The organism is Kitasatospora sp. NRRL B-11411 (assembly GCF_000721345.1).
GTDB classification, from domain to species: Bacteria; Actinomycetota; Actinomycetes; order Streptomycetales; family Streptomycetaceae; genus Kitasatospora; species Kitasatospora cineracea.
In genome coordinates, this window is the sequence record NZ_JOGH01000013.1 from 56,465 (window position 1) to 113,007 (window position 56,543).

The following is a 56,543-nucleotide window of genomic DNA, read 5'->3' on the forward strand; positions in this document are numbered from 1 at the left end:
GGCGGCCCGGGACGCCTACACGGCCACCTTGGAGGCCCGGTCCGAGGTCGGCCGTGTGTGGACGATGGATCCGCAGCAGATCGCCCATACCCCGCAGGCGATGTGGTGGGACATCCTCGCCGACGCCAAGGACCTGCCGGGCGCGCGACGCCTCGCCGGCCACTTCGTCGCCGCGGCCGTCGACGAGTCCAGCCAGGGCGACTTCTGGTCCACCGCCGCCCAGAACACCCTGTGCGGGTTGTTCCTCGCCGCGGGCCGCGACGGCCGGCCGATCACGGACGTCCTCAAGTGGTTGGCCGTCCCCAGCGACCGCACCCCGGTCGACATTCTCCGCGCACACCAGCTGATCGCCATCGCGGACCAGCTCCAGGGAACCGTCTCCGGCGCGGTCGAAACCCGCGACGGCATTTACGAAACCGCCCGCCAATACGCGGCCTGCCTTCTCGATCCGCAGATCTCCAAGTGGGTCACACCGAATCCCGACCTGCCGGAGTTCAAGCCGGAGGAGTTCGTCACCCGCAAGGACTCCCTGTTCCTGTTGTCCAAGGACGGCGGCGGCTCGGCATCGGCCCTGATCGCGGCTGCGGCGGACTCCGTGATGCGCACCGCGGTGATCGAGGCCGAGCGCGCCGGAGGCCGTCTCGACCCGCCACTCCTCGCCATTCTGGACGAGGCAGCAAATGTGTGCAAAATCGGCGACCTGCCTGACCTGTATTCCCATCTCGGGTCTCGCGGTGTCATCCCGATCACCATTCTCCAGTCCTACCGCCAGGGCCAGAAAGTCTGGGGCGAGGCGGGAATGGACGCGATGTGGAGCGCGGCCACCATCAAACTGGTCGGCTCCGGCATCGACGATGCCGATTTCGCCGACAAGCTCTCGCGGCTGGTCGGCGACCACGACGTGGAGACGGTTTCGCATTCCACGTCGGAATCGGGCAGGTCCACCTCCGTCAGCATGCGCCAGGAGCGCATTCTCCCGCCCGACCAGATCCGTGCCCTGAAGAAGGGGACGGCGCTTCTCTTCGCCACCGGCCTGCGTCCCGCACTGCTGACTCTGCGCCCCTGGTACAAGGAGCCCGGTGCCGCCGAGGTCGGCGCGGCGTCCTCCCGGCAGACCGCTCTGATCACCGAACGGGCGATGGCCAAGGCCGGTGGTGCCGCATGATCTATACCACCGAACCGGCCACGCGAATCCTTTCACTAGGCGCCGGTGTACAGTCGACCTGCCTGCTTCTCCTGTCGGCCCTGGGCGAGCTTCCAAAACTGGACTACGCCATTTTCTCGGACACCGGCTGGGAACCGGCGAAGGTCTACCGGCACCTGGACGAGGTGGAACGGAAGATCGCCCGGCCGGCCAACATACCGATCCTGCGCGTGTCGTCTGGAAACATCCGCCGGGATGCCCTCGACCCCGCCCATCGCTTTGCCTCGATGCCGCTCTACATTCTCAACCAGGACGGCAGTCCTGGAATGACTCGGCGGCAATGTACGGGCGAATATAAAATCAAGCCGATAAAGCGGCAGGTGCGCCAACTCCTAGGGTACCCGCACCCCACCCGGGTACCGAATGGCGTGTACGCCGAGCAGTGGATCGGCATCAGCACCGATGAATTCCATCGCGCCAAGGACTCGGACGTCAAGTACACCCGGCACACCTTCCCGCTGATCGACCTCGGCATGTCCCGCACGGACTGCCTCAAGCTGCTCGCCGAGCACGGTTGGGGATCCACGCCGAAGTCGAGCTGCCTGGGTTGTCCATTTCACGGAAATGCCCAGTGGCGGGAAATCCGCGACACCTCACCCGAGGAATGGGCCGACGTCGTGGAATTCGACGCCGCGATCCGCGCCGGCAATGCCCGCGCCAACGCCGACGGACGCCCGCTGCTCGGGCAGGCGTACCTGCACCGCTCTCGCCTGCCCCTCGACCAGGCGCCGATCGACAAGCTCAGCCGGATCGAACTCCGAGCCATGCAAGCGCAGTTGGACCTGGACGAGGACGAGCTGGAGAACGGGCCCGACGGCGGCTGCTCCCCGTTCAGCTGCCGCGGTGAGGCGGTCGCGTGACCCGACCCCACCATGCCGGCGCCCGTCAGCACTGAACCGTCCACCACCACCAGGAGGTTGCTCTGTCTCCCTGGAGCAAGTCTGTCGACCGCGCGAAGGCGCTGCGGCTGATCTGTCCGCTGCCGGACGGCACCGTCACCGGCCTTCGGCAGGTGGCTCGGCGCGGCGACATGGTCGTCACCGCCGAACTGTCCCAGACCATCCGGGCGGACACCTGGAACGGTGTGCGGATCCGGATCGTCTCCCCGAGCGCCGGACCTGTCGACGCCAACTGGTTCGGCTTCGCCGAGCACCGCGTCTTCAACGAGAGGAACCGAGCGCCGTCCGCCCGGGACGGCGGCGCGGAACTAACCTCCTACAACGCGGAGTTCATGCTGACCTACGACGGCATCGACGCTGACCGCCTGCGGGACGCCGTCGCCGACTACACCTCCGCCTTCGTGCCGGCGCCCGCGCCGGAGTTCACCGTCGCCGCCAAGCTCGGTGCCCTCCACGCGACGGCACGGCAGCTGGATCACCTCGGCTCCATCAATCCGCAGCACCTGGCCGGGCGCGCATTCGCCCACGCCGAGGTCCTGCGGGAGGTGGTCGGCGAGATCCACCTCGGCCTGCTCCCCCTGACGGGCGAGTGGCAGGGCGCGGACAGCTCGGCCGTCGAACTGTCCGACGGGCTGGCTGCCCTGGGCACGGTCCGCACCGCGCTGACCGAACTCGCCCGCGGCGCCGAGGAGGCCGGCCACGCCGACCAGGCGCAGTTGTTCCGCGAGCACGCGCGGTCGCTGGACGCGATCGACGCCGAGATTTCGGCCGACCTGGCCGCCGACCGTGCCGCCGCCCCGCCGCCGAGCCGGAAGACCAGCCGAGCCGGAGCCGCCCGAACCGCGAACGCCGCGGTGGCGATGTCGGCACCCGCGGCCCATTCGGCGGCCCATTCGGCGGCCCAGGCCGCACCCCGGCAGCACGCCCGACCCTCCCGCTGACCACCCCCATCCTGCCTTCTGCGTAACGGAGTTGACATCAACCACGAACTTCCCTTCCTGCCGATCAACCGCGCGGACGGCACCTGGTACCTGGCGGCTGGTTCCGGCCGTCTCTGGATCCGCGATGAGGCCCTCGTCGAGGACCTGGACCGGCTGCGCGACCTGATGCTCCCCGCCGCCCTGCGCGAGGAGGTGGCGCCGCGGTGACGCCGGTCAGCCGGGACATGAGCCCGCAGCTGGAGGCCGAGCAGGCGGTGCTCGGCGCGTGCCTGCTCGATCCGTCCCGGGTCGGGCTGCTGGCCGGGTGGCTGGAGCCCCGGCACTTCTACCGTCCGGCCCACGAGCGTGTCTTCGCGATCCTGCTGGCCCAGTACGCCGCCGGCCACCCGGCCCTCGCCCCGGATGCCGGGGACGAGCAGCTGAGGGACTGGGCGCTGACGGCCATCGCCACCGCCGCCCGCGAGATCCCCGGCGTCACCGCCAGCTACGGCCACACCCTGATCTCAACCTGCCCACGGTCCGAGCACGCCACCAGCTACGGCCGGATGGTGTTGGAGACGGCCGTGAGGAGGGCGCTCGACGAACACGCCCACCGGCTGCTCGCCGCGGTCCAGACCGCGTCAGTCGAGGCGACCGTCGAGCTGACCGGCGCGCTGCACTCCGTCATCCAGCGCCTCGCCGACGCCTGGGGCACGATCGACCAGCGCTCGCGCCGCCCGCTGCCCACCCCGCCGCCACCGGAGAACGCCTCCGCCGCGGTCGAGGCCGCCCGAGAGCACGAGCAGGCACTGCTCTCCAGCCTGCTCAGCGCGCCCGGGCGGATCTCCGAGGTCGCCGCCCAGCTGGTCGGCGAGGACTTCGTCGACCCCGGCCACCGCGCCGTCTACCTGGCCATGGCCGCGCTCGCGCACCGGCGCGAGCCCCTCGACGAGCTGACGGTGCTGTGGGAGGTCCAGCGGCGCGGGGCGCTCGCCGCCGGCGTGATCTCCGTGGCCCAGGTCCGGGAGATCTGCTCGGCCGGGATGCCGGGCGATCCCGCCTACTGGGCGGAGCACGTCCTGCGCGCCTCGCTGCTGCGCACCGCCGCCACCTCGGCCGGCATCGTCCGGGTGATGGCGCTGGACGCCTCCATCGCCGCCGGTCCGCTGCTCGGCTCGGCCGTCCAGGCGCTGGTCCCCGCGGACCGGGTGCAGGACCGGCTGCGCGCCGTGACCGCCGCCCCTGCGGAGCGAACCGGTCCGGTCGTCCTCGGCGCCGCCCGCCGCAAGGGCGCCCTGAGCCGAAGCCCCGCCCCACCGGCCGCCACCACCACCGACCGGGCGGGCGAGCCCGTCGCCCGCCCCCGCCGCTGACCTCCGGAGTACTCCACTGCCTCCCACCACCTCCCACCCCCGTGCCCAGTCCGTGCACCGGCTGCACGCGGCGGCCGACGCCATCGACTACCTCACGAACCAACTCCCGCGTGCGTACCGCGAGGAGGGCCTGCCGGGCCTGGAGGAACTGGCCGGGCACACCCGGGCGATCCGCGACTGCCAGGACGACGTGCTGCACGTCACCGCGGCCCTGCACCACCCCCACACCCAGAGCGCCGACCGCGCCGTCGTCCGTTCCCTGACCGCGGCGACCGCGCAGCTGGGCGAGGCACTGGGCGCACTGGGCCGGGCCGCCGCGATGGCCGGCCGCCTGTACGAGGTCGACGGCATAGGCGGCCCGCGCGCCGACGAGGTCCGCGAGCGCGGCTCCCAGCAGCTCAACCTCGCACTCTCCCGCACCCGCCTCGCCCTGGCCGGCGCCAGCGAGAACCTGCGCCGCGATGCCCGCTCGCTCACCGGCCCCGTCGCCGTTCTCGCACACCGGCCGACCCCTCGGGCTTCAGCCGCCACCGCCCGCTCCACCGCCGGGGCGGGAGCAGCCACTGTCGCCTCGCTGCCAGCCCGCACCGGAGCGAGCACCGTCGTCGGCGGGCGGCGCCGTTGAGGGCCCCTGCCGCCGCCGCGACCTTCGGCGGGGCCGTGTCGGCAAGCTCGCGCCCCGACTACCGAAACGACCTGGCGGTGGTCGCCGGGATGCTGCGCGCCCTTGGGCGCAACGCCGCCGCCACCCCCAGCGGGCCGGTCCCCGGCATCCCCAGCCGAGACGCCCTGCTGGAGCATTGCCGCCAAGCGGCTGCGTTCATCCGGCACTGCGGCGACAACGCCGAGCACTACCGCCACCAGCTGGTCGCGGACAACCCCTCCGCGGCGGCACTGGCCGGCGCCTACGACGTCGCGATGAGCCGCGCGGCCACCGTCCACCGGCACCTGGGCGCCGCCCTCGACCTGTCGATCAAGTTCGCCACCACCGCCCCAGCCGAGCCCGGCAGCCCTGCCGAGAAGCTGCGACTGCGCCGAGCCGAGCACACGGTCGCCGCGCTGGACAGCGCGGACCAGTGTGCGACCGAGGGAGCCGAGGAAGTGCTCGCGTTCACCGCCCGCCTCGCCCCGGTCGCGCCGGCGGCGCCCGCCGAGGCCGCGCTCGTACTCGGCTCACCCGCCACCACCCCTGCCAGGAAGCGCCGTTGACCGCCGAACCCCCTCTCCCGCCCGCCGCGGTCGGCCTCAGCCAGCGCGACATCGACACGCTGGGCTCACTCGCCGAGCAACTGGCGGCCTTCAGCAAAGCCATCCCCGTGCCAGCCCCGCACGAGCCGCTGCCCGAGGTCCGGGAGCTGGTCTGGCCGATGATCCGCTTGCACGAGCTGATCACGATCCCGCTGGACGAGACCTTCTTCCTCGCGACCAACACCGCCAGCCCCCCGGGGCTCGGCGTCTTCACCGCGACGACGACGGCCCTCACCCTCACCCAGGCCGCGCTGGCCCGGGCGGCGAGCCTGCTCACCGAGGCAGAGCCGACACCCGAGGCGCAGAGCAGCGCCCGCCGCTCCCTCGCCACCGCCCGCGAAACCATCCGCTCGATGGCCGAGGAGCTGGGCAAGAGCGTGACCGCCAGCCCCGGGCCCAGCAGCGTCACCGCCCTCGCCTCCCGCCGCGGGCCGGCCGCGCTCCCCGAGAGCCACCCCCCGGCCGCAGGCGACTCCGAGCGCCGCGTGGACGCAGCCCTTCGCCGCTCACCCGCGCTCGTGCTCATCTCCCCACCCGCCGAGCCCCCGGCACCGCCGGCCGCCCCCGCACCGCCGGCGACGGTCGTTCCGCTCCGGCGCACCTGACGGCCGACGAAGCTCCGAGCCTGCCCTCCGCCGGCAGATCCCGATCCGATGGAGTCCCACCACGCCCTCCACCCGCCCCACCTCCGAGGTCAAGGACCACCAGCGGCACCTGCGTGACGTCGCCCACCAGGCCGAGGCCCTCGCCGCGAAGCTGCCCACCGTCCGCACGGCCTCCGCCGCCGGAGTACCCGATGCCCGCGACGTCGCCGGGCACCTGCGCGCGATGCAGGAGCTGCAGACCAGCACGCTCGCCGCGGCCGAGTTCTCCGAGTGGTTCCCGACACACCCGACCACCATGACGGCCGCCCGGCTCACCGCTCTGTCGCTGGCCCGCGCCCACGCCGGCGTCACCGAAGCCACCCGGCACCTGTCCTACCTGCTCCAGCACGCCGTGAGCGCCGACGTCTGGGCCCTGCCCGACGCCCAGCCGGTCAACCCCGCCGCCGTCTACGGCGCCGCCTCCACCGAACTGCGGCGAACCGCAGGGCAGCTGCGGATCGACGCCGACCACCTCGCCTCGGCCGGCGTCTCCGCCGTCCCGGCCAAGCCCCGCCGGTCCGCCGCCCTCAGCGTCACCCAGCGCCTGCGCCGCGCACTGCCCGGCCGCCGGACCGAACCCCTCCCGATCGCCGCATTGCCCCGCAGCAGCGCCCCCGCCCCCCGCCGCTGACCCAAGGACCCACACTGACCACCATCTCCCCCGACACCCAGGCCCAGTGGCTGCTCCGCACCGCGGCCAACCTTCACTACTTCAGCGAAGAGCTGTTCAGCATCTACTGCCACCGCGATCCGCTGCCCGAGCGCCTCGGCGCCGTCCTGGACTCCATGTCCGAGGTGCAGAAGACCGTCCTGTCCAACGTCGTGGACGAGTACGACACCACCTCCCCCGAGTCCACCAGGCCCGAGGACATCGCCTGGCGGCGCGGCTCCCTCGCCTACGCCTACGCCGGCCTGCTGACCGCGAAGGCGATCCTGCGCGCCCAGCCCGCCGTCGTCGCGGTCGCGCTCAAGCGGATCAGCCCCGCATCCGCCCCGTGGCCGCACCGCACCGCCTACTTCAAGTCCCTCTCCTCCTCCCGGGAAGTCCTCGAAGAGGCGGTCTGGAAGCTCAAGGAGGTCGCGGCGGACCTGACCGGCCCGGCACCGGACTTCCTTGCCCTCACCGGAGAGCAGGCGATCGTCCTCACCCGCTCCGCGGCCCTGTCCCAGCGGCCGGCCAAACCGCTCACGTCGCAGACGGCCGCCGGCCCCGGCGCCGCGGTGCAGGTGTCGCCGCCCGCCGCGCGCGCCGCGACGGCCCGCGGCGGAGCGCGCCGATGACCGTGCCGGGCGGCGGGTGGCCGCGCATCGGCAGCATGTGCTCGGGCTACGGCGGCCTGGACCTCGGCGTCCAGGCCGTCCTCGGTGGCAGCGTGGCCTGGCACGCCGAGATGAACCCCAACGCCGCCGCGATCCTCGCCCACCACTGGCCTAGAGACGCCAAATCTCGGCGATATCAACGCAGTTGAATGGAGCGACGTCGAGCCGATCGACGTCCTCACGGCGGGATTCCCCTGCCAGGACCTGAGCGTCGCCGGCCGACGGGCCGGTCTGATGGAGGGCACCCGCTCCGGACTGTGGCTGACCATCGCCCGCGCGATCGACGTCCTCAAGCCGAAGTTGGTGATCATTGAAAACGTCCGCGGCATCCTCTCCGCAGCCGCTGCCTCGCCAGCCGATGGCGACCTGGAGTGCGGCTGGTGCGATCTGGGAGACGGCGGAGGTGAGCCTGCTCTGCGGGCACTCGGCGCGGTTCTCGGAGACCTGGCCGACCTCGGGATGGATGCGCGGTGGACGGTGCTACCCGCTGCCGCCGTCGGCGCCCCCCACCGCCGGGAGCGGCTGTTCCTCGTCGCCTGGCCTTCCGACACCGAAAGCTCGCGATGCGAAGGGGCCGGACGCGAAGCGGGAGGATCTGGGGCATGCGGTCACCTTGCTGAAGACCCCGACGAGCAACTTGGGCTCGATCGGCGGCTCGCAGCACCCGGACAAGCGACGCCAGGGAGGCCACGGGCCGAACTTGAGCGACGAGGTGGAGCACCTGCTGTTCCCGACCCCAAAAGCCTCCGACGGGACGCACGGCGGGCCCAACAGCCGTGGCAGCAAAGGGGATCTGACCCTGCCGTCGGCGGCGGCCCAGCTGCTGCCGACGCCGAGGGCCTCGGACACCGGGACGCCCGGGCGCCGGGCCGGGGCGGGGTTCCGGCCCCCGCTGTCGGCGGTGGTGCTGCCGATCTGGGAGCAGGACGACTCGGACTGAATCGGTGGGGTCCGTACGGGCCGGCCATCGCCCGCTGGGAGCGGGTCACCCGGCCCGCTCCGGAGCCGACCGACGAGCGAGGCCGGCTCGCCCCCCGCTTCGTCGAATGGATCATGGGCGTCGGCGAGGGACACGTCACGGCCGTCCCGGGCCTGTCCCGCTCCGCCCAGCTGACCGCCCTGGGCAACGGCGTTGTCCCCCAACAGGCAAGCCGTGCACTGGAGTTGCTGGGAGCAGCCGATCTGCTTGCCGCCGTCCGCTGCTGCGGGCGGCGGTGAGCGGGGGTGCTTATACACCAATTCCGGCCCGATACGTCGGGCCGCCGAGCGCACATCCTCGTGTCATCACCCGCCGACGAGAGGCACCCGCCCCTTTGACCACCCCCGAGCCCGACCCGACGTCCGCGCCGGACGGCTACACCAACGCCCAGATCGACGTGCTGACCGCGAAATTGAGCGCTCTCGCGGCGGGATTCGACCTGCAGGCCGAGCAGCTGGCCAGCATGACCACCGCCCTCCCTCCGGAGGACAGCGACGATCCGGACGCCCACGGCGGCGCAGAGCCGCTGTTCATCCTCGCCTTCGACGACCCGCAGTACGAGCAGGAACTGGAGCTGATGACCCCATGGGTAGACGAGATCTGGACCAAGATCTACGGCCCCGAGACCACCGCCGGAAAGCCCTGGTGCCCGCGCTGGAAGGAGCACCCGGAGGCCGTCGCGCGACTGCACGCCCTCTGGCTGGCCTGGCAGGCCGCGCTCGACCCCGAGTCGGGTGCCGCCGGGCCCAGCTCGTGGCAGCGAGACCACCTCGAGCCCGCGCTGATGAAGCTCCGCTCCGCCGACGGGCCGTTCGCCGCCTGCACCAGCAGCGGTGGCCACATCAGCCACCGGGTGCTGCCGCACCCCGCGCTGACCGACACCGCTCCTGTCGACCACCCCCTCACCTGAGAAAGAGCCGACCCTTGCCCGACTTCAACCTGCCCGGACGGCGTCCAGCGGACGCCGCCTCCGCCGAGGCCCAGGTGCAGTTCCTCGCCGCGGAGGATGCGTACGAGCTGCTGACCGAGGTGCACCTCGACCACGACGGCGGCGCGGAGGACTTCCTCCTCTTCGCGGACGTCTCCGGCTACTCCGCGGTCGCCGCGCACCTGCACCACGGCGAGGACGGCAAGACGTTCACCCTCGCCACCGAGACCCTGCCCACCTTCGCCCTGGCCGCGGCCTGGCTCGTCCAGCGCGGCGCCGAGACCGACTCCTTCCTCGACCGCTCCGGCCACCCCGGCGCCCCGGCCGACGCCCGCAGCGCCTCCGCCGCCGCCCGCCTTCTGGAGTCCGGCTCCCGCTACCGGCTGGTTGACCACGGCGCCGAGCGGCCCTTCCTGCTGCACCTGGAGACCGTCGACCCGGACCGCGGGTACAAGCTGCGCGAGGGTAGCTTCAGTTCGCCGCAGGAAGCCCAGCAGTGGCTGGAGAACCGGCGCACCCCGCTGCCCCCGGTCGCCGACGGGGACGTGTCCGTGGTGGTCAGCCCGCAGGCCAACGCCGCGCGAACCCGCACAGCGACCGGCCAGCGCCGCACGGCCGCTGCGGAACCCGCTCCCGCCCTCGCCGCAGCGGCGGCGACCTCGGCTCGCAGGTCCGTCCGGTGACCACCACGCCCACCCGGCCCCTGGCGGGGTTCAGCGCCCACCCCGAGGCCCTGGACGACCTGCTGTCCGTGCCGCAGCACGTGCGGATGCTCGCCCTGAGCTACCTCGGCCGTCTGGTACGCGCCGAGGTCCGGGGCCCTCTCCTCGAAGAGCAGGGCGAGCGCGACCTGCGCGGTGCCAGGAAGCTCTACCTGGACGACGCGCTGGACTACCGGCTCGTCTACGTGGAGCGCCGCGCACCCCACAACCCGCGCCATCTGCAGGGCATCCACCTGGTCGCCGTCGGTGAACGCAGGGGGGTCGCGGTCTACGAGACCGCGGCCCGCCGCCTGCGGCAGGCCGCCGGCCAGGAGGTGCGGCGCGGAATGCCGGCCCGCTTCCAGGCCGCCCTCGCCTCCTCCACCCGCACCTCCCCGGCCCAGTCCGCCGCCTCTGCCCACGCGCCGGCAGGAGTGTCTCCGGCCGTCGCTCTCTCCCCGGCCGCCCGCCAGCGCTGACGCCGCCCAACTGCCCAACCGCACGCCTGAATCGGAGATCACCCCGTGTCGACCGCCACCGCCGTCCTGCCCGCCACGTCGAAGCCCTCCACCAGCACCGTCCAGCGGGCCGCCGAGGTCCTCTCCATCCGGTGGGCCACCCGCATCGTCCACGCGCTGCGCCAGGGCACGACGACCAGCGGCGACCTCCTGGCGGCCGACCCGGTCATTCCGGCGAGCAGCGCGTACTCGGCTCTCCGCGCGCTCGCCGGAGCCGACGTCATCACCCGTACCCCGAGCAGCAGTGCCGCGGCGTGGTTCGACCTTTCGCTGTCTCCCAAGGGCCAGGCGCTGGCGCCCGTGTACGCCTCGGCCCTTGCCTGGGCCGAGCGCTACCCCCGACAGGGTGTCGAAGCCGAAGAGGCGCCGGAGATGATCGAGGAGGCGTTGGGCCTGCTGGCCAGCTCCCACACCGTGCCCCTGCTGAGCGAACTGGCGGGCAGCGCGCCGATGCCCTACCCGAACCTGGTCCCTTCCCTGAGCGCCCGCGACAAGGCGGCGGCCTACCAGCGGCTGCTCGCGCTGGAGGAGCGCGGCCTCGTGGCCCGCAGCGGCACCCGCCGCACCTACCGGTGGAGCGCCACCGAGGCGGGGCTGGCGATCGGCCGGGTGTACGGCGCCCTGGCGGCCTGGACCTCCGGCTCCCACACCCCGTCCGCACCGGCCAAGCCCGGCACCGCGCTGGCCGCCGCCGGCCGCGCCGCCGTCGTCGTGCAGAGCCCGGCACAGGGCGACCTATTCTCCGAACTGCAGAACGCCGAACGGCCGGTGAGCACCCGAGCAGCGGCGGCGGACCTGCGCAGCATCACCCTTCACATCTCCTTCTCCCACGCCCCGGCTCCGCAGCCGCCCGCTCCGCTGCTCGTCGCCGCCTCGGCGCACCGCCGCTGACGAACCCCGACCGCCCGGCCCGCGACCCCCACCCCGAGGTTCATGATCCCGCCTTCCCCGTCCTCTGTCCCTACGAGCAGCACCCCCACGCCGGCCACCGCCTCAGCGGCGGATCCCGAACGCCTCCGGCCAGCGCTTCCGGCAGGCTCCGGCCGGGCAGGTGGGCGATCCATCCTTCGGACCCCGCACGTCACGCCGCTGCTGGCGGGAACCCTGGTGGGTCGTCTGCCCGCGGCGATGGCCCCGATCGCCGTCCTCCTCGCGGCCCGGGCCGACCATGCCTCCACCGCGGTCGGAGCCGTCCTGGCCGCGCTGTACGCATTGGCCGGGGCGATCGGGCAGCCGCTGCTCGGCCGAGTGGTCGACCGCTCCACCCTGGCCGCCGTCGCGGTGCCCGCAGCAGCCGTCTCTGGCGCGGCGTTCGTCGCACTGGCCTTCGTGGACTGCGCGGCCCAGCCGCTGGCCGCCGCCATGCTGTCGGTCGTCGCGGGTGCGGCCACCCCGCCGCTGGAGGCGGGCTTGAGGGCGATGTGGACCCGGCTGGTCGAACCGCGCCACCACCACAAGGTCTTCGCCCTCGACTCCGCCTCCCAGGAGGTGGTGTTCGTCGCCGGACCGCTGCTGGTCACCGCCGTGTGCCTGCTCGCCTCGCCCGACTTGGCGCTGGTCGCCTGCGCAGCGGCCGGCAGCGCGGGCACCCTGGCCGTCGCCGCCCGCCCTCCCGCCAGCGTCCGGACCGCGGCACGCACGGTCCACTGGCTCGGGCCGCTGCGCTCGCCCGGTCTGCTGGTCCTGCTCACGGCCTCGGTGTTCTTCGGGGTGACGCTCGGCTCCTTCACCGTCCTGGCCCTGTCCTACGCCGACCGGCACCACGAAGGGTGGCTCGCCGGAGTGCTTCCGGCCGCACTGTCGCTCGGCAGCCTCGTCGGCGGCGCTGCCTGGGCCAAGCTCAAGCACCCGTGGCCGCCGGGCCGCGCCCTGCCCGCGGTCGGCACGGCGTACGCCTGCGCCTTCGCCGTCCTGCTGCTGCCCGCCCCTCCGTGGCTGATGATCACGGCAAGCGTCCTGCCGGGCCTGTTCCTCGCCCCGTGGCTGGCCTCAGCCTTCGTCGCCTGCGACGCCCTGGCGCCGAGCGGCACCGCCACCGAGGCCGCCGCCTGGCTGATCGCGGTGATCGGTCTCGGCCAGGCAGCGGGCACCGCCCTCGCCGGCCAGTTCTCCGCGCACGGCCACACCGCCACGGCCGCCGTCCCCTTGCTCGGTGCCGCGCTGGCCGCTGCCGCACTCGTCGCGGGACGCCGCCGGCTCTCGCTTCCCTGATCTACCCCTTTCTTCTTGGAGCTGGACTTCTTGCCCAACCGCACCACCAAGGCCACGCCCGCGCCGATCACCATCATCTGGGACTGGAACGGGACACTTCGGGCCGACCTGGACGATCACGTCGCAGCTCTGAACGCGACCCTGCCCGGTCTGGGCGGTGAGCCGATCAGCGTGGAGACCTACCAGGCGCTGCACCGGATGCCCATCCGCGACTTCTACGCCGACCTGCTCGGCCGCCGGCTCGGCGACGAGGAGTGGCACGCCGCCGATGACGCCTTCCTCGCCGAACTCGCCCGCAGGCCGGTCCGGCTCCAGCCGGGCGCCCGGCAGCTGATGATGGGCCTGCGCGCCCGGGGTGTGCGGCAGAGCCTGCTGTCGCTGGCCCCGCACGAGCGGCTCGTCGGTGAAGTGGCCAAGGCGGGCATCACCGGCCTGCTGGAGCGGATCGACGGCCGCCCCGGAGCAGCGGTGGCGAGCAAGGCGCCCGCCATGATCGAGCACCTGCGGGCCCTCGGCCCGGGGGTCGATCCGGCGCGGACCCTGGTGATCGGGGACAGCGTCGACGACGCCGTCGCCGCGTACGCCGTCGGAGCCGTCCCGGTGCTGCACACCGCAGGGCTTCACGGCGCGACCCGGCTGGCCACCGCTGGCGTCCCGCTGGTGGACACGATCCAGGACGCCGTCGCCACCGGCATCGCCATCATCGCCTCCGGCCAGCTGGCGGCGGCGTGAGCGCGGACAGCGGGCGCCCGATCGCCCCGTGGAGGCCCCGGGTGCCCGGCAATACCGACCTCGGCAACCGGACGGTGTGGTCCGAGCTCCAGGTCGAGCCCCGCGACCTTCCCGGGTTCCGCACAGCGACCCTCCACGGCGCGGTCGCCGACCAGATCGCCTCCACCGCCGTCAAGCTCGACGACGTGCAGACCCGGCTGGTCGCTCTGGCCGCTGCTCTGCGCGACGACCTCCAGCGCATCGCGGCCGGCCACGACACCGCCATGCCCGTCACCAACGGCATCCTGCGCAACGGCGCCCTCGACATCGACCTCCTGGTCACGCGCCGCACCGAACTGCACCGCTCGCTCACCGCGCTGATCGGCGTCTACAAGGAGCTGCCCGCCTTCGTCGCGCCGCCGGCCCCGGTGCCGGCAGCGAAGGCGGCACCAGCGGCCGGCCGCCTGCCGCCGCGGCAGGAGGAGGCGTTGCGGCTGGTCGGCTCGTCCACCGTCACCATCTTTAAGGGCGCGCGCGGGTCGGTCAGGGTCGTGGCCGGCGGCGCCGACGTCAAGGTCGCCACCGTCGATGCCCTGATCGGCAAGGGCCTGGTGGACCACTACGCCCGCAAGGACCTCTTCCGGGGCCACGATCTGACTCTCACTCCCCAGGGGCAGACCAGGTACGAGGCCCTGACCACCACGACGACCGCCGCTCGCTCGGCTGCCGCCCGTGCTCGGCCAGCCGTACTTCCCGCAGCGCCGGAGGAGCCCGCAGCCGTCGTGGTCTCCGTGTCGCCGCCGGCGGCCCGGTCCCTGCGCTGACCGCCGTCTTCACCTCAGCGGGCCCGCCGGGCCCGGCCTTCGACCACGCTCAGGAGACCCCTCATCGGAAGCTGGGACACCGGTCCGTTCCACAACGACGCCGCCGTCGGCACCGCCGAGCGCTTCGACAGCCTCTTCGACAGCGAGCTACCGCCGTGGCTCCACCGCCTCTTCGACGTCGCGGTCGCCATGCCGGAGGGCCCGCTCGACACCGACCTGGCGCAGGAGGTCGTCGCCGCCGCGGCTGTCATCGCCTCGCAGTGCCCGGACGGCGGCGACGTCAACCTCAACAGCGGCCCGCGCGAGCCGGTCCCGCCTCTGCCGACGGATCTCCGGCCGAAGGCTGCCGCAGCCCTCGACCGTGTCCTCGCCCACGCCGACGCCGAGGTGGACCGCTGGTACGTCCGGGAGCGAGGCGAGCAGTGGCTCGGCAACGTGCAACGGATCCGCCTCATCCTGACGGCCCCGGCCTCCAGCCCGGAGCCTGCGGCGCCCCGACCGCAGCGGCGAGTGTTCGCCGGCCAGCAGCTCCTTCGCGACAGGTTCGGCGTCGAGGACGCCTTGGACCTGCACGCCCGGCATCCCAAGGAGTCACCGGCGCACGCTCTTGCCGATCTGATGGAGCGCCAGTCGTACGAGGTGGACACCCTCGACCGGGAACTGCGCGCGACGGCCTCCCGAGCGCGCGAGACGCTCGCCCAGGTCGCCGACGGCAAGCACTCGGCGGTCCAGACGAACGGCGTCCTGCGCTTCACCGGCATCGAACTGGAGACCCTCGGGGCCCGCTTCGCTCTCGCCAGCCGTGATCTGCAGGAGCTGGCCGACCGGTACGAGTACGCCGTCGCCAGCGGGACGGACCAGGCCGTTGCCCCGCGGTCGGCGGCTGCCCGGACCCGGACCACGCCCGGCGACGCCGTCCCCGGCCGCGGCCCCACCGACTCGCTGCCTCCACCCGATTCCGCCGGCCACCGCCCCGGCCCGCGTCGCTGAACCGAAGGACCCCGCTCATCCCCACCCACGAAACCCTCGAAGAGACCCGCTTCGACGTCGACGGCCTCCGACCGGTCACCGCCGACGACGAGTCGAGGCTCGATGACCTCTGCCTCAGCCTGGACATGTACACCTCGCTGGCGGTCCAGCACACAACGAACCCGCACACCGAGCTCCTCGCCGACAGCTTCCACGTCGTGCACGACGGCACCATGACCTGGCACGACGTCCCCGGCCTCCCGCAGTACGCGGCCATCCACGTCGAGCGCGACCTCGGGGAGGGCACGTACCGCTTCGACTTCAGCCGCCACCCCATCGCCGCGCTCGCCCAGAACTGGCTCATCTCCCGCGGCGCGGACCCGGGCCAGCTCACCGTGGACGCCGAAGACCCCATGAGCACCGACCAGGCCACCCGGGACCTGGAGGACTTCCTGGCCGTCTCCGGCGACCGCTTCGGGATCCGAGACGACTACACCCACGACAGCCCGGACTTCTACAAGACGTGGATCATCGCCACCGACAGCCGGCCCGATCCGGGCCAGCAGCCGGTCAGGGTCTTCTACGAGGACGTCGACACGGCGAACCACTCGTACACCCTGCGCCAGGGCGGCTTCGCCACCGTCGAAGCCGCCCGGAGCTGGGTCGACCGGCTGGGACACCCGGACAACCCGCTGCCACCACTGACCGCCGCCCCCAGCGCCCGCGCCGCCGGCGCCACAGCGCACAGCTCCGTCGCGATCACCCTCTCCACCCCGGGCCCCGCGCAGGCACCCGCTACGGCGGAGGGCAGCCCCACCCGACCGAACCGCCGCTGACGCCCCATCACTCCCTGGAAGGACTGCACATCTCCCCGACCGACAGCACCGAGTCGCCGGCCACCGCCGGGCCTCAGCGGCGACCGCGCACGACAGAGCGCCGCAGCGTGCAGATCACGGTGCGGTTCACCCCAACGGCCATCGCCGCCATCGGCGAGCGCGCCGCCGCCGAGCGCCTCACGATCGCCGGGTTCATCGGCGACGCCGCCCTGGCCGCCGCCAGGTCCACCGATCCGCTCGCACGCGCCGAGCGCGATCCGCGGCGCCCGCTCGCCGAGGCCCTCGACCGCATGGCCGGCGAGCTGAACGCCGCCGTCGCCACCGTCCGCGACTCAGGCGACGGGCCGGCGTGCGAGGCCGCACTCGCGGTCCTGCCGGACCTCGCCGAGCGGACGTACACCGTCCTGGACGCCGTGCTGGAGGCTGCGTGATCCCCGACATCTCCCGGGGCAACAGCATCCGACCGCTGCTGGCCTACCTCTACGGCCCCGGCCGGCGCGAGGAGCACGACGATCCGCACCTCGTCGCCGCCTGGGACGTGCACGGCGCCCCCGACCCGGGCCGCGCCCCGGACGCAACCATCAGGCGTCTGGCCGCACGGCTCGACCAGCACGCCCAGCTGCGCGCCGCCGAGCTGGGGACGATGCCGCCGAACCGGGTGTGGCACTGCGCGGTCCGGGCCGCTCCCGAGGATCCGATCCTGGACGACGCCCAATGGGCCGAGGTCGCCCGGCGCATCGTGCGGGCCACCGGCATCGCGCCCGAGAACGGCCCGGCGTGCCGGTGGGTGGCCGTCCGGCACGCCGTCCACCACATCCATCTGGCCGCCGTCACGATCCGGCCGGACGGCTCCCGGCCCCTGACGCACCGCGACGCGGCGCGCGCCCAGGCCGAGTGCCGGGCGATCGAGGCCGAATGGGCGCTGCGGCCCGTCGGCACCGGACCCCGCGTCACCACCAGCTACCCCACCAGCGCCGAGATCATCAAGGCGGAGCGGCACGGCTGGAGCGAGCCCTCCCGGGTGTGGCTCCAGCAGCAGATGCACCTGGCGCTGTCCGAGGCGGCCGACCTCGACACCTACTTCGCCGCGCTGGCCGAGCGCGGGGTCCTCGTCCGCGTCCGCCGCGACGAGGACAACGTGGCCGTCGGCTACAGCCTGGCCCGCCCCGGCGACGTCGGCGCCGGAGGGAAGGCCGTCCACTTCGCCGCCGGGCGCCTGGACTCCGCGATGACCCTGCCCCGCGTCCTGCACCACCTGTCCGAGAAGAAGCCCGCCGAAGGAATCCGATCATGACCAGCCCCCAGAACCACCTCAGCCCCGTGGCGGAGTTCGCGCACGCCCTGGCCCAGCGGCTCCCGGACCGGTGGGAGGCCACCGCGATGGACCTGCGCGACGACGCCGACCTTCGCCACCACTTCTACGACCGCGTGTGGGACCGCCGCAACGCCCAGGACCTCGGACTGGACCGCGACACCATGGCGGAGAGCGCCGTGCTCGACAGCCCCGACGGACGCCGGCTCCTGGTGCTGCCCGCCGCCGAGGAGGACCGGTTCCTGATCTGCCCCCTCATCGCCTTCGACGTGCTCGTGTACGCCAGCAACTCCCAGCTCAGCTCCGCCGTCGTTCCGGCTGACCCGGCCACGGCCGCCGGCGAACTCGCCGAGTCGCTGCTGCCCGTCTACGAGAGCGAACTGCGCACCCGGCTCGAGCGAGCCCTCGGGGTCCTGGACCCCACCGCGGCGGCCCTCGCCAGCTTCCTGGCCTCCGAGGTCGAACACGACCCCGAACTGGCGGAGGACCTGTACGACATGAGGGCGGTGCGCTGGCTGTCCCACCCGGAGGACACCGACCTGCTGCGCTGTGCCACCGAGGAAGTCCTCGCCGCTCTGGGTCTGCTGCTGGGCCACCGCGGGCCGCTGTCCGAAGCCCTGGTCGGCGTCACCGCCCACGTGCGGATGTACTGCGAGGTGCACGACAGCTGCGAGGCGCTGATCGAGGCCGAGGTGATCGGCCGGATCCTGGCTGCCGCCGGTCTGGCCGACACCAGCAGCGGCATCTTCGATCCCGCGATCACGGCGAAGATCGCGGCGATCGACGCCCTCCCGATCGAGCAGCAGCGAGCCCTGGTGCGCTCCGCCTTCGCGACGTACACCCGGTGAACCAACGCCGGCTGACCTGATCAGAAAGACCGCCCGTTGTACATCGCCTCCTTCCACGACGCCCGCGACGAACTCGACCTCGACGAGTTGGACGCGGTCGACCCCGAGACGGCCCGGACCATCAACCGGCTGTTCGACCCCGAGAGTTCGCTGTGGATCATCGCGAAGCAGTGGGCGTCGGACACCTTGCGCCGCCCAGGGGCGCGGTTGCACGACTACTTCCTCCTGCTCGACTCGTACGCCGTTTACAACGAGCGCCCCGGGGCACCGCAGCTCATCGCCGCCCACTTCGACCGCGACCCGAGCACCCGCACGGTCCGGGCCAGCATGACCTCCCACGCGCTGATCCCGCTCGCGCAGAACTGGCTGGTCGGACGCGGGGCGGACCCCAGCAGGGTCCTGGAGCCGCAGGGGTGGAGCGATCCGCTGGACGCCGAGACCGAGCGGCTGGAGGACTTCCTGCGCACCAGCGGCGAGCGGTTCGAGGTCCACGACACCTTCAGCCGCCACGAACCGCCGTACGAGACCTGGGTGATCGCCACCGACACCGAGCAGCCTCCCGGCCCGGCGGAGGTCTTCATCTGGCGGCTGCCCGACGACCAGAACCCCGCCTACACGGTGCGCCGCGGGCAGTTCGCCAGCCTCGAAGCCGCATACGAGTGGACCCGGGACACCTCCGCGCCCCTTCCCGCGTCCCCCCGTACCCAGGCCGCCCGGCTTCGCGTCGCGCCGGTCCAGCCCTCGCCCGCGCAAGCCCCGGCGCCGCCGCCGACCATGCCCAACGCCCGCCGCCCCCACGGCCGCTGACACGCCTCACCACCCTTTGGAGCTCTGGCCCTTGCCCGACACCTACCTGCCGCACCACGACCCCGACACCGAGATCCTGGTCCGCCCCCGCTACCTGGCCGGCCCCGGCGACCGGGAGGCCGTCGACACCGCCTTCGGGCCGCTGCGCGGGTCAGGGTGGCACGTCACGGCCCTCGGCCCAGACCTCACCGAGGTGATCGCCACCAGCCCGTGCCATCGCGTCCGCGTCGGGTACCGGCCCGGCCAGGAACAGGCGTGGCAGGTCACCGCGGCCCTGGATCCGTTCGCCATCCCCGCCTGGCGCGGCGGATTCAGCCGGACCACCCCGCCGGAGATCATCGAGGCGTTCCTCGGCCAGCTGGCCGACTCCCTCCACTTCGACACCGTCAACGACACCGCGGGCACATTCGTGTCAATGGAGGGCACCTGGGCAGACGCCAACGAGCCTCTCTCCGAGGCGGGTTGGCCGACGTCCTACACCGACGGCTTCTGGCTGACCAGGTCGGGCGACGGCGAGGTCGAGTACGAGGTCGCCCCGCTCGTCGACCCGGCGGTCGAGCTGGCCGCCGACGTACAGCGCGGCTTCACCTGGCGGATCGTTCCGGGCGACCCAGATGTGGGGTGGAGCGCCGGATTCAGCTCGTGCACGCCACTGCACCTGATCGCCGCCGTGAACGGCGCCGTCGTCGACAACAGCCCGCTCGTCCGCGTGAGTGACGACCTGCCCCGACGGGTGCTCGCCCGGGCCCTCGCCGAGCAGGCCGAGGTCGACCGGCGCGAAGCCGAGGCCCGCGCCGCTCTGCCGACCGCGGCCGAACTCCTCGCCGACGGCGACGGCCTGGAGGCCCCGGTGGCCGTCAGCCCGCCGTCCCCGGCCGGGCCCCGCGACGTCGAGCGGGTGGCGGCCAGCGCCGCCCGCTCGGGCACCGCACCGGCCTCCCGTACTCCGCTGCCTGATCCGGCCGGACCTTTGCGGACTGCCCCCGTGGACCGGAGGCGGCTGCGGTGAGGGACGACCGCGCCCTGGAGGCGTTCACCGAAGCGGTGGCCGGCCGACTTCCCGGTACCTGGCGGCCGGCACTGGCGGACGTGCGCACATCGGCGGCTCTGACCGAGGTGTACGAGCGGCTCTGGGACCTCGGGATCACTCAATGGGCCCTGCTGGAGTTCGCCAACGACCGTCTCGGGATGCTCCGTGACGTGCAGGGCCGGGAGCTGGTCGTTCTCCCGCGCCCGCTCCGCCAGAGCCGCTACCTGATCGCCCCGCTGGTCCCCACCGGCACGGACCCGGGGGCGGTGGAGGACCTGACGCCCTTCGGCCTGACCGTCAGCGGGTCACCGGCCCAGGCGGCCGAGACGGTCCGCCGCCGGCTCCTACCCCGGCTCGGCTACGCCCTGCTGCTGGCCGAGGAACGCGGGGTCCATCCCGGGCAGCCTTCCGACGACGGGTACCGCCGGGTCCGCGCCGCCACCGCCCGCACCAGCCTGCCGACCGGCACCACCCCGGTCGTCGTCTACTCCGCCGGGCCTATGAGCCCGGCCACCCCGATTCCGGGCCGAGACCGAGTCCCAGCCCCCTGACCGAACGAGATTTGTGCCAACTGCTGTCTCCACCGACCCGCTCCTCTCCGTCCGGCCCGCCCACCTCGCCGGGCCCGGCGACGCCGACCTGGCCTCCCTCCTCACCACCGAGCACGGCTGGTTCCGCCCCTACAACTCGCCCACCCACGTCGTCCTCGTGAGCGGCACCACCGGCATCGCCCTCTCCACTGGATCGGGCACGGCCCCTCTGTCCCTGAACGGGATCGGCTGGTCGGTCGGCTTCTGCCACCAGGTGCCTGCCGAGGTCACCCGCGCCCTGCTCGACGAGGCCGCCACCGGCCTCCGCCACGCCCCGGACCTATTCACCGGCACCGGCCGCCTCGCCGGCCACCACGCCCGCGCGGCACTGCTCGCGGCCGGCTGGTCCGGACACCAGCGGGACGGCTACGAGCTGGTCTCCGCCCCCGACCGCCACGCAGCCCTCTCCTTCCCGCTGGAGGCCCCGGGCAGCGAGGTGATGCTGACCGGTGCCGCCGAGAAGGGCACGTGGACGGTGCGGTTCGGCGCGACCGCTCCCGAGCCACTGCTGACCGCCGCGACCGCCGCCCTTCTGGCCCCGGTCGTCCGCCGGGCCGGGCAGCTCCCGGCGCGGCACCAGGGCCTGCTGACCACCCAGACGCTCGCCGAACGGCCACCGCGCACCGGACGTTCTGGCGCGGCTCGCGCCCGGAGCACCGCGGCCCGGCCGGTCTCCGCCCCGCTGCCGCCGTCCGACCGGCCGCGCACCGGCAGCACCACGTCCGTGTCGGCTCTGCGGCGCCGCCCGTCCTGACCCCCGTCCCTCGCTCCTGGAGACCTCGCTGCCTGCCGATCCCGACACCGACGACCTGGTCGCCGTCCGCCCGCTGGAACTCGCCGGCCCCGGCACCGCGCCGTTCGACCTCCTGCGCCACCTCACCGCCGAGTACCAGTGGCGGGTGGTCTCCGGCGGCGAGAACCCGCAGTTGGAGACTCCCTGCGGGCGGCTGCGGCTGCAGCACGGCGACTTCCTGTCCGGCAACCTCCTGCTGGCCGACAACTGGATGCTCACCGCCCGCGAGTCGCCGGCCGCGGAGTGGCTGTGGTGGGCGTGCTTCAGCCCTCAGACACCGCACGAACTCACCTACGGCTTCGTGCTGGAGACAGCCCGGCGCCTGGACCGCGAGCCGAGCAGCGTCCTGGTCCGCCGGGACGTGGCCGACGACGCGGGCGAGCTGCTCGCGGCTTGCGGCTGGATGGAGCGGGAACACCCTCTTCCCGGCGTTCGCATGATCACCCCCACCGGCAACACCGGCGCGGCCCACACCTACGAACTCCCTGAGCGGGCCCTGTCGTTCAGCATGAACAACACCAGTTCCGAACTGGCCTGGTCGGTCTCCATGTCGCCCCGGACACCGGAGGTGCTACTGCGGGTCATGGCGACGGCCCTGGTCGACGACTCGGCGGTGCGCCGCCGCAGCGAGATCCCCGCCGACCACCGAGAGCGGGTCTCGACCGCCCCGGCCAGCACCGCCTTCCCGTCTCGCTGGGCGGCACTGCTGCCCGAGCACGCCGCCGAAGGGACGCTCACGACCACCGGCTCGAACGAGGCCATTGCTGAACAGCCCAGCCCGCCACCGGCGTTGGTCGCGGTCACCCCTCGCCACTACGCCGGGCCCGGGGTCGGCGACGTCGAGCGGCTACGGCACCGTCTCGAGGCCGAGGGCTGGGTCCGTGGCGAAGGCGTTCTCACCAGCGCGTGCGGCCGGCTGGGCGTCGCCTGGCCCACGGAGTCGGACAAGCCGCGAGGCTGGGGGCGCGAGCGGACGTACGCACCGTGGCGCATCTGGGGCACCCAGCACCGCGGCGCGGGCGTCGCCTGGCGGGTCACCGGCTGGCGGCTGGTTCCCCAGGAGATCATCGAAGGTCTGATCGGCGAGGCGACCACGATGCTGGACGAGGCCGACCAGGCCGGCCGGCCGCCGTTCGAGGCCGGCGTCCTGGCGTTGGGGTTCCTGCCGCTGGCAGCCGCAGGCTGGACCAGCGAGGTCACGCCCAAGGGCGCCGCCGCCTTCGAGTCTCCCGACGGACTCCTCAGCGCCCGCTGCGGGCCCCCGGACGCCCTGTACGAACTCCGAGGCCGCCCGGCCGCCCGCATCTCCTGCCGCCGGGCGCTCGGATTCTGGGAGGTCGAGATCAGCGCGAACACCCCCTCCCGGCTGGCCGCCGCCCTGTGCCGCGACGTCGCCGACCCAGGCCCTCTGATTCGTGATCCCGATCACCTGCGCCTGGACGCCACCGACCGGGAGGTCGCCGTCGTCACCCCGGTCACCGCGCAGTCCCTCACCACCTCCACCAGCCGCCGGGCCGCGGCCGTCACCCGCTCCCTGCCCGCCGGCGCTGCGGCGAGCCCCGCCGTACCGGTCGTCCTCACGGTCTCCGTGCCCGCGACCTCAAGCCACCTGCAGCGGTGAGGCCATCGGCCGCCCGCCTCCGAGTCCCGCTCCCTGGAGCACGGCTGGTACCGGGGATTCGAGCCCTTTGATCACTTGAGCCGACAACCTGGAGAAATCCTGCCCTCGCACCCTCTCGACTCCGTCGTCCACGTCAACGCCAGCGCCGCGACGCTGCACGATCTCGCTGACCATCTCGCCACCATCGAGACGGATCAGCTGGACCAACTGCTGGGAGACCTCCTGCAGGACGGAGGTCTGCTCCACGCCGCCGAGCGGCTGCTCGACCGCGCACGCGCCGCGGTCGACCCCGACCTCGACGAAACCCACCCCGATCCGGACTCCGTCCCGGCGCACCGGCTCATGCACGCCCTGGCCCGGCTCGGCGAGGAAGTGTGGGACTGCCGGATGGCAGTGCTGGAAGCGCTGTCGGCTGCCCGCTCCCGCGAGCCCGATCCCACCGAGCCGTCGCCCGCCCACCCGGCGGCCCGGTCGGCTCCGGAGCGCGCTGCCCGGCCCCGTGTGACGATCCTGCGCACCGACGCCGGCGAGATCACCGCCACTGGCTACGACCCCGCCGCCCAGCGGATCCTGCTGCGGGCCGGCTTCGAGGCGGTCCACCTTCGCTCGGGCGAATCCTGGCTGCGGCTTCCCGCCGACGGAAACCAGCATGGGCCGGACCCACGGGCCTGCTCGGCAGCCAGCGAGCTGCTCGCCGTCGGCTACCCCGTGCGCCTGGACGGAGCCCTCGGCCAGCCGGTGAGCGCTGACGGTACCCCCCTGCCGAGCACGCCCGTGCGCGACGGAGACACGACCTCCCGAGCCGACGCCGCTCGCACCGCCCCGGCACAGCCGAAGCCGGGAGCCAAGGGACCGGGCGTCGCGGCCCAGGTGCCCGTGATCGGGCTGACCGCGCCGCCTCGATCCCGTTGATCAGCCCGTCCCGGTAGCTCCGGCCGCTTGTGCCTGCCCACTTGAGCGACCGACTGGACCGGCTGGAGCACCCGGACTGGTTCCAACCCGACCGCAGCCTCGCCGTGACCGCGGGTGCCCCTGCTCCTGGAGACCTACTTGCCCACCGATACCGATATCGACCCGTTGGTCGCGGTCCGCCCCTTGGAGCTGGCCGGCACCGGCACCGCCCCCAGCGACCTCGGCGACCACCTCATCACCGCGTACGGGTGGGAGCACGACCCGGACAGCACCCCCGAAGAACCGTTGCTCGTCAGCCCGTGCCTCCGCATGGCCCTGGAGCGCGGCGACTTCCCCCTCGGCCGCCGCATCCTCCAGAACCACTGGAAGCTCTCCGCCTACGACAGCGGGGAGGAGGACGCCACAGAGCTCTGGTGTGCCTGGTTCAGCCCCAGGACGCCCTACGAGCTCTCCCACGGTCTCGTCCTGGACGCCGCTGGCCGGCTCGAGAGCGACCCAGCCAGCGTCCTTGCCGACCGCAGGGCCGGCGACGACATCGAGCGGATCCTCTCCGACGCCGGATGGACGATCGAGCGGAGCCCATGGCGGACGTTCATCCACTCGCCCGGCACCTCCGCCAGCCTCCTGGTCCCCTCCCACCCGGAGCGCACGCTCGCCTTCAGCCTGGGCAACACCAGCTCCGAGCTGGCGTGGGAGGTCATCGCCTCGCCGTGGACTCCCGAGGCGATCCTGCGCACGGCCGCGGTGACGCTGGCCTCGGACACAGCGCTGCGCCGCCGCAGCGAGATCCCCGCCCACCACCTGGCCCGGGTCACGATCGAACCCGCCGCCTCCGCCTCTCTGCCCCGGTGGCGCCCCCTGCTGGCGGCCCCGGACCTCCCGCCCGACCTGGAGAACCCCCTGCCGACCACCACCGCCCCGACCGCCGCCGAACCACCGCGTGGCACCGACCCCGAACCGGCCCTGGTCACCGTGACCCCCCGCCACTACGCCGGCCCCGGCCGAGGCGGTGCCGACCAGATCAAGGGGCATCTCGCCTCCCTGGGCTGGACGGTGGACACGAACTCGATGACCAGCCCGTGCGGAAGGCTCGGGCTCGCCTGGCCCGACGGCACCGACAGTCCGACGCGGCAGAGCGCCGCCTGGCGGGTCTGGGGTGCCCAGCACCGGGGAGCGGGCGTCGCCTGGCGCATCACCAGCGGCGACCTCGTCCCACCCGAGCTGATCGCCGGCGTCGTCGACGAGGCACTCGCCATCCTGGACGAAGCCGGACCGGACACCCGAGCACCGTTCCAACCGGGCGTCCTGGGCCTGGGCTTCCTGCCCCTGGCCGAGGCCGGGTGGAAGAGCGAAGTCGACCCCCGCGGAGCCGTCTCCTTCCGCTCGCCCGACGGCTACGTCAACGCCCAATGCGACGTCCCGACCGCCCTGCACGACCTGCGCGGCAAGCCCGCCGCCCGCATCAGCTGCTACCGGGCCCGGGGGTACTGGCTGGCGGAGATCAGCGCGAACACCCCCTCACGCCTCGCCTCCGCCCTCTGCCGCGACCTCGCCTCCCCCGACCCCCTTGTGCGCAGCACCACCGGACTCCACCTCGACGCGACCGACCGGAAGGTCGCGATCGTCACCCCGGTCAACCCGGTCACCGCCGAGGACCGGGCCACCCCGACGGAGCGGCGGGCCGCTGCCCTCTCCGGCAGCGCGCCCACGTCGGCTGCACCCAGCTCCTCGGCCGCCACCACCACCCCAACGTCCCCGCGGAAGCTCGCCCGCTGATCACCGGGCGCACCTTGCCAGCGTCAACCCCCTTGGAGGATCTTCGCTTTGACTACACCCGGACCGGCCGTCAAGCCAGTGAAGGCCAAGCCCGGCGAGCTGCGGGCCAAAGTCGCAGGCATGTTGGCCGACCGGCCGGCGGACACGCTCACCATCGGGGAGATATGCAGGGCGTTGGGCCACTCCCACGGCGCTGTCCAGCAAGCGGTCAAGACCCTGGTGCGTCGTGGCGAGGCCGACCAGCCTGGTGCCGGGCCGAGGTTCCGCGCGAACGGGAAGACGGCCGCCGCCGCGCGGGTCGCGGTGATCAGCCCACCAGGCACCCACTCTCCTCGCGCCGCCGCGGCCACGGCCCGCACGACCGCACCCGCACCCGCACCCGCACCCGCACCCGCACCCGCACCCGCACCCGCACCAAAGCACACCGGCCCGATCCGCCGCGCAGGGGGACAGCTCTACCACCCCCGCGAGTTGGCCGACCTTCCCGACGTCGAGGCGCTGGCGCGTCTGCGCGACGCCGACATACCGGTACTGCTCTACGGGCCTCCGGGCACCGGCAAGACGTCCCTAGTGGAGGCCGCGTTCCCGGACCTGCTCACCGTCGCCGGCGACGGCGACACCACGGTCGGCGACCTGATCGGCGAGTACACCCAGGACGACGACGGGCGGTACGTCTTCCAGTACGGCCCATTGGTCACCGCCATGCAGGAAGGCCGAGCCCTGCTGATCGACGACGCCACCCTGATCTCCCCCAAGGTCCTGGCGTCCTTGTACCCGGCCATGGACGGACGTCGGCAGATCCAGGTCAAGGCGCACAAGGGCGAGACGATCCAGGCCAAGGCCGGCTTCTACGTGGTGGCGGGCCACAATCCGGGCGTGCACGGCGCCGTGCTCACGGAGGCGCTCGCGAGCCGGTTCAGCGTGCAGATCCAGGTCGGCACGGACTACGACCTCGCCCTGGCCCTGCGGATCGACGCCCGGGTGGTCCGGGTTGCCCGAAACCTCGCCAAGCAGGTCGAACTCGGGGAGCTGGGCTGGGCCCCTCAGCTGCGCGAGCTGCTCAGCTACCAGAAGACCGAGGCCGTCCTCGGTACCCGGGCGGCGCTCGCGAACCTGGTCGGAATCGCGCCCATCGAGGACCGCGACGCCGTCGCCGAGGCCGTCAGCAAGGCCGTCGGGGTCAAGCAGCTCGCGCCCCTCACCCTCGGCAAGCAGCTCTCCGCCGCGACCGCGGCGGCTGCACGGCAGACCCCGGTCAGCACCGCCTCCGCGAACCGGGGCCGCCAGCGATGAGCGCTCACCACCACGTCCAGTCCTCCGCCCCCGCGCCCGACGACGCCGCCGATCTCGCGCGCTGGGACGACGACGGTGCTCCGCCCGCCCAGCCGCGTTCCTCCCCGGCCGCGTGGCTGCGCGTGGGAGCCGAGCTCGGCGACCGGCTCGTCGCCCTGTCCGGCCGCCAGGACCTGCTCGTCACCTGCCGCCCCGGCACCCGCAGCGGCGCACCGGCCGCCTACTTCCCCATGCTGGGGGAGGTCGAGTTCGACGCCGAGCTGTTCGCCCCCCTCCAACCCCACGAAGTCCATCCGCGGATCCCGGGCGACGAGGAGAAGTATCCGGCCGCCTGGGGGGTGTTCGTCCACGAGGCCGCCCACGCCGCCCATTCCGTATGGACGGAGCCGACCGGCGCGGACCCCCGGATCGTCGAGGCCGCGCTCCTGCTGGAGGAGAGCCGTGTCGAAGGCGCCCACCTGACCAGGCGTCCGACGGACCGCACGTACCTGCGTACCAGCGCCCGGACCCTGGTCATGCCCGACATCGCCAACCCGAGCTTCCAGGGCATCGAGCACGCCGCCAGCGTGGCGGCCCTGATCCTCGGCCGCCGTGACGTCGGCATCCTGGACCCCGGCGAGACCCGCGCCGTCGCCAACCTTTGCGAACAGGTGCTCGGCGCCGACCTGCTGGCCACCCTCACCGGCATCTGGACCGCGGCCCACCAGTGCGCCGACCACGACGCCACGACCATGCTCGCGCACGCCCAGGACTGGTGCGAGGCTCTGGACGCCGCTGCACCGTCCCTGCCCGCCCCGCCGGAGGACCTCACCGATCTGCTGTCCGGCGCCGTGGTGGTCGTCATGGACAGCATGGCCGCCAACGACGCCGCCGACCTCGCGGCACAGGCCGCCGCGGACAACGCCATGGCCACCCGGTCAAGGGCACAGGCCAACGATCGCGCCCAGCAGGCCAGCCGGCGCCGCCAGGCCGCCGCCACCGCGAGGTCCGTCTTCAACTCCGGCGGCGGCACCGTCAACCCCGACGGCACACCGGCGCCCTACAGCAGCCCTGTCATCGGCAGCCGCCGGCCTACCGCCGCTGAGCAGACCGCAGCGGCGCGCCTGAGCCGCGCGCTCCGGGCCGCTGCCTACCGCGAGCGGACGGAGGAGCAGACCACCAGCCCCACCCCACCCGGCCGGCTCAACATGGGCCGGGCCCTCGCCCGCGACGCCCAGCGCGCGGCCGGCTCGGTGCCCACTGCCGAACCGTTCACCCACACCCGGCGTCGCCACTCTCCCACCCCGCCGTTGCGGGTGGGGATCGCGGTGGACGTCTCCGGCTCCATGCGCGCCGCCTGCGGCCCCGTCGCGTCCGCCGCCTGGATCGTGGCCCGCGCAGCGGCCCTGACCGACCCCGACTCTCGCACCGCCACCATCGCCTACGACACGCATCTGACCGCCCTGACCCGGCCCACCCACCGGGCGCCTGCGCGGGTGACCACGTTCGACGCCCGCGGCGCCAGCCACAACCTCGGCGACGCCCTCGACGCTCTCGACCACGGCCTCGACCTCAGCCGCCCCGGCGCCGGCCGCCTCCTGGTGATCGTCACCGACGCCCAGTACACCCCCAACGAAACCGCCAATGCCGTCACCCGTATCCAGCGCCTCAGCACCGCCGGCTGCGCCGTCCTCCAGATCACCCTCAACAAGGAGTCCCGCCACCTGCCGGGGACCACCCTGCTCCACCTGCCCCGGCCATCCAGCGCTCCCGCTGCCATCGCCAAGGCGGCGACCGACGCCATCCGCAGGACACGCTGAGACGCCGGCCGAGCCAGGGCGTGGCGAAGAACCGCCCCTCGGTCCGGCGCTCAGCGCGGTGGCTTGCGGCCTGCGCCGCCATGACCCAGTCGTCTCTCCGGCTGGGTCTTCGGCATGTTCGCCTGCGGCAGACAGCAACCCCTGGAAAGGACTACGCGAATCGGGGCAGTCCAAGTCAACATGGACGACCTCGTAGCGCCAGCCCGAAGGAGGGCCCCTCTGTCCGTCGTGATCTCCGCCCCCGTTGTCCGCGGTCCCCGTCCCGGCGACGCCATCGCCCACCGCACCTGGCCGCTCGGCGAGGGCAACCCGAACGCCATCGGCACCTTCCTCTACGAGCACGGCTGGTCGTGGGTGATCGACGCCGAGGGCGGCCTGCACGCCGCGTCGCCGTGCACCCAGGTCTACGTCGGCTACCAGCCGGACAACCCGCACGTCGACACCTGGATCATCGCGCTGAGCGGCACCGCCCGGCAGCCCGGCTGGCGCGCCACCTTCAACCGGCACACCCCCGCCGAGCTGGTCATCGACCTCCTCACCTCCATGGTCGCCCGCTCCACCCCCCGCCCGTCCACCACCGCCTCGTCGCCCTCCTGAAAGGACGCGCCATCCCTCGCACTCTCCGCCTGCCTGCCCGTCGCCGCCTCGCCGTCGCCGAGTACCTGATCAGCGCCGCCGCCGTGGGCCTGGCCCTCCACGCTCTGCTGCTCAGCGAGCACGCCGCCGTCCGCGTCGGGCTGCTCCTGATGACCCTGCAGCTGGCCGTCGCGCGGGTCCTGCTCGTCCGTGTCCCGGCCGTCGTCGAGCCCTCCGGCCACCGGATTCCCCGCCAGCGCTGCCCGCACTGCTGACCACTGCCTCCTCGCACGCCGCCGCGCCCCGGCCCGGCGGCCAGTCATCGACGCACACCCGCGTCGAGCACCGCGACCACGGAGGCCCGTTGGAACCCGAAACCCTCAACCCGCTCGGCGACCGCGTCGGCAACATCGCCCGCGCGTTCGGCACCGCCTACGGTCCCGCGAACAGTGCGGGTGAGCGGACCCGGTACCACGTGCTGGCCTACCTCGCCCCGTCCGACCGCTACCTTCTGGCCGTCGGCGGAATCGACGGCGGAAGCGGTCGGCCCCATCCCCGCGAGGGCCACTGCGGGTGGAGCGATGCCGAGCAGCTCGCCGAACTCGTCGTCGCCCACCCGGTCCGAGCCGACGATGGTGGTCGGACCTTCTGCCACCACCACATCGTCCCCGGCACACCCGAACGCCCCTGCCGGGTCTGCCGGATCCGCCCTCCCCGCACCGACTGCGCCTTCTTCTCCCAGTCCCGCTACGCTCCACTGCCCCAGGAGGCTCTGTGACCACCAACCCGAACATCTCCCGCCGCGGCCTGCGCCGCGCCGCGGTCATGCTGATCGTGCTCACCACCGCTTCGGGTGCCATCGCCGTCGCGGCGGGTCTGCTGCACCACAGCGTGTCGGCGGCCGTCGGACTGACCGCGTGCGGGGTGTCCGCCCTCGGGCTTCACCGCGTGAGCAGATGGCTCGACGCCGACGCCGACCGTGCGGTGCTCGCCGGCCTGGCCTCCGGTGCGGCCACTCCCGACGAGCTTGCCGCCGACCTGGGCCTGCGGGTCGCGGTCGTACGGCTCAGCCTCGCTCGGCTGCGGAACTCCGGCCAGGTCGAGAAGGACGGGCGCGGCTTCGTCCGCCGCCACGACCGGTAGGTACGCCCGCCGGGGCAACGGTGAAGGGGCGGCACCGCGAGAAATCGCGGTGCCGCCCCTTCGTGTCGTTTCGCGGAGTCCACCAGAGCCCGGCCCAAGGACCGTCCGAGCGCCGGCCGCGGCTACGGCCGCCGGCTCAGTTGAGGTACATCCCCGCCCAGGAACCGTCGTAGCCGGTCGAGGCCATGGCCGTCTCGAAGTCATCCCAGGCCGCGGTCGGCGTCGAGTAGTGCTGCTCGAAGTACTCGACCGTCAGGTCCTCCTCGAGCCACTCGTGGCCGCAGCGGCAGCGAACGAAGACGTGCCGACGGGTGTTGAGCAGCAGCCAGTCGCGGCCGGCCTTGCACTCACCGCAGAGGATCACGGTGCCGCGGGGGTTCAGCTCGTCGTGGTGCGGGACCGCCCGGATCACGGGCTTGTCCTGGGAGAGGGTGGGGAAGTCGGGGATCGAGAACTCGTGGTCGAGCGGCGGGAGATCAGCCGACTCGGTAGGGTCGTTGGGCCCGTGGTCGTAGTGAGGTCTCGGCGAATCCGACAAGTGCAGCCCTTTCGTAGAGGTGCCGGGTGTAACCGGGCCAAGGTCGGATTTATTCCCGATACGACCGTTTGTTATCAATGCGTGATGCGACTCGGAGGCGATTCGTCGCCGACGTGACCCCCACTTGTTGTGATGGGCATCACTGCTAAGAGATGGCAGCATCGGCGGCATGTCTGAGCGACACGAGAGATCAGCCGAGGCTCCGGACTGCGGGCCTGCGACGGACTGGTACGGCGGAAGCTGGAAGTGGCAGTCACCACAGATCGGGCTCCGCGCGGCTACACCTCTGCTAGCCGAGCTCGCAGGCGCAGGGGTGGTGGGCGCTGATGCGGACGACGCATATTGGCGTGGGTATTCCAGCGAGAAGGACTGGGATGCCTCCGGCAACGGGCGCCGCGTGGACGTGAAGCGGGCCTGGCTCCACCGCGAGGGAACGCTCGGGTTCGGCGGTCCAAAACGAGGCAGCTACGACGAGGCCCTCGTCGACGACATCCTCCTTGTGCATCTGGAGGACGTGGATGTCGAGACTGATCACGCCTACGAGCCCGGCGGGATGGTCCGTTTCGAGATGAGGGGCCGACCGACCGCCGCGTACCGGGTTCCGGTTGCCGAGCTGAATACGCTCATGCGGCGAGACGGCGCGTCACAGGTCCGCTGGTTGGTGAGCGTGGAGGCTCTAGCGCCATTCCAAGTTCGGTGACCGCCAGACCTAAGCGCAGCCGGCCGTGGCCGGTGCTTGCAGTATCCGATGCCCTGCCCGCAGAACTCGCCACCGCGCGCCGGAACCCGCGAGGATGGGGTCGACCGCGTCAGAGTACGGGCCTTCACCTGCGGGGTGCTCGGTTCCGGTCGGCCTGTTCAGCGCGCAGAACCTGGACGACGAGGGAGGAAGCCGCTGCGGGGAGCCGGGGCGAGCGTGCCTCGGCAGCGGCGGTGCGACCGGCCGGCTCGGTGGAGACGGCAGCACCGCGCAGGAGGGCGGCGAGGGCAGGCCCCGTGGTGATCCAGGTGTCGATGTCCGACCAGATCTCCGCGTTGCGTTCCTCGACTGCGGCGGTGTGGCCGGGCTCGATCGGTGTCCCGTCCGGTCGGCTGTGGCACTGCAGGGCGGGCTTCCATTCGTCGAGGATCCGGTTGACGCGCTCGAAGGTGCTGGCCAGCGTGCGCAAGTAGTAGCCGGTCCGGTCGGCTTCCTGCCCGGGCGGCAGGAGCCGGTGGGCGGCGCGGCCGTCTTGCAGGAGAGCATCGGCGTGGGGCAGGACTCGCTGGAGGTGAGCGAGCGCGGTGGCGTCGCGGCGGACCTTGCCGTCGCCGTAGAGCTGCTCGTCGAGGGGCCAGCCGTCGTCGTCGCAGAGGCCGTCGGAGATCGAGTCCCAGTGGTCGAGTGCCCGTTGGGCGCCCTGGAGGGCTTCTTCGAGGATGGCCAGCCGGTGCCGAGCCTGGAGCTGTTCGTGGCACGGCAGCAGGGTGCGCTCGATGTGGGCTGCTGCGGTCTCCGGGTCTGCGGGGAGGGCGAGTTCGAGCTGTTCGCCGGCGACCGCCTGTTGAGTGTAGGCGTGTCCGTCGGTCAGGGCGATCGAGCGGATCGCGTAGCCGTGCCCGGTGGCGGGCTGCTCCTCGGTGACGAGGAGGCCGATCGGCCGGGCTGGGTTGGTGAGGATGGAGGCGTTGCGGAAGTCGCCCGGCCGGATGGGGCCGAGGGTGAGCATCGAGATGATGTCGGCCATGTCCGCGTCGAGGTGCTGGTGGTGTTCGGCCGTCCAGGTGCCGGGCAGGCGGGCGGCGAGGGCGGTGGCGTAGGTGGGGAGGTCCACGGTCCTGTTCTCGGTTGTCGGCTCGGGCCTGGGGCTGTCGTCGGTGTGATCGAGCGGATACGGTCACGGGCGGGCCCGGCGCGAGCAGTGCGCCGGGCCCGCCGTCGGTTCGGTGGGTCAGCTGTCGGCCGGGGCGGGGTCGACCGCGGTGTCGAGGAGGCCCTCGGCGTGGGCGAGGTGCTCGTGGACCTGGGCGGCGTCGGTGCCGGTGACCACCAGGTGCCCCAGGCGTGCGGTGCCGAGGTCGCCGGCCGGGGGCAGGAGGACCTGCTCGCCAGGTCCGCGTTCCCACACCAGGCGTTCCAGCCAGGCGGGGTTGCCCAGTTCGGGGCGGGGGCGGGCGGTGCGGACGATTCCGGAGGTGTCCGGGTAGAGGAAGCGGACGCCGGCGGCACCGGAACGGGTGGGGGTCAGGTCGGGTTCGCGGCCGAGGGCGATGTCGGCCGCCGCCGCGGCGAGGTCGACGCCGGTGGCGAGCCGGACCAGGTGGCCGATCAGGTCGCCGCCGATGCGCCCGTTGACCTCGATCAGCCGGGGGCCGGCGGCGGTCAGGCGCATCTCGACGTGGGAGACGCCGGAGTTCATGCCGAGGGCGTCCAGGGCCGCTTCGGCCACCGGCCCGGCCTCGGCGAGCAGCGGGTCGCCAGCGGCTACGACGTGGCCGACCTCCTCGAAGTGCGGTTCGGCTCCGAGTTCCTTGCGGGTGACGGCGACGGCGGTGGTGATGCCCTGCACGGTGACGCACTCCACCGAGATCTCGGGGCCGTCCAGGTACTCCTCGACGAGGATGCCGCTGCCCTCCTCGCCCTGGTCCTCGGCTCGGCCACTGGCGTAGGCGAACGCGCCCGGCAGGCCGTCGGGGGTCTCCACCTTGATCACGCCGATGCTGCCCGCGTGGGCGGCCGGCTTGAGGACGACGGGGTAGCCGATGCGCCGGGCCGCGCGGGCGGCGGTCAGCAGGGAGGTCACCCGGATCGACTGGGCGGACGGCACGCCCTCCGACGCCCACACCGCCCGCGAGGCGGACTTGTTGCGGCAGGCCGCGGCGGTGGCCGAGGACTGGCCGGGCACGCCGAGGTCGGCGGCGACGTGCGCGGCCGGCACCAGCGCGTACTCGTCCCAGGTCACCACGCCCTTGATGTCGTGCCGCTCGGCGAGGCGGGCGACCGCCCAGCGCACCTCCTCCATGTCGGTGAGGTAGGCCACCTCGTGGTCGCGGACGTGATCCAGCTGCCAGGTCGGCTCGGTGGCATTCACCAGGACCAGGGGGCTGCGGGCGGCGGCGGAGGCGAGACAGTACGACCGGTAGGCCCTGTCCCCGGAGCCCAGGACCAGGAGCACCCCCTCGTCGCGAGTGTCGTTCGTCGGGGCGTTGGCGGTGGTCATGCTGGTCCTTCCGGTACGGGTCGGTGCGGCGGGCACGGTGGGGTTCACCAGCGGGCCCCCGTCGGCAGGTGCGGGGCGGCCTGGTCGCCGAGACGCTGGGAGAGCCGAAGCAGCGCGTGTTCGGTGGCGGGCTGGTGGCCCATCAGGTGGACGACGGTGCGCAGAACGCGCGGCCGGTAGCCCAGGCGGCTCTTGGCCAAGTGGTTGGCGCGGCCGGCGTCGATGAGGATCGCGCCCTGGTCGATCGCCCAGCGGGCGGACTCGCACATCAGCCAGGTGTAGACGAGCGGGGCGCGGGGGTGGTCGTAGTCGAGGCCGGAGGCCCAGAGGTAGAGGCAGCCGTCGTACAGCCAGCCGTATATCCCGCCGACGAGGTGGCCGTCATGGCGGGCGGCGAGCAGGACGGTGCCGGGGACAGTGACCAGCTGCTCGAACATATCGGCCCCGTACAGCCGGGTCCCGTGACGGTCGGCAGTGCCGGCTGCCAGCGGGGCGAAGGCGGGGACGGCGTCCAGGATGTCGCGGGCGGGGGTGAGCGGGTCGAGGACGAGGCCGGCTTCGGTGCCGCGGCGCCAGCGGCGGCGGATGTCCCGGCGCTGGCGGGAGGGCATGCCCTGCCACCACTGCTCCAGGGTCGGTCCGAGGGTGCGGGTCCAGGCCACATCGGTGGCCAGGTCCAGGACCGTGCCCGCCCCGACGGCGCGGGCGGCACCGGTCAGCCGCTCGGCCTGGTCCTGGTCGAGGCCGGGGTGGACGAGGGCGCTCGCGCCGAGCCGGGCGGCGAGGTCGCGGCCGGCCCGTACGGTGGCGGTGGCCATCGCGGCGGTCGCGGTGCCGGCTCCGCCGTACTCGGCGTGCGGGCTCCCGGCGTACAGAACTCGGCCGGGCCACAGCGGGGGGATGTCGGCGTCGGTCTCCTGGCTCGTCCAGTACGGGGAGCCGTCCGCGTCGGTGAGAAAGAAGGAGACGGTCTCGGCCTCGCCGGTGGCGGGGTCGGTCAGGTGGAGGTGGTGGTGATCCAGGATCCGCTCGCTGGTCTGCGCTGACCAGGCGCTCGCCCAGGCCCGGGTGCGGGAGGGGTGCGGTGCCCGCCGGGTGTCGGCCGGGGCGTAGTCGGGGTGCTCGTACCAGCGGGTGGTGACCTGGGGTACGTCGGTGCGGGGCAGGGTCATGCGGTGGCGGTCTCCGAGGGGTTGGAGGCAGGGGGCGGATCAGGCGGCTTCTGCCTGGGCGGCCTCGTCCTGGGTGGCGGGCGCGGCGGCCGGGTGTTCGTAGGTGTGGCGGTGCCGGTGGAGGCCGGTCAGGCAGAAGGCGGTGGCGATGGTGGCGGCGAGCGCGCCGGCGAACAGCAGGGCGCGCACCCCGCTGGCGGGGATGACGGCGACCAGCAGGCCGGCCATCGGGAGCGGGGCCAGGACGAGCAGGACGCAGACCGACAGCGTCGCGCCGAAGCGCCGGGCCGGAATCAGGCGGGCGCGGGCGGTGCGCAGGGCGACCGTCGCGGCGCCCTCGGCGGCCATCAGGGTGGCCACCGCCGCGGTGTAGGTGACCAGGGTCGGGGCGATGGCGGCAGCGGCGGCGGCCGTGCAGGTGACGAGGGAGGAGGTGAGGATCACCGGGAACAGGCCGAACCTGTCGATGGCCGGCCTCGCGGCGAGGACGGCCAGCAAGGAGGTGCCCGCCGCGACGCTCCACACCAGGCCGGTGGCGGCGGTGCTGTGGTGCAGGTCCCGGGTCACGGTGATCGGGGTGGACACCTGCAGGAGGCCGGACAGCAGGTTCGCGGCGGCGAGCGTGGCGACCAGCCAGGCGAGGGCCGGGGTGCGGAGCACGCCGTTCAGGCCGCCGGCCAGGGCGTCGCGGGCCCGCTCACGGTGCTGCTCGGCGACCAGCCGCAGGCGCACGCGCGGGGTGCGCATCACCAGCGCCATGGTGATGGTGACGGCGGACAGGACCGTCACGGTGGCCAACAGGAGCGCCGGCCCGGCGAGCAGCAGGGCGCCGCCGATCAGCGGACCCAGCAGGGCGGCGCTCTGGTCGATGGCGGTGAATCGCGACTGCACCCGGTGCGCCTGGGCCCCGGCTCGCCGGCTCGCCTCCGATCCGAGCGACTCAACGGCCAGGAAGCTGCCTTCGGCGAGCATCCCAGCCACCACGCCGAAGCCGAGCACGATCGGCACGCCGAGCCCCAGGCTCATCCCCACCAGGGTGAGCAGGGCGGCCCCGCCGCGCGCCAGACTGGTCGCCAGGACCGCGGTCTGCGGGCTGTGACGGTCCACCAGCGGGCCGCCGAGCACGATCGCGGCCAGCCTGGGCAGCCACTCCAGCAGGAACGCCGCTCCCGTCCACATCACCGAGTGGGTGAGCGTGAGGACCAGCAGCGGCACGGCGTAGGTGATCACCGAACCCGCGAGGGCGTCGGTGCCGCGCAGCACGTAGCAGCGCAGCAGCCAGTCCCGGTCGCCCTGCGGCGCGCGGCGCTGGGCACGCTCGGCGCGGTCGCCGGACTCCGTGAACGGGAAGACGGACATGCTGCTCCTGCTGGCGTCGACGGGCCGGTGGTACGCCCGCCGACGAAGCGTCTGGGCATCCGTCGGCGGGCGGACCCCAAGACTCCGCGCCGCGCGGCCCGACGCATCGCGCCGATCATGTGGTAATGAGCCCGGCCAGGCGATCGACACGGTTCGGTGAAACGCCGCCGACGCCTCAGCGATCACTCGATACGGTGCCCGGCGGAGGCCGTCGGCCTGGCTCAGCAGGTACCCTGCTGGCTGTGACCAGCGACGACCGGGCGCCCGCCAAGGCCGAGAAAGCCGCTGCGGCGGCCGAGGCCGGCAGTAGCCTGCCCCTGCGGCCGACGCCCGTGCGGATTCGCCGCCCGGACGATCCGATCACCGCCGAACAGACCGAGCTGCGCGAGCGGCTGATCGCCCAGCGCCTCGCCATGGATGCTGAGCAGGTGCTCTCGTGATCCCGGGGCCGCACCGCACGAAGGGCGGTGCCCCTCAACTCGGAGCCGAGGAGGCCGGGCTGCCCGGCCCGTTCGGCACCTGGACCGCCCAGGACGACCCGGAAGCGGAGCCCGAGGACGACTCCGATCTCTGCTGCTGAACCGGCGATCGGCCGGGTCACCGCGACAAGATCGGCTTCAGCGTGAACCGCTGTACCCCAATAGCCCCGGCGCCGTCGGAAGTCGGCGTAGTCGTAGGCCGGGGGCTGGCTTCAGCAGGCGGCCACCGTCTCCAGGCCCGCCACCTCGTTGTATGCGGCGACGTCGCGGACCGGGATGGGGATTCCGGCGGTGAGGGCGGGGGCGACCTCCGCCAGTGTCACCTCGATCACCCCGGTGGCGGCCAGCCGGTAGTCCGCCATGGCGCCGTAGGACCGAACGTACGGCCGTGCCGCCGAGAAGGCGGACAGTTCCTTGAGCACGGTGGTCACCGCGCGAAGTACCCGTTGGCCTCGCTCCGGGTTCATGGCGGTCAGGCAGTCCGCGAGCGCCTCCCATCGGTCGATGTAGGGGCCAGTGGGAGCGGGCCAGCCAGTCTCCCCGGGTGCGGGGAAGTCGCGGCCGATCTTGGCCCAGATCAGCAGCTCGTCGGCCAGCAGGTCAGTGGGGATGTCGCCGATCGGACGGCTCCGCATCTGTAGACGGAGCGCTTCGGCTACCCCTGCCTCGACCAGTGCCCAGTCGTCCTCGTCCAGGACGACCTCTGCCCGGCTGGTCTGGGCAGGCCGCTGCGGGCTGCGGTACCAGCCCACGATGGCCACCGCCCAGGGCCAGGCGTCCGTGTACGGGTGCCTGCCGTCGTGGTTGACGGCGTACTGTTCCGCGGCGTCTTGCAGTTCAGCATCGGGATCCCACACTGCAGCAGCCTCCCCGGCTCGATGACGAAGCGTCGGCAGCAGGCTACTGGCCGGATGGCACCACCGGCTGCCCCACGTGGCAGACCAGCGCGGTGCGGCAATGGCTGGAGCTGTCCGGGCCCCTCGCGCGGCAGCTGAGCGAGCGGCTGCGGCTCGGCCGCTGCGGCCCCGGCAGATCTCCGCCAGGGCCGCCCCGGGCCGTCCCTCGCGCGGGTCTGCGGGAGGGGCGGCCCGGTGGGGTCAGCGCCGGCTGTTGCGGGCCTGACGCCCGGGTGCCGGTGCCGGAGCCGCCGGTCCTTCGCTCCTGGTTCGGACGCCGGCCTCGGGCTGGGCCGAGGGTGCGGCCGACAGCTTCGCGATCCGTCGGACCCGCCAGACCATGACGGCGGTGACGGAATCCGCGGTGTCCAGCTCACGGCGGTTCCGGGCCTTCTCCAGAAGCGCGGCCGGATCGTGGCCGGCCGCCTCTGCCTCGGCCAGGGTGGCGGCGAGCGCGTCCCAGTCGCTCCCGCCGTGCTCGCCGGTGCCCACGTCGGGCAGTTTCGCCCGGATCACCGCGTCCTGGCGTTCGCGAACCGACGAAGGCAGGGAGCGTCCCCTAGCGGCCATGGCAGCCATCGGGCGGGCGGCCACCGTGGCGTACGCCGCTCGCAGTTGCTCGGCGGCGGCGCTGGCGGCGGCAGCCTGCTGGGCGTGCGAGCGGGCGGAGTGCCACCGGGCGGAGGCGATGGCCAGCAGGATCAGTGCGGAAAGCAGCATGGCGGTCACGCCGCCGTCCTCCCCCCGGTTCCCGGCGTAGCCGCTGCTGAGCATCTCGCGGGCAGCTGCTCGCACCGCCCGGTTGTCGGCCCGCTCGGCGCGCACGTGGGAGCGTGACGCTCGCTCGAATGCCCTTGCTGCAGCGAGGAGTTGGGCCCTGGTGTCGGCCGGGGCGCGGACGGCCAAGACGTCGATGATCTCGATCGCGCCGACCAGCTGCGCTGCCGCGTCCTCTTCGTTCCCTTCTTCGATGGTCTGGGTGGCGTCGTCGACCGCGGCTGCGGCGGCTCGGCGGGCGCGGGCGGCCTTGGAGCCGGGCACACGGGCCTTGCCGGTGGCCGGGTCTCCCTGCTCGGCGGTGCTCGCCCCGGCGGCCCGGACGCCGCCGCTCAGCCGCTTGCGGATGCGCGGGAGGGAGAGGTCGGGGGCCAGTTTGGAACCGGGGAAGTAGACCGGGTCGCCCTTCCCGTTGCGGTCGTCAGGGTCCGCGACCGAGTACCCCAGGGTGTCTCCGGAGGGTCCGATGCGCCGTTGCACCAGCAGGCCGGCGGCGGCGAGGCGGTCGAAGAACTCGGCTTCGGTCTGGCAGCCCGCGACGGCGCGGCGCACCTGGTCCCGGAGCTGGAGGCGCACGGGTTCCGGTCGTCCGAGCCGCTCGGCTTTGTGGGTTTCCGCGCTGGTCGGGCGCTTGGCGGCGGTCTTGTCGCCTGGGTTGAGCTGCTTGAGGCCGAAGTCCTTCTCGATCTGCCGGCACTCGTCCTGGGCGCGCTGGGCGTCGCCGTGGAGGCGGGCCTGGCGCCCGTCGCCGCGTACGACGGTGGCCATGATGTGGATGTGGCGCGGGTCGTGGCGGACCGCGATCCAGCGGCATCCGTCCGGGTCGCCAGGGTCGGCGATGCCGGCGGCGGCGACGACCCGGCGGGCGACCTCGGCCCACTCCTCGTCGGAGAGCAGCCGGTCCTCGGGGTCGGCGCTGACGGGGCAGTGCCAGACGTGCTTCTTCGGCCGCCGCGGTCCGAGCTGGTTGACCCGCAGGTCCAGGACCTGCTCCAACTGCTTCAGGCTGGCAGCGGGGTCGCGGCCCGGGTCGGGCGCGAACCCGTCGAAGGAGGCCACCAGGTGCGGGTCGAAGTGTTCGTCGTGCTTGCCGGGGCCGTACAGGTAGGCCAACAGGCCGTAGGTCTTGCTGCCGCGGCTGATGTCAGGGACCAACCGGACCACCGGCGACCAACTGTGCGGCAGCAGCGTCGACCGCAGCGACCGCGGTACGGACGGCTCCGAGCGTCGGGGCCAGCGCCGCCGGCTCGACGTAGCCGGCGGCATTGAGGCCGAAGACCAGCTGGTTCAGGTTGTTGCCGACGCGGGCGAGCTGCGCGCGGGAGGCTGCGAGTTCGTCGACGGCGTGGTCGAGGCGGTCTTGGGGGTCGCGGTCAGCGGGTGTTCCGCGGGCGGCGCTGATGGCGCTGGTCGCGACGAAGCGGCCGACGGTGACGGCGCGGGCAGCGGCGGCGGTGTCGATCTCGGCTTTCTCTTCAGTGTTCAGACGCACGGTCAGCTTGCACGTGCGGCTCTGGGGGTCGCGATGGCGGCGGCGCGGGCGGCGCGCGGGCAGCGCGTCGGCGGTCGGTTCGGCGGTCGGTTCGGCGGTGGGCGGTTCGACGGCGTCGGTCAGCGGCTCGATCTTCTCCTCCTCCTTCTTCCTCCCGGCACCCCCTGGTGCCGGGAGACCGAGGACGAGTCGAGCGCCCCCGCTCGACTCGTCCTCGGTCTCCCTCGCCCCCTGGGGGCGAGGGCAAGTGCGAAAAACGGGCGTATGCCCGGCTTTCGCGATAGCTTGCTGCGCCGTAGGGGCCAAGCGGTCAGGCACCGAACTGCGGTACGCGGCAAGCACTTTGGCCAGATCAGGCGGCGGCATCCTCCAGTTCGAGCTTGGCGTCGAGGAGCACGCCGAGCCCGTAGTCCATGACCTCGATCGGGCCTTCGAGGACGACCTTGGGTCCGTGTGCGGTGCGGCGGACGAGCCAGCTTCCGTCGTTGGCGGCGGTGGCGGTGCGGACGAGGCGCTGCTCCAGGAGGAGGCGCATCAGAGCATCGGGGGTGGTCTTCGGCATGGTGGTGCGGGTCATGGACGTTTCCTCGGGAGGGAGTTGGGCGTGGGGCGGGAGTGCGGTGCGACGGATTGCGGCGGGCGCGCGGAGCCGGGCGAGGTCGGCGGAGGTTTGGTGTCCTCGATCATCCGGAGCAGCTTTCCCATGCGCTCGTTGCTGATGGAGTAGCCCTCCTCGCGGAGGCCGGCGGCCACGACCTCTCGGTTGGTCCGGCCGGCCCGAGCGGCGGCCTTTCGGGCGACAGGCACCAGCTCCTCCAGCCTCACCCGCGCCCGTCCGGTCGTCGGAGCCGGACCGGACGGACCCGACGCGGGGACCGGACCGGACGAGCCCGACGCGGGAGCCGGACCGGACGGACCCGACGCGGGAGCCGGACCGGACGGACCCGACGCGGGAGCGGACCGGACGAGCCCGACGCGGGGACCGGACCGGACGGACTGCTGATCAGGCGAAGGTGCGGTTGTTCGGTGAGGGCCGGAGCGTGATCGAGTTCCTCAGCTTCAGGGCGGGTGCGGCGGAGACGGCTTCGCCACCAGGACCGGGCCGTGGTCGGCTCGTCGCGGTCGCTCTGGCCGGTTGCTGCTGCCCCCCTTCCCTCGGTCTCCGCGCCGGCCGGCTCGCTGGCGTGCGCGGCGGAAGAGGTGTGTCGCGACATGACGATGTACAGGTGGGTGGCGCCGCCGAGGACCAGCGGGGCGATGGTGCTAAGCGCGCCGACCGCGGTGTTGGTCAGGTGGAATCCCTGGCCGGTCGTCGTCTCGTTCAGGCGGACGGCGTGGGTCCAGTTGGCCCAGACGCTGGTGGCCGTGGAAGCGCCGAACAGGGTCCAGGTGTAAGCACGGGCGCGAAGCGGGGCCTCCTTCAGCACGACCAGCGCCCTGACGCCGTATGCGATGAACCCGTCGATGGCGACTGGGAAGAGGTAGCTCAGTTCGGGGCGGACGTGCATGGCGACGGCCATCTGCTGCAGTGCGTCATAGCTCAGGGTTCCGCCGACCGCGCCCATGACGCCGATCGCGGTCTTGTCCCATGGGGACATGCTGTTCGGCATGTTGCCGCTCTTGCTCACGCCGCCACCGCCGCGGCCTCTGGGCTGAACGCGGCGGCGATGCGCTGCTCGCGCCGAAGGAGGAAGGGCTGCTTCTCGAGCTGGGCGCGGGCTTCGCGCAGTCGAGTGAGCGCCCGCTTGCGGCCGATGCCGAGCACCGGTGCCCAGATCCGCGGGTCGAGGTCGAGGATGGCGGCGACAACCGAGACGCTGTGCTTCTCTTGCGGGGAGAGGCTGACCGGGCGGCCGTTGAGCGCGGCGACGACTCGTTCCTCTTCCCAGCGCACCTTGCCGAGACGGTGCAGCACGATCCGCTCGCTCTCGACGAGTCCGCCACGGATCCCGTAGCGGTCGTTGGTCTCCAGCGCTTCGGTGAGGCACTCCTCGCTGACCGGGCAGCCGGCGCACAGGGCCTTGGCGGCCTCGGTCTCCTCGGCCTGGTCGGGCAGGGGGTAAAAGCAGTCCGGGGCGGCGGTGCCTGCGCAGGCGGCGCGCTGAACCCAGGTGTTGTCGCGGCGGCGGGTGGCGATCGAGGTAATGGTGGACACGGGGTTGGGTCTCCGGGTGGGTCCGCAGGCAGGGTGCGGAGGTTCGAGGGGCTGGTCGGCGCGACTGGGGGTGGTCGCGCCGACCAGCCGGTGGCTAGCGCGGGCGAGGGCCGGAGAGACGGGGCGCCGTCTCCGGACCTCTGGCCAGCGATCTGATCCGCCGGTCGACCGCCGGGGTCGTCCTGGAGTCCGCAGGTGCGCTGGGGCGGCTGGCCTGCAGCTGGGCCAGGGCCCGCAGGTAGCCGGGCGAGGCGTCCTCCCGGGTCTTGATCTTGGCTTCCGGCGCGGGGGCGTCGTTGCGGGTGGCCGGTCGCGCTTCCGTTGCGGCGGGGGCTCGGTGGCTGCCCAGGACTCGGATGCTGCGCAGGATCGTTTCTCCGTTGGCCTGGTTGAGTGTTGCGACGAGGGCCGGGGCGAGGGTGCGGACGTGCGTCGCGTAGGCCGGGGAGTCGGCGCGGACGTCGAGTCGGCCCGTCTGGTGGTCGAAGGTCACCGCGGTGACGTGGTTGGCGAGGTCGCCGACGGCGGCCGGCCACAGGTCGAGCACTCCGCCGCCGGCCAGTGGCTCCTGCCAGGCGTGCTGGACCATCAGGTCGGACAGGGCCGCGCCGAGGCCCACCGGATCGGCCCGGCCTCGCCTGGGCGCGGTCGGTCCCCCGGCGGCCTTGGCCTTCACCACGCTGCTGGAGCGCTTGGCGGCGTCGGCGCGGGCGCGGCGCAGGGCGAGGCGGGCGAGGTCGATCCCGGTGGCGGGCTGGTTGTCGCTCATCGTGCTGTTCCCGTTCGGAGGTGGCTGGTGGTGGAGCGGAGGCGCAGGACGCGCTCGACGAGGTCGCGGCCGTAGATCTGCTCGGCCTGCTCGCGGCCGGCGATGGCCAGGGCGGAGGTGACCAGGGAGGGTCTGCCGCTGAGGTATTGGCGCCACGCCGTGGTGCGGGCTTCGCGGTGTTCCTCGTTGGTGGGCTGGTCGTCGAGGACGGCCAGCGGCTGGCGGAAGGTCTCCCGTGCTCTCGCCCAGGCGCCCTGGACGAGGGTGCGGACCGCGGTGCTGCGCGGCGCCTGCCAGGTGCCGGCCCACTCGGTGTGGCGGTCCCGGGTGGCCTGCGGGGAGTCGCGCCACCAGGCGACGATCGCCTCGCGCTTGGCCTCGGTGTCGTACAGCAGCTCGGCTCCGGCCAGGCGGGCGGTGAGGAAGCCGACCGGGCGGTGGATCCGGGTGGCCGGGGTCCGCTGGGCGAGTACGGCGATGACCTGGTGGGCGGTCCACCCGGCGTCCGCGAGGTGGCGCACGGCCCAGGCGACCCGCGGGACGGGGCTGCCGCTGAGCCAGGTGACCTGGCGGACGAGTTCGAGGCCGAGCTGGTGGCGGCGACCGACCCGGTTCAGCTGCCGACGGCGCTTTCGTTCTCCCTGGTGCTGCTGGTCGTTCCCGTTTCCGAAGTCGTTCTCAGAGGGATTGTTGGTAGGTGCTGCAGGAGAAGACGTGACAGCACCGACCCCCATTGGGGTGCAACGGGGGGAGGTCGAGGAGGAAGGGGTACTGGCCTTCCTGGTGGTGCGCCGCTTGGTCCGTCGGACTGTTCGGGTGGCCTTCTTGCCCAGCTGGGCGAGGGCGCGGCGGCCCTCGTCGGTGCCGACACCGACAACCTTGCGGATGAAGGACTCGGACTCGGTGGTCCGCAGGCCGATCGCCTCGTCGAACTTCGCGGGGATGGTGCGGACGAACTCGCTTGCCCTGCCGCCCACCTGGCGCACACGGCTGCCCTTGGCGGTGTAGCTGAGCAGGCCGGACTCGCGGAGGATGGACAGGTGGTACTGCACGGTGCGCTCGCTCAACTTGAGCATCCGTACGAGGTACCCGATGCCGGGTCTGCATGGGGTGAGCTGGGCGAGCAGCTGGGCGATGCGGATCGTAGTGCGGCCGAATCTCGGGCCGTGGGAGCGGGCCGGGGCGTGGGCCTGGGTGTCGGAGACCCAGTGGACGGCCTGCATCCACGTGTAGGTGTCCGGCGCGATCCGGCCGGTGGTGGTGGATATCCACTGGGCGGGGTCGGGGACATGCAGGCCGGGGCCGCCTGTCGTCGTCCCCGGGGGCTGCGCTTCGGGGGCGCAGGCGGGCAGGGGGGCACTGGGCACGGGAGTCCTGGTTTCGCTGGGCACGGCGGCCGGCACCCTGGGCGGTCGGGGTGCGGCGGCGGGTGCGGTGAACTCGGTGCGCGGCGGAAGAGGCTTCGACGGCGCGTCACCGGTCGGAAGGGGACGCCGCGCTCGGGCGCGGCAGCAGGGCCTCGCCCCGTGGAGCGGGGCAGGGCTGGTCACCCGACGTCGGGGAGGTGGTGCCTCGTGGTCGCGGCGGTCGGGCCTTCGGGGTGGTGCGGGGTCAGGCCGCCATCGGGGTGGCGTCGGCGGCCACAGCGGTCAGGCGCCCGGTGGCGAGGTCCAGCTCGTGGACATTGCGGGGGTCGAGGCCGGGGAAGCACTGGACGATCCAGCGGGCTGCGGCCTGACGGTAGGCGAGCGGCTGGGGCACGGCCCGGCCCTGGGCGTCGAATACGCCGGCGGTGCGGGGGTAGCCGGCCGATCCGGTGTCCAGGCGCACGACGGCGGCGTCGGGGTCGAGGAGGCTGGCGAGGATCTCGACGAAGGAGGCCGGGGCGGTGGCGATCTCGGTGATGTCCGGTCGCGAGGGCGACCCGACTGTACCCGTGTAGGTGGGCATGGGAGACTCCTGGGCAGGTGGAGCAGATCGGCCGCGTGGTGGAAACAGGCTGGCCGGCTGCTTCGGACGTGTTCCGCGGCCTCGGCGGGTGGCATCAGGGAGCTGGAATCTCCCGGAGGCCCGCCGAGGACGGCCCGTGGACGCGGGCCCGCGCAGCGATCTGCCGCTCGTTCCCCCCTCGCCGATCACTGCGCCACAGGGCCAAACACACCCCCTGACCAGGCAATCGACAGTTAACTGTCCGTCGGGTGCGATCAACGTACACCAAAAAGTCGGCCATGGGGATAGTTAACTGTCGATCGAGATGTGCATCCGGGCACCATCGGGCACTAAAGTGTCTGCGTGGGACGATCTGACACGGAGGAGCACCGATGACCGAGGCCGCGAGAGAGGGCGTGGCGCGGATCGCCGCGACCTTCAACTACCTGCTGGAGCACCGCCACCCCGAGGGGCGGGGGCCCTACTCGATCCCCGAGATCTCCGCGGGCACGGGCATCAGCGAGAGCACGCTCAAGGGCATGAAGGGGGGCGGGAACGACAACCCCAAGATCAACACCCTGGTCGCGGTCGCGAAGTTCTTCGACGTGCCGCCCGACATCTGGGTGACCGACAAGCCGCTGGCCGAGGTCCTGATCGACCGCGACCTCCACAACGCCATGCGAGACGCCGGCATCGAGTCGATCGCCCTGCGCAGCAGGGACCTGACCCCGGAGAACCGCAAGCTGGTCGCGGACATGATCACCGTCGCGCGCAAGTCCCAGGGCCTCCCCGAGGCGCCGAGCGCCTCCTGAAACCCACGCGCCCTCCGGGCGCTTCACTTTTCAACGGAATCTATGCGCATAGACTCGACCGCCGAGTCCGTGCGCATTTCCATATCTCCGCCACGGCACCCACGAAATGCGGGCCGACCAGTGTCACGCGGGAGAATTGAGACACAGATCACGGGGCCATTTGACGTGGGCACGCGGACTCACTTTCGGTAATGAACTAACGCGCCGTCACCTATGCCAGCCCCGAGAACTCGCGCATGCCAACAGGTTGCACGATGCACGCGGGTACGTTCTGTTACGACCTGAAACAAAAGCCGGGCGGCCCGCCGTGCCGTCCTTTGGCCAGGCGAAGATCATTAACACAAACGATCTTCACCGTATGCCTACGATCGTCCCCGTCACGACCACGGTGCAGGCCGTCGCCATGAGTGCAGATCGGCCTTCAAGATCGTTTTAGGAGGGGATTGTGTATGCGGCCTGCGAGGACCGCCTCAGCGCCCTCTTCCCCCTACTGCCTCACCGTTTCACCGAGGAAGAGCTGGTCCAGGCAGTCTCCACGCTGATCGGCCGCCCCATCGTCGTAGAACCACGCGACATGAAGGGGAATTTCGCCTGCGGTCTCCGAGAGAGGTATTCGGACCGCGAGGTCATCTCTTATGAGATAACCGCGTCACCGCTTCACCGAATCCAGATCATCGCCCATGAACTCGGCCACATCCTCTGCGGCCACCCGGGCTCGATCAGGCTCGCCGATATTCCATCGGACGAGGAATTGGCCGACATGACCGACTGGTCCATCCTCGGCGTTTCCGCCCGCACGTCCTACGAGTCGAAGGACGAGCAGGAGGCCGAGCTGATGGCCTCCCTCCTCATCCAGCGGATGTATCGCGCGACCGTGATGCCCGCACAGCGCCCCACCGCCGCCGACGAGCGGTGGAACGCGATGTTCACCTGACCGAAAGAACAACCACCCATGATCCGCCTCATTACGCTCGGACTCCCTGCCCTCCTTGTGGCAGCCGCCCTGTTCTGGATCCGCCCGCGCCGGAACGGCCAGGCCCGGCCGGCGCATTCCGGCAGCACCATCACGATGCTGCTCGCCTGGGCAGTTGCCATCGTGGGATTCCACCCCGGCGTGCAGGACGCGGCGGACGGCGTCACCCGCGACCTCGCGAAGTTGGTCAGCAACGTGCTGATGCTCGTCGCGAGCGTCAGCGTCGTCTCCTGGCTCATGGCCCTCAACCACGAGAAGACCGAGGCCCGCAGACGGCTCCGGCCCCGACTCGCCGTCCTGGCCGCGGCGGTCACCGTGATGACGGCCTCCTTCTTCGCGGTCCCCGCAGACCGCCGTTGGAGCAGCGAGTTCACGAACACCCACTGGGGCCAGGCCCCTGCGCTCCTGCACGTCTACACCCTCGCCTACGTGCTGGTCATGGGCCACGCCACCTACGACTGCCTCGCCCAGACCTGGCGCCGCAGCAGCCAGTCGCCCTGGCGGGTCCACCGTGCCGGACTTCGTGCCGCCGCGATCGGCTGCTTCTTCGTCCTGCTCTACCTGGCCTACAAGGTGGTCAACGCCGGAGCCTCGATCGCCGGCGTCGAGCTCTTCCCGGGCGGCCCCCGCTGCACCAGCCTCGTCACCCCGTACCGCTGCGCGTTCTCGTTCACCGCGCCCCTGGTCGGCGTGCTGCTGATCACCGCCGGCCTCACCGTCCCGGCCCTCCTGTGGCCGGCCGCCAAGATGCTGCGCCGACGGTGGGAGCGCAAGACCGCCCAGGACCTTCTGCCGCTGTGGACGGACCTGACCGCGGTGCGCCCGCAGGTCGTCCTGCGCGCCGTCGTCATCGAGACCGACCCGGACGTCGTCCTGCACCGCCGAGTGGTGGAGGTCTGCGACGGCATCCTCGACCTTGACCCCTACCGCTCACCCGCGATCGAACGGCTGGCCACCGACGCCGTCGCCCGCCGCGGCCAGGATGGCACCCCGACCGGTGCGGCGATCATCGAGGCGGCCGTCGTCGCCGCGGCGATCGAGGCGGCCCGCAGCGGCGCCCGGCCCCAGCAGGCTCCCACCCGCCAGGCCACCGGCGAGTCCGCCCGCGCGGGAGACCTCCGCGCCGAGGCCCTGTGGCTACGCTCGGTCTCCCAGCAGTACGCGACCTCCGACATCGTCCGCACCGCCGTGGCCGTCCAGCGGCAAGCGGCGCCCACTGCGACTGCGGCCTAGGGACCGACCATGGCATCGCCCTTCACCGACCCGGCGTTCTACGCCGACCGCTACCCCACCTACACCGCCTTGCGGACCTCCTCCCCGATCCTGCAGGTGTCGCTGGACGGCGGGACCTCCACCTCGGCCGTCGTCACCGGCTACGACGAGGCCCGGAAGGCGTTCACCGCACCGCTGTCCAAGGACGCCGGCGCCTACTTCGCGGACAGGCCCTCGGGACGGTCGCTCCACCCTGCCATCGCCCGCACCATGCTCACCGTCGACCCGCCCGAACACACCCGGCTGCGCCGACTGGTGACGAAGGCGTTCACCCCGGCCAGGGTGGACGGGCTGCGCCCGTACATCCGCGCCCTCGCCGAGCAGCTGGTCGGGAACTGGGAGAGCGGCACCGAGCTCGACCTCGTCGAGGAACTGGCCGGCCCGCTGCCGGTCACCGTCATCTGCCAGCTCCTCGGCGTACCGACGACCGACAGGGACTCGATCAGGGCCTGGTCAACCGACCTGTTCGCCACCGGCGACCACCAGCGGATCGACGCGGCCTCCCACGCCCTGGCCGGATACATGGCCGGGCTGATCGAAGCCAAGCGCGCCCACCCGGACCGCTCGCTGCTCTCCGACCTGATCTCGGTCCACGACCAGGACGAGGACCGGCTCAGCGAGGACGAGCTGCTCTCGCTCGCCGTGCTGCTCCTGGTCGCCGGCCACGAGACCACCACCGCGGCGATCGGCAACTCCGTGCTGGCGCTGCTCCAGCACCCCGCCGAACTGGAGCACCTGCGCACCAGCCCGCACTGCATCGCCGACGCCGTCGACGAGCTGCTGCGGTACGACTCCCCGGTCAGCATCGCCACGTGGCGATGGGCACCCGAGGATGTCGAACTCGCCGAGGCCACCGTGCCCGCCGGCAGCCCGGTCTTCGTGTGCCCGGGCGCGGCCAACCGCGACCCGGCGAAGTTCCCCGACCCCGACCGGCTTGACCTCGGCCGCGCGAACGCGGGCAGCCACCTGGCCTTCGGCCACGGGATCCACCGGTGCCTGGGTGCACCGCTGGCCAGCGCGGAGGTCGAGATCGTGCTCTCCGTCCTGCTGGCGCACTCCCCCGGCCTTCGGCTGGCCGTCCCGGCCGACCAGCTCGTCTGGCGGCAGTCCCGGCTGGTCCGCGGTCTGGTCTCCCTGCCGGTGCACGTCTAGGTGCCGGCGTGTGCGGGGGTGGGGCTTCCTCCTCGCCCCCGCACACGGGTCACACCGGGCTCACACCGGTCGCAAGCGTTAGCCCAGGTCAAGCAGGGTCGCTGGTCTGCCCACGCGCCCGACAGCGGGCCCTACGCGGCCTCGGCCGTCCCGGTGGCCATCGCCGCCCGGACCTTGGCCAGCCCTCTGGCCGTCGTCCGCGCCCGCGCCTCGTCCGGACCGCTCTGGCGGCGAGTTCCCGAGCACGCCGGGCACAGGCCCGGCTTCGGCAGCGGATCCCGGCACTCCTCGCACTCGGCGAGGCGTCGGCGCGGCGGCGCGTCCAGGCACTGCGACGGCGGCATCTTGCGCTCGAGACGGCTCTGCACCACCTTGGCCGGCGAGTAGATCACGCCGGGCAGTCCGGCCAGCAGCGCCTCGCGCAGCCCTTCTTCCGAGCCTCCCCGGTCCAGCCACGCCCGCACCAGCGGTGCGAGGGCCGCCGCTTCGGCCTGCCCGAGCGGCAGTCTGCGCTCGGGCCGGACTGCCCGCAGGAGGACCGCAGCCGCCGCCCGAGTCTCCTCGTCGGCCTCCTGCCCACCGTAGGCGGTCGTTCGGGAGTCGGGTTCGTCCCCCCGCCCTCCCTTCTCCTCCTCGGGCCGCGATCCGGGCGGCTCCTCCGTCTGCGGCACCTCGGCGACAGGGAGGGAGGGTTCTTTCACCAGGTACTTTCCAAGAAGGGCGTCAGGATCACCGCACTCCGGTCCACCGGACGCCGGTATGTCGGCACCCGGCAGCATCGGCCGCTGCGGGACGTCGAAGAGATGCGCCTCGGAGCGGAGGCGGCCGTTCGGCAGCCGCACCACGTCCACCCGGTAGTACCCCCACGCCCGAAGCTCGTCGAGCGCGTCCTCCACCGTCTTCCGGCCCTGCGGACTGGAGTCCGCCATCTGCCGACAGGTCTCACGCCACTCCTCCGGCCGCGAGATCAGATCGACGAACAGACCCTTGGCGGTGTAGGAGATGGCGCGGTTCTGCGCCAGAGCGTTCGGGATGATCACGAAGTTCGACGGGTGGGGGCTGCGGTGGATACGCAGGGAGGGCCTCCTCGTTCCTTGGCCGGGCCTGCCCCGACCGAAGGGACGACGGACCATAGCCGCGAACCGTCCGCAAGTGAAGCCGACACCGAGCGACCTTGATCACACCGGACGAAAGCGTGTATAACGCCCTGCCCTGTATCTGCCACCAGCGGTGTCGACGTGGGCGCACGCGGCAGCCCGTCTTCCGTCAGTACCTCTAATTCGTGGCGGTGTTGAGGACGTCGGCGGCCCACTGGTAGTGGCCGGTGTCGCGGATGTCCGTGTTCTGCTCGGGGTAGAGGTCGCAGCTGAGCAGGGCGATCGTGTGCAGGTAGTCGGCGAGGTCACCGCGCCGGTCGGCGGAGAGGTCTTGGGCGGCGGCGGCCAGCAGCCGGTTGCGGACCTCGACGCGGTCCGGGTCGTACATCCGGTAGAAGGCGCAGGCCCCCGCGAGGTCGTAGAGCGGGTCTCCGAGCAGGGTGAAGGTGCCGAGGTCGATGACGCCGGAGACCTTGTCGTCGGCGACGAGGATGTTGTCCGGGTAGAGGTCGCCGTGGATGACGCCCTCGGGCCCGGTGTAGGGGCGGGCGAGCCGCGCCGTGAGCCGGTCGGTGATGTGGTCGACGGCCGGGACGTCTCGGCGAAGGTCGGCGAGGACCTTGGGGAGCTTCTGCGCGAGGAGGCGGCGCAGGAAGGCATGCCAGTCCTCGCCCTGGTGGGCCGGGTCGGGGTCGAGGAGCATGCGCCGGTCGAGCGGGGTGGTCAGGCGAAGGCCGGTGAAGTCGCGGACGGCACCGAGGTAGGTGTCTTCGGTGGCCGGGTCGGTGAGGTCGAGGGCGTCGCCCATCGGGGCGCCGGGCAGGCGGGTCTCGGTGACGGCCAGCAGGGGGCCGTGCTGCTCGATGCTGTGGATCTCGGGCAGGGCGAAGGGGACGCTGGCGCGGTCGAAGCGCCGGTAGAGGTCGGCGATGGTCTCCAGCGCACCGAGCTGGTCGGGGTCGGCGTAGACCTTGAGGACCTGGGCGTGGCTGAGGGCGTAGACACGGGCCTCGGTGCCGGCGGCGATCAGGTCGCCGGGGGTGAGTCCGCAGGCTTCGAGGAGGGCGTTCTCGGCATCGGCGGTGATGCTGTTGGCGTCTCGGCGGGTGATCACGGCGTGCTCCGGGTGATGGCGGCGTTAACGACGGTGGGCTTCTCGGGACTTACGGGGAGTACGCCTTGGAACCGAGCCGCGACGGACAGTGTCCGTTCCACCGTAGGCTGAGGGGTCTTCAGAGAACAGGTGCCACGGTCGATGGGAGACGGGTATGGGGCTCAACGGGCAGGACAGACCGCTGCGGCTGATCGTGACTGGCGGCGGCACGGGCGGGCACACCTACCCGGCGCTGACTGCCGTGCGGGCGCTGCAGGAGCGGCTGGCCGAGCGCGGCCGGACCGCGGAGGTGCTGTGGATCGGCACCGCCGCCGGCCTGGAGGCTCGGGTCGCCCCGGCGGAGGGCATCCGGTTCGAGCCGGTCGCCACCGGCAAGGTCCGACGCTCCTCCAACCCGATCAAGATGATCTCCCCAGCGAACGTGCGGGACATGGGCCGGGTGCCGCTGGGCGCGGTGCAGGCCCGGTCACTGATCACGGAGTTCGCGCCGGACGTGGTGCTGGCCACCGGTGGGTACGTGGCGGTGCCGGTCGGGCTGGCGGCGCGCTCGTGCGGGGTGCCGCTGGTGGTGCATGAGCAGACGGTGCGGCTCGGGCTGGCGAACAAGGTCCTGGCCCGCGCGGCGACCCGGGTCGCCGTCTCCTCGGAGTCCACCCTGCCGCTGCTGCCGGAGTCCGCGCGCAGCACCGCCGTGGTAACCGGGAACCCGGTGCGCCCCGCGGTGCTGAACGGGCAGGCCGACAAGGCGGTCACCGCCCTGGGCCTGCATGGCTTCGACCGGTCGCTGCCGACGGTGTACGTCACCGGCGGCGCGCAGGGCTCGGTGCAGATCAACACCCTGGTGGCGGAGGTCCTGCCGTGGCTCCTGGAGCACGCCAACGTGATCCACCAGTGCGGCCCCGCCAACGAGGCGGCGCTGCGCGGGGTCGCGGAGACGCTGCCACCGCACCTGGGGGCTCGCTACCTGTTGACCGGCTACATGGGGGCGGAGTTGCCGGACGTGCTGGCGCTGGCGGACGTGGTGGTCAGCCGTAGCGGCGCCGGGACGCTCGCGGAGCTGACCGCGCTCGGTAAGGCTGCGGTGTTCATCCCGCTGCCCACCTCGGCGGGCAACGAGCAGGCCCACAACGCCGTCCACCTCCAGGAGGCCGGCGCGGCCGTCGCCCTAGTCGGCGACGTCACGGCGGACGCCCTGCGGGAAGCGCTGGCCCCGCTGCTCGCCGACCCCGCACGGCGCGGCGCAATGGCGGCCCGCTCCCGCGAGCACGGCCGCCCGGACGCGGCCCGGCGCCTGGTCGACGTGGTGCTCGACGCTGCCGGCCGCTGAACCCGAACGGCCCGGGTGCCCGCCCGTTGAGCGAGGCGGGCACCGGGGCCGTCGGGTGTGCGGTCAGTGCAGGTGGTGTGCGGCTCCCGCTTCGATGAGCAGGGCGCAGGCCGTGAACTCGGCGGCGGGGCGGCCCATCGGGTCGGGGACGTCGCGGTCGTGGTCGAGGTAGAGGCGGATCTCGGCGGTGGTGTCGGGGCTGGCGATGCCGCGGAGCTGTTCCAGGACGGAGTGGTCCATGGCGAGGACGAGGTCGGCCCAGTTGATCAGCTCGCGGGTGACCTGCTGGGGCCGGTGGTCGGCGAGGTCGTAGCCGAGGGCGGAGGCGGCGGCGGTCATCTCGGGGTGGGCCTGGTCCCACTTGTCGATCAGTCCGGCGGAGCGGACCTCGACCGCGTCGCCGCCGAGGTCGGCGAGGATGCGACCGCCCAGCGGGCTGCGGCAGTAGTTGCCGAGGCAGACGACGAGGATGCGCCGGGGCGCGGCAGGGGCGGTCATCGGGTGTCTCCGGTGGTCAGGGCCTCGCGCAGCGCGGCGACGGTGCGGTGGACGTCATCCTCGGTGAGGTGCTGGTGGAACGGCAGGGTGAGGATGCGCCCGGCGAGCTGTTCGGTGGCCGGCAGCGACCGGGTCCAGCGGCTGAAGGCGGGCTGGAGGTGGTTGGGCGGGTAGTGGACGCCGACGCCGATGCCCGCGTCGCGCATCTCGGCCCAGACGCGGTCGCGGTCGGGGACCGTGACGACGCACAGGTGCGGGACGGAGCGCTCGACGTCGACGTCGACCAGCTCGACGCCGGGCAGGCCGGCCAGCGCGTCGCGGTAGGTGCGCCACAGTCCGCGGCGCACGGTGGCGGCCTCCTCGAAGTGGGCGAGCTGCGCGGTGCCGATCGCTGCGTTCAGGGCGGACAGCGGGTAGCGGAACCCGGCGGCGGTGACCTGGTAGGTGGTGGAGGCGGCGCGGTCGGCGGCGGATTCCACCATGCCGAGCAGCCGCAGGGTGCGCAGCCGGTCGGCCTCCTCGGGGCTGCGGGGGACGACCGCGCCGCCCTGGCCGCAGGTGAGGTTCTTGATCGGCCCGAAGGAGAAGCAGGTCAGGTACCCGCTCGCCCCGACCTTGTGGCCGTCGCGGTCGTGGGAGCCGAAGGCGTGGGCGGCGTCCTCCACGACGGCGATCCCGCGCTGGTCGAGCAGGTCGGCGATCGGGGTGAGGTCGACGGCCCGGCCGCCGAACAGCACGGGCATCACCGCGCTGGTGCGCTCGGTCAGTGCCTGGCGCAGCAGGTCGGGGGTGGTGCACATCGTGGCCTGGTCGACGTCCACGAACCGGGGCTCGGCCCCGGCGGAGAGGATCGCCTGCACGGAGGCGCAGAACGTCATCGACGGCACCAGTACCTCGTCGCCCGCGCCGACGCCGGCGGCGACCAGCGCGGCGTGCAGGGCCGCGGTCCCGGAGGAGACCGCCACCACCTCCCGCACGCCGAGGAAGTCGGCGACCTGCTGCTCGAACGTCTCGGTGACGTCGCTGTGCCCGTACTGGCCGCTCGCCAGGACCTCGGCGATCGCCCCGAGCTCGGGGCCGTACAGGTAGGGGGTGGCGTTGCGCTCGACGCCGGGCCGGGCGGGGGTGGTGGTGGCGAGGGTCACTGCTGCTCCTGGAGGGCTCGGAGGGTGGAGGCGTCGCCGGCGGTCAGCGTCTCGGTGTACTTGGTGAGGAACACGTCGTCCCGGTAGGCGAGGCGGTCGTGGTCGACGGCTTGGCCGAACAGGCCGTTGACGGCCTGGCCGATCAGGTCGGCGCCGGCGGCCTCGGCGAGCGCGAACCCGCCGGCCACCCGGACGTTGACCTCGGTGATGACCACCGGCGCCGGGCCTCGGTCGGTGATGAAGCCCTGTACGCAGCTGAGTCCTGCCGCGCCGACGGCCGCCAGGGTGCGGCGGACCTGCTCGGCCACCCGCTCGTCGTGGAAGGTGACCGCGACGGCTGCGAGGCCGGCCTTCACCAGGCTGCGCCGGCGCAGCACCAGCGAAGCGCGGCCGGCCCGGTCGACGAGGCAGTCCGCGGTGAACTCCTCGCCGTGGACACGCTCCTGGACGAGCGGGTCGGGGACCAGCTCGCACAGCACCCGTGCCTGCTCCGCGGTGGCGGGGAAGTGGACGTGTTGCGCGCCGTGGCCGCCGCGCGGCTTGACCACCAGTTCGGTCCCGTCGGGGATCTGGTCGAGTTGGTCGGGCAGCCAGCTGCGCGGTGTCGGCACCTCGCAGTCGGTCAGCACGCGGTGGAAGGCTGCCTTGTCGAGGCAGGAGTGCACCGCCTCGGCGGTGGGCAGCCACACGCGGACGCCGGCTGCGGCCAAGGCGCGGCGGGCGCGCAGGACGGGCGGCAGGTCGGGTTCGATGCCGACGATCAGGGCGTCGGCGTCGGTGTTCCGGCACAGCTGCAGCAGGGCCGCGCTGTATCGGGGGTCGTCGGCGCGCGGGGTGACGCGGGCGGTGACGTCGGGCAGGAGCAGGCCGGGGGCGAGGGGCTGGGCGTCCGTGGCGATGACGTGGTGGCCCAGGTTCTGGAGGCTGCGGGCGAGGTCGAAGCCGGGGTTGGCGCCGACGCCGGTGACGACGATCCGCCGTCCCTCGCCCGTGCCCGCCGCCGTGGTGTCGGTGGAGGTCATCGCGGTCACAACCCGGCCGGGGCGAGGTCGGCGGCGAGCGGGGCGGTGTGCTGCCAGAAGGCCGGGTTGGCGCGATACCAGGCGACCGTCGCGGCCAGGCCGGGTTCGAGGTCGTGGGTGGGCTGGTAGCCAAGGTGGGCGATCTTCGACCAGTCCATCGCGTACCGGCGGTCGTTGGCGGTGCGGTCGGGCACGTGCTGCAGCATGGAGCGGTCCGCACCGAGGATCCCGAGCAGCAGGGTGGCGAGCTGGTTGGTCGTGAGGTCGTGGCCGCCGCCGATGTTGTAGACCTCGCCTGGCACGCCCTGGTCGAGGACGAGTTCGATGCCGGCGCAGTTGTCCTCGACGTGCAGCCAGTTGCGCTGGTGCCCGCCGTCGCCGTGTACGGTCACCGCCCGGCCCTGAAGCAGGCTGCTGACGAACCTGGGGATCACCTTCTCCGGGTACTGGCGGGGCCCGTAGTTGTTGGACGAGCGGGTGATGCACACCGGCACGCCGTACGTCTCGAAGAAGGAGCGGGCGACCAGGTCGCCGGCTGCCTTGGAGGCCGCGTAGGGGATGCTCGGCGCGAGCGGCCACA

General features: G+C 72.8%; 64 protein-coding genes and 1 pseudogene (2 of these 65 running past the window's edge). 45 read left to right on the plus strand and 20 right to left on the minus strand.

Annotated elements, in window-relative coordinates; translation table 11 throughout:
• The 37 genes and pseudogenes from IH44_RS0109040 to IH44_RS0109210 form a co-directional block, all read left to right on the plus strand.
• Positions 1-1,165: the 3' portion of a type IV secretory system conjugative DNA transfer family protein gene (locus IH44_RS0109040; protein WP_030458922.1), read on the plus strand. The gene continues 602 nt to the left of window position 1, outside the view; the window shows 1,165 of its 1,767 coding nt (coding positions 603-1,767); its start codon lies beyond the left edge, outside the window; the stop codon is at positions 1,163-1,165.
• Positions 1,166-1,227: 62 nt separating this feature from the next.
• Complete coding sequence (locus IH44_RS0109045) at positions 1,228-2,064, plus strand: hypothetical protein (protein WP_030458923.1); 837 nt, start codon at positions 1,228-1,230, stop codon at positions 2,062-2,064.
• 152 nt (positions 2,065-2,216) lie between these two features.
• Positions 2,217-3,044, plus strand: a complete 828-nt coding sequence (locus tag IH44_RS0109050) for a hypothetical protein (RefSeq protein WP_157852214.1) — start codon at positions 2,217-2,219, stop codon at positions 3,042-3,044.
• Positions 3,045-3,247: 203 nt separating this feature from the next.
• Positions 3,248-4,396: a DnaB-like helicase N-terminal domain-containing protein gene (locus tag IH44_RS40765; RefSeq protein ID WP_051816687.1), complete on the plus strand. Its 1,149-nt coding sequence runs from the start codon at positions 3,248-3,250 to the stop codon at positions 4,394-4,396.
• A 52-nt stretch (positions 4,397-4,448) separates the two neighbouring features.
• Positions 4,449-5,021, plus strand: coding sequence for a hypothetical protein (locus IH44_RS40770; RefSeq protein ID WP_035954466.1), 573 nt, complete (start codon positions 4,449-4,451; stop codon positions 5,019-5,021).
• Between the two features lie 35 nt (positions 5,022-5,056).
• Entirely contained in the window at positions 5,057-5,605 is a 549-nt protein-coding gene (locus tag IH44_RS0109060; RefSeq protein WP_157852216.1) for a hypothetical protein, read from the plus strand.
• The gene (locus IH44_RS0109065; protein ID WP_030458926.1) at positions 5,602-6,249 is read left to right on the plus strand and encodes a hypothetical protein; all 648 of its coding nucleotides are present in this window, start codon (positions 5,602-5,604) and stop codon (positions 6,247-6,249) included. The genes IH44_RS0109060 and IH44_RS0109065 overlap by 4 nt, the downstream gene beginning before the upstream one ends.
• Positions 6,250-6,472: 223 nt before the next feature.
• Positions 6,473-6,919 (plus strand): hypothetical protein, encoded by a 447-nt coding sequence (locus IH44_RS0109070; protein WP_030458927.1) that lies wholly within the window; start codon positions 6,473-6,475, stop codon positions 6,917-6,919.
• 155 nt (positions 6,920-7,074) lie between these two features.
• A complete protein-coding gene (locus IH44_RS0109075; protein ID WP_030458928.1) occupies positions 7,075-7,569 on the plus strand; it encodes a hypothetical protein in 495 nt (164 codons plus the stop codon).
• Entirely contained in the window at positions 7,566-7,757 is a 192-nt protein-coding gene (locus IH44_RS47795; RefSeq protein ID WP_081966799.1) for a DNA cytosine methyltransferase, read from the plus strand. Before IH44_RS0109075 ends, IH44_RS47795 begins: the two co-directional genes overlap by 4 nt.
• 19 nt (positions 7,758-7,776) lie before the next feature.
• Positions 7,777-8,103, plus strand: a pseudogene (locus IH44_RS47800) (DNA cytosine methyltransferase); the annotation flags it as partial.
• A 205-nt stretch (positions 8,104-8,308) separates the two neighbouring features.
• Complete coding sequence (locus IH44_RS47805; RefSeq protein WP_232794874.1) at positions 8,309-8,548, plus strand: hypothetical protein; 240 nt, start codon at positions 8,309-8,311, stop codon at positions 8,546-8,548.
• A gap of 373 nt (positions 8,549-8,921) precedes the next feature.
• Positions 8,922-9,497 (plus strand): DUF4913 domain-containing protein, encoded by a 576-nt coding sequence (locus tag IH44_RS0109085; RefSeq protein WP_051816689.1) that lies wholly within the window; start codon positions 8,922-8,924, stop codon positions 9,495-9,497.
• A gap of 14 nt (positions 9,498-9,511) precedes the next feature.
• Complete coding sequence (locus tag IH44_RS42535) at positions 9,512-10,198, plus strand: hypothetical protein (protein WP_051816690.1); 687 nt, start codon at positions 9,512-9,514, stop codon at positions 10,196-10,198.
• Positions 10,195-10,695: a hypothetical protein gene (locus IH44_RS40790; protein WP_030458930.1), complete on the plus strand. Its 501-nt coding sequence runs from the start codon at positions 10,195-10,197 to the stop codon at positions 10,693-10,695. Before IH44_RS42535 ends, IH44_RS40790 begins: the two co-directional genes overlap by 4 nt.
• A 45-nt stretch (positions 10,696-10,740) precedes the next feature.
• Entirely contained in the window at positions 10,741-11,625 is an 885-nt protein-coding gene (locus tag IH44_RS0109100; protein ID WP_030458931.1) for a helix-turn-helix domain-containing protein, read from the plus strand.
• A gap of 216 nt (positions 11,626-11,841) precedes the next feature.
• Complete coding sequence (locus tag IH44_RS0109105) at positions 11,842-12,945, plus strand: MFS transporter (protein ID WP_157852218.1); 1,104 nt, start codon at positions 11,842-11,844, stop codon at positions 12,943-12,945.
• A 15-nt stretch (positions 12,946-12,960) separates the two neighbouring features.
• Positions 12,961-13,677: an HAD family hydrolase gene (locus IH44_RS0109110; RefSeq protein WP_051816692.1), complete on the plus strand. Its 717-nt coding sequence runs from the start codon at positions 12,961-12,963 to the stop codon at positions 13,675-13,677.
• 41 nt (positions 13,678-13,718) lie between these two features.
• Positions 13,719-14,480, plus strand: a complete 762-nt coding sequence (locus IH44_RS0109115; protein WP_030458934.1) for a hypothetical protein — start codon at positions 13,719-13,721, stop codon at positions 14,478-14,480.
• Positions 14,481-14,543: 63 nt separating this feature from the next.
• Positions 14,544-15,470, plus strand: coding sequence for a DUF4259 domain-containing protein (locus tag IH44_RS42540; RefSeq protein ID WP_107066498.1), 927 nt, complete (start codon positions 14,544-14,546; stop codon positions 15,468-15,470).
• A gap of 125 nt (positions 15,471-15,595) precedes the next feature.
• Entirely contained in the window at positions 15,596-16,285 is a 690-nt protein-coding gene (locus IH44_RS0109125; RefSeq protein WP_051816694.1) for a hypothetical protein, read from the plus strand.
• 107 nt (positions 16,286-16,392) lie between these two features.
• Positions 16,393-16,716 (plus strand): hypothetical protein, encoded by a 324-nt coding sequence (locus IH44_RS42545; protein WP_051816695.1) that lies wholly within the window; start codon positions 16,393-16,395, stop codon positions 16,714-16,716.
• Entirely contained in the window at positions 16,713-17,579 is an 867-nt protein-coding gene (locus tag IH44_RS0109135) for a hypothetical protein (protein ID WP_051816696.1), read from the plus strand. The genes IH44_RS42545 and IH44_RS0109135 overlap by 4 nt, the downstream gene beginning before the upstream one ends.
• On the plus strand, positions 17,576-18,445 hold the full coding sequence (locus IH44_RS40805; protein WP_030458938.1) for a hypothetical protein: 870 nt from the start codon (positions 17,576-17,578) through the stop codon (positions 18,443-18,445). The genes IH44_RS0109135 and IH44_RS40805 overlap by 4 nt, the downstream gene beginning before the upstream one ends.
• Before the next feature lie 36 nt (positions 18,446-18,481).
• A complete protein-coding gene (locus IH44_RS0109145; protein ID WP_030458939.1) occupies positions 18,482-19,252 on the plus strand; it encodes a hypothetical protein in 771 nt (256 codons plus the stop codon).
• A 31-nt stretch (positions 19,253-19,283) separates the two neighbouring features.
• Positions 19,284-20,261, plus strand: coding sequence for a DUF317 domain-containing protein (locus tag IH44_RS0109150; RefSeq protein WP_030458940.1), 978 nt, complete (start codon positions 19,284-19,286; stop codon positions 20,259-20,261).
• Complete coding sequence (locus IH44_RS0109155) at positions 20,258-20,833, plus strand: hypothetical protein (protein ID WP_030458941.1); 576 nt, start codon at positions 20,258-20,260, stop codon at positions 20,831-20,833. Before IH44_RS0109150 ends, IH44_RS0109155 begins: the two co-directional genes overlap by 4 nt.
• 13 nt (positions 20,834-20,846) lie before the next feature.
• Positions 20,847-21,626 carry a hypothetical protein gene (locus IH44_RS47175; protein ID WP_030458942.1) on the plus strand — a complete coding sequence of 260 codons (780 nt, stop codon included), beginning with the start codon at positions 20,847-20,849 and terminating at the stop codon, positions 21,624-21,626.
• 145 nt (positions 21,627-21,771) lie between these two features.
• Positions 21,772-23,286 carry a DUF317 domain-containing protein gene (locus tag IH44_RS47180; RefSeq protein ID WP_030458943.1) on the plus strand — a complete coding sequence of 505 codons (1,515 nt, stop codon included), beginning with the start codon at positions 21,772-21,774 and terminating at the stop codon, positions 23,284-23,286.
• A 75-nt stretch (positions 23,287-23,361) separates the two neighbouring features.
• Complete coding sequence (locus tag IH44_RS49650) at positions 23,362-24,198, plus strand: hypothetical protein (RefSeq protein ID WP_369794920.1); 837 nt, start codon at positions 23,362-23,364, stop codon at positions 24,196-24,198.
• Positions 24,199-24,336: 138 nt separating this feature from the next.
• Positions 24,337-25,974 (plus strand): DUF317 domain-containing protein, encoded by a 1,638-nt coding sequence (locus IH44_RS0109180; protein ID WP_157852220.1) that lies wholly within the window; start codon positions 24,337-24,339, stop codon positions 25,972-25,974.
• 120 nt (positions 25,975-26,094) lie between these two features.
• Positions 26,095-27,267 carry an AAA family ATPase gene (locus IH44_RS0109185; RefSeq protein WP_198544974.1) on the plus strand — a complete coding sequence of 391 codons (1,173 nt, stop codon included), beginning with the start codon at positions 26,095-26,097 and terminating at the stop codon, positions 27,265-27,267.
• A complete protein-coding gene (locus tag IH44_RS0109190) occupies positions 27,264-29,066 on the plus strand; it encodes a hypothetical protein (RefSeq protein WP_030458947.1) in 1,803 nt (600 codons plus the stop codon). Before IH44_RS0109185 ends, IH44_RS0109190 begins: the two co-directional genes overlap by 4 nt.
• Before the next feature lie 228 nt (positions 29,067-29,294).
• Entirely contained in the window at positions 29,295-29,663 is a 369-nt protein-coding gene (locus tag IH44_RS0109195) for a DUF317 domain-containing protein (RefSeq protein WP_030458948.1), read from the plus strand.
• Positions 29,664-29,746: 83 nt separating this feature from the next.
• Entirely contained in the window at positions 29,747-29,917 is a 171-nt protein-coding gene (locus IH44_RS46350; protein ID WP_157852222.1) for a hypothetical protein, read from the plus strand.
• Positions 29,918-30,006: 89 nt separating this feature from the next.
• On the plus strand, positions 30,007-30,420 hold the full coding sequence (locus tag IH44_RS0109205; RefSeq protein ID WP_030458949.1) for a hypothetical protein: 414 nt from the start codon (positions 30,007-30,009) through the stop codon (positions 30,418-30,420).
• A complete protein-coding gene (locus tag IH44_RS0109210) occupies positions 30,417-30,785 on the plus strand; it encodes a hypothetical protein (protein WP_030458950.1) in 369 nt (122 codons plus the stop codon). The genes IH44_RS0109205 and IH44_RS0109210 overlap by 4 nt, the downstream gene beginning before the upstream one ends.
• Before the next feature lie 136 nt (positions 30,786-30,921).
• On the opposite strand, the gene IH44_RS0109215 is transcribed toward IH44_RS0109210, so the two are convergent.
• Positions 30,922-31,323, minus strand: coding sequence for a hypothetical protein (locus tag IH44_RS0109215; protein WP_232794875.1), 402 nt, complete (start codon positions 31,321-31,323; stop codon positions 30,922-30,924).
• A 169-nt stretch (positions 31,324-31,492) separates the two neighbouring features.
• On the opposite strand from IH44_RS0109215, the gene IH44_RS46355 reads away from it, so the two are divergent.
• Positions 31,493-32,023, plus strand: a complete 531-nt coding sequence (locus IH44_RS46355; RefSeq protein ID WP_157852224.1) for a hypothetical protein — start codon at positions 31,493-31,495, stop codon at positions 32,021-32,023.
• 124 nt (positions 32,024-32,147) lie between these two features.
• On the opposite strand, the gene IH44_RS42550 is transcribed toward IH44_RS46355, so the two are convergent.
• The 4 genes from IH44_RS42550 to IH44_RS0109240 form a co-directional block, all read right to left on the minus strand.
• A complete protein-coding gene (locus IH44_RS42550; protein ID WP_051816698.1) occupies positions 32,148-33,137 on the minus strand; it encodes a hypothetical protein in 990 nt (329 codons plus the stop codon).
• Between the two features lie 117 nt (positions 33,138-33,254).
• A complete protein-coding gene (locus tag IH44_RS0109230) occupies positions 33,255-34,523 on the minus strand; it encodes an acetyl-CoA carboxylase biotin carboxylase subunit family protein (protein WP_063759572.1) in 1,269 nt (422 codons plus the stop codon).
• Positions 34,524-34,567: 44 nt separating this feature from the next.
• Positions 34,568-35,695, minus strand: a complete 1,128-nt coding sequence (locus IH44_RS40815; RefSeq protein WP_035954472.1) for a GNAT family N-acetyltransferase — start codon at positions 35,693-35,695, stop codon at positions 34,568-34,570.
• Between the two features lie 39 nt (positions 35,696-35,734).
• Entirely contained in the window at positions 35,735-37,054 is a 1,320-nt protein-coding gene (locus IH44_RS0109240; protein ID WP_051816699.1) for an MFS transporter, read from the minus strand.
• A 242-nt stretch (positions 37,055-37,296) separates the two neighbouring features.
• Here IH44_RS0109240 and IH44_RS0109245 point away from each other — a divergent pair, with 242 nt between their 5' ends.
• Together IH44_RS0109245 and IH44_RS46360 are read left to right on the plus strand one after the other, a co-directional pair.
• A complete protein-coding gene (locus IH44_RS0109245; protein WP_030458956.1) occupies positions 37,297-37,494 on the plus strand; it encodes a hypothetical protein in 198 nt (65 codons plus the stop codon).
• Positions 37,491-37,634, plus strand: a complete 144-nt coding sequence (locus IH44_RS46360; protein WP_157852226.1) for a hypothetical protein — start codon at positions 37,491-37,493, stop codon at positions 37,632-37,634. Before IH44_RS0109245 ends, IH44_RS46360 begins: the two co-directional genes overlap by 4 nt.
• A 111-nt stretch (positions 37,635-37,745) precedes the next feature.
• Here the strand turns inward: IH44_RS46360 and IH44_RS0109255 are convergent, their stop codons facing one another.
• From IH44_RS0109255 to IH44_RS0109300, 9 genes are all read right to left on the minus strand, one after another.
• A complete protein-coding gene (locus tag IH44_RS0109255) occupies positions 37,746-38,390 on the minus strand; it encodes a hypothetical protein (protein ID WP_030458957.1) in 645 nt (214 codons plus the stop codon).
• Between the two features lie 240 nt (positions 38,391-38,630).
• On the minus strand, positions 38,631-40,370 hold the full coding sequence (locus IH44_RS0109260) for a mobilization protein (protein WP_232794876.1): 1,740 nt from the start codon (positions 40,368-40,370) through the stop codon (positions 38,631-38,633).
• The gene (locus IH44_RS47810; RefSeq protein WP_232794877.1) at positions 40,351-41,064 is read right to left on the minus strand and encodes a hypothetical protein; all 714 of its coding nucleotides are present in this window, start codon (positions 41,062-41,064) and stop codon (positions 40,351-40,353) included. The genes IH44_RS0109260 and IH44_RS47810 overlap by 20 nt, the downstream gene beginning before the upstream one ends.
• On the minus strand, positions 41,051-41,275 hold the full coding sequence (locus IH44_RS0109270) for a hypothetical protein (RefSeq protein ID WP_030458960.1): 225 nt from the start codon (positions 41,273-41,275) through the stop codon (positions 41,051-41,053). The genes IH44_RS47810 and IH44_RS0109270 overlap by 14 nt, the downstream gene beginning before the upstream one ends.
• 244 nt (positions 41,276-41,519) lie before the next feature.
• The gene (locus IH44_RS47815; protein WP_051816701.1) at positions 41,520-42,326 is read right to left on the minus strand and encodes a DUF2637 domain-containing protein; all 807 of its coding nucleotides are present in this window, start codon (positions 42,324-42,326) and stop codon (positions 41,520-41,522) included.
• The gene (locus IH44_RS42560) at positions 42,323-42,853 is read right to left on the minus strand and encodes a WhiB family transcriptional regulator (RefSeq protein WP_051816702.1); all 531 of its coding nucleotides are present in this window, start codon (positions 42,851-42,853) and stop codon (positions 42,323-42,325) included. Before IH44_RS42560 ends, IH44_RS47815 begins: the two co-directional genes overlap by 4 nt.
• 94 nt (positions 42,854-42,947) lie before the next feature.
• Positions 42,948-43,622 carry a DciA family protein gene (locus IH44_RS42565; protein WP_051816703.1) on the minus strand — a complete coding sequence of 225 codons (675 nt, stop codon included), beginning with the start codon at positions 43,620-43,622 and terminating at the stop codon, positions 42,948-42,950.
• Positions 43,619-44,989 (minus strand): helix-turn-helix domain-containing protein, encoded by a 1,371-nt coding sequence (locus IH44_RS0109295; RefSeq protein ID WP_157852228.1) that lies wholly within the window; start codon positions 44,987-44,989, stop codon positions 43,619-43,621. The genes IH44_RS42565 and IH44_RS0109295 overlap by 4 nt, the downstream gene beginning before the upstream one ends.
• Before the next feature lie 244 nt (positions 44,990-45,233).
• Entirely contained in the window at positions 45,234-45,572 is a 339-nt protein-coding gene (locus IH44_RS0109300; RefSeq protein WP_030458965.1) for a hypothetical protein, read from the minus strand.
• A gap of 371 nt (positions 45,573-45,943) precedes the next feature.
• Here IH44_RS0109300 and IH44_RS0109305 point away from each other — a divergent pair, with 371 nt between their 5' ends.
• The 4 genes from IH44_RS0109305 (at position 45,944) to IH44_RS0109320 (ending at position 49,760) form a co-directional block, all read left to right on the plus strand.
• Positions 45,944-46,363 carry a helix-turn-helix transcriptional regulator gene (locus IH44_RS0109305; RefSeq protein ID WP_030458966.1) on the plus strand — a complete coding sequence of 140 codons (420 nt, stop codon included), beginning with the start codon at positions 45,944-45,946 and terminating at the stop codon, positions 46,361-46,363.
• Between the two features lie 445 nt (positions 46,364-46,808).
• A complete protein-coding gene (locus IH44_RS0109310; RefSeq protein WP_051816705.1) occupies positions 46,809-47,297 on the plus strand; it encodes an ImmA/IrrE family metallo-endopeptidase in 489 nt (162 codons plus the stop codon).
• An 18-nt stretch (positions 47,298-47,315) separates the two neighbouring features.
• On the plus strand, positions 47,316-48,569 hold the full coding sequence (locus IH44_RS0109315; RefSeq protein ID WP_157852230.1) for an MAB_1171c family putative transporter: 1,254 nt from the start codon (positions 47,316-47,318) through the stop codon (positions 48,567-48,569).
• Positions 48,570-48,578: 9 nt separating this feature from the next.
• Positions 48,579-49,760, plus strand: a complete 1,182-nt coding sequence (locus IH44_RS0109320) for a cytochrome P450 (RefSeq protein ID WP_030458969.1) — start codon at positions 48,579-48,581, stop codon at positions 49,758-49,760.
• Positions 49,761-49,891: 131 nt separating this feature from the next.
• Here the strand turns inward: IH44_RS0109320 and IH44_RS0109325 are convergent, their stop codons facing one another.
• Both IH44_RS0109325 and IH44_RS0109330 read right to left on the minus strand, forming a co-directional pair.
• Positions 49,892-50,800 carry a hypothetical protein gene (locus tag IH44_RS0109325; protein WP_030458970.1) on the minus strand — a complete coding sequence of 303 codons (909 nt, stop codon included), beginning with the start codon at positions 50,798-50,800 and terminating at the stop codon, positions 49,892-49,894.
• A 235-nt stretch (positions 50,801-51,035) separates the two neighbouring features.
• A complete protein-coding gene (locus IH44_RS0109330; protein ID WP_030458971.1) occupies positions 51,036-51,971 on the minus strand; it encodes a phosphotransferase family protein in 936 nt (311 codons plus the stop codon).
• A gap of 154 nt (positions 51,972-52,125) precedes the next feature.
• On the opposite strand from IH44_RS0109330, the gene IH44_RS0109335 reads away from it, so the two are divergent.
• Positions 52,126-53,298 (plus strand): glycosyltransferase, encoded by a 1,173-nt coding sequence (locus IH44_RS0109335; RefSeq protein ID WP_030458972.1) that lies wholly within the window; start codon positions 52,126-52,128, stop codon positions 53,296-53,298.
• Positions 53,299-53,361: 63 nt separating this feature from the next.
• On the opposite strand, the gene IH44_RS0109340 is transcribed toward IH44_RS0109335, so the two are convergent.
• The 4 genes in view from IH44_RS0109340 to rfbB are tightly spaced (at most 5 nt apart) and all read right to left on the minus strand, a layout consistent with a single transcriptional unit that may run on beyond the window.
• Complete coding sequence (locus tag IH44_RS0109340) at positions 53,362-53,796, minus strand: low molecular weight protein-tyrosine-phosphatase (protein ID WP_030458973.1); 435 nt, start codon at positions 53,794-53,796, stop codon at positions 53,362-53,364.
• Positions 53,793-54,941, minus strand: coding sequence for a DegT/DnrJ/EryC1/StrS aminotransferase family protein (locus IH44_RS0109345; protein ID WP_030458974.1), 1,149 nt, complete (start codon positions 54,939-54,941; stop codon positions 53,793-53,795). The genes IH44_RS0109340 and IH44_RS0109345 overlap by 4 nt, the downstream gene beginning before the upstream one ends.
• The gene (locus IH44_RS0109350) at positions 54,938-55,963 is read right to left on the minus strand and encodes an ATP-grasp domain-containing protein (protein WP_051816707.1); all 1,026 of its coding nucleotides are present in this window, start codon (positions 55,961-55,963) and stop codon (positions 54,938-54,940) included. Before IH44_RS0109350 ends, IH44_RS0109345 begins: the two co-directional genes overlap by 4 nt.
• A gap of 5 nt (positions 55,964-55,968) precedes the next feature.
• A protein-coding gene (gene rfbB / locus IH44_RS0109355; RefSeq protein ID WP_030458976.1) for a dTDP-glucose 4,6-dehydratase crosses the window boundary here: on the minus strand, positions 55,969-56,543 show its 3' portion. 412 nt of this gene lie beyond the right edge of the window; 575 of the gene's 987 nt are visible here — the last part of the coding sequence; the start codon falls outside the window, past its right edge; its stop codon occupies positions 55,969-55,971.

What these genes read in the sequence shown, in the direction of transcription:
- IH44_RS0109070 (WP_030458927.1), top strand. Translation starts at nt 6,473, where the DNA reads ATGCAGGAGCTGCAGACCAGCACGCTCGCCGCGGCCGAGTTCTCCGAG.
- IH44_RS0109075 (WP_030458928.1), top strand. Translation starts at nt 7,075, where the DNA reads ATGTCCGAGGTGCAGAAGACCGTCCTGTCCAACGTCGTGGACGAGTAC.
- IH44_RS47795 (WP_081966799.1), top strand. Translation starts at nt 7,566, where the DNA reads ATGACCGTGCCGGGCGGCGGGTGGCCGCGCATCGGCAGCATGTGCTCG.
- IH44_RS0109125 (WP_051816694.1), top strand. Translation starts at nt 15,596, where the DNA reads ATGTACACCTCGCTGGCGGTCCAGCACACAACGAACCCGCACACCGAG.
- IH44_RS40805 (WP_030458938.1), top strand. Translation starts at nt 17,576, where the DNA reads ATGACCAGCCCCCAGAACCACCTCAGCCCCGTGGCGGAGTTCGCGCAC.
- IH44_RS0109185 (WP_198544974.1), top strand. Translation starts at nt 26,095, where the DNA reads ATGTTGGCCGACCGGCCGGCGGACACGCTCACCATCGGGGAGATATGC.
- IH44_RS0109190 (WP_030458947.1), top strand. Translation starts at nt 27,264, where the DNA reads ATGAGCGCTCACCACCACGTCCAGTCCTCCGCCCCCGCGCCCGACGAC.
- IH44_RS46355 (WP_157852224.1), top strand. Translation starts at nt 31,493, where the DNA reads ATGTCTGAGCGACACGAGAGATCAGCCGAGGCTCCGGACTGCGGGCCT.
- IH44_RS0109230 (WP_063759572.1), bottom strand. Translation starts at nt 34,523, where the DNA reads ATGACCACCGCCAACGCCCCGACGAACGACACTCGCGACGAGGGGGTG.
- IH44_RS40815 (WP_035954472.1), bottom strand. Translation starts at nt 35,695, where the DNA reads ATGACCCTGCCCCGCACCGACGTACCCCAGGTCACCACCCGCTGGTAC.
- IH44_RS0109240 (WP_051816699.1), bottom strand. Translation starts at nt 37,054, where the DNA reads ATGTCCGTCTTCCCGTTCACGGAGTCCGGCGACCGCGCCGAGCGTGCC.
- IH44_RS47810 (WP_232794877.1), bottom strand. Translation starts at nt 41,064, where the DNA reads ATGCCGCCGCCTGATCTGGCCAAAGTGCTTGCCGCGTACCGCAGTTCG.
- IH44_RS0109270 (WP_030458960.1), bottom strand. Translation starts at nt 41,275, where the DNA reads ATGACCCGCACCACCATGCCGAAGACCACCCCCGATGCTCTGATGCGC.
- IH44_RS42565 (WP_051816703.1), bottom strand. Translation starts at nt 43,622, where the DNA reads ATGAGCGACAACCAGCCCGCCACCGGGATCGACCTCGCCCGCCTCGCC.
- IH44_RS0109300 (WP_030458965.1), bottom strand. Translation starts at nt 45,572, where the DNA reads ATGCCCACCTACACGGGTACAGTCGGGTCGCCCTCGCGACCGGACATC.
- IH44_RS0109305 (WP_030458966.1), top strand. Translation starts at nt 45,944, where the DNA reads ATGACCGAGGCCGCGAGAGAGGGCGTGGCGCGGATCGCCGCGACCTTC.
- IH44_RS0109315 (WP_157852230.1), top strand. Translation starts at nt 47,316, where the DNA reads ATGATCCGCCTCATTACGCTCGGACTCCCTGCCCTCCTTGTGGCAGCC.
- IH44_RS0109320 (WP_030458969.1), top strand. Translation starts at nt 48,579, where the DNA reads ATGGCATCGCCCTTCACCGACCCGGCGTTCTACGCCGACCGCTACCCC.
- IH44_RS0109335 (WP_030458972.1), top strand. Translation starts at nt 52,126, where the DNA reads ATGGGGCTCAACGGGCAGGACAGACCGCTGCGGCTGATCGTGACTGGC.
- IH44_RS0109340 (WP_030458973.1), bottom strand. Translation starts at nt 53,796, where the DNA reads ATGACCGCCCCTGCCGCGCCCCGGCGCATCCTCGTCGTCTGCCTCGGC.
- IH44_RS0109350 (WP_051816707.1), bottom strand. Translation starts at nt 55,963, where the DNA reads ATGACCTCCACCGACACCACGGCGGCGGGCACGGGCGAGGGACGGCGG.